The 57,671-nt window shown below is 45.4% G+C and carries 49 protein-coding genes and 1 other RNA gene (1 of these 50 running past the window's edge); 35 read left to right on the forward strand and 15 right to left on the reverse strand.

Annotated elements, in window-relative coordinates; translation table 11 throughout:
* The first annotated feature begins 207 nt into the window (after window positions 1-207).
* From leuO to ilvN, 4 genes are all read left to right on the forward strand, one after another.
* On the forward strand, window positions 208-1,167 hold the full coding sequence (gene leuO / locus CAG60_RS10655) for a transcriptional regulator LeuO (protein ID WP_004394352.1): 960 nt from the start codon (window positions 208-210) through the stop codon (window positions 1,165-1,167).
* A 178-nt stretch (window positions 1,168-1,345) separates the two neighbouring features.
* On the forward strand, window positions 1,346-3,151 hold the full coding sequence (locus CAG60_RS10660; RefSeq protein ID WP_161438912.1) for an AMP-dependent synthetase/ligase: 1,806 nt from the start codon (window positions 1,346-1,348) through the stop codon (window positions 3,149-3,151).
* 517 nt (window positions 3,152-3,668) lie between these two features.
* A complete protein-coding gene (locus CAG60_RS10665) occupies window positions 3,669-5,408 on the forward strand; it encodes an acetolactate synthase 3 large subunit (RefSeq protein ID WP_040903847.1) in 1,740 nt (579 codons plus the stop codon).
* A gap of 1 nt (window position 5,409) precedes the next feature.
* Window positions 5,410-5,904 (forward strand): acetolactate synthase small subunit, encoded by a 495-nt coding sequence (gene ilvN / locus CAG60_RS10670; RefSeq protein ID WP_004394349.1) that lies wholly within the window; start codon window positions 5,410-5,412, stop codon window positions 5,902-5,904.
* A gap of 58 nt (window positions 5,905-5,962) precedes the next feature.
* Here ilvN and serA read toward each other — a convergent pair whose 3' ends face one another.
* The 5 genes from serA to zapA all read right to left on the reverse strand — a co-directional run bounded on the left by serA (window position 5,963) and on the right by zapA (window position 9,456).
* Window positions 5,963-7,192, reverse strand: a complete 1,230-nt coding sequence (gene serA, locus CAG60_RS10675; RefSeq protein ID WP_004394348.1) for a phosphoglycerate dehydrogenase — start codon at window positions 7,190-7,192, stop codon at window positions 5,963-5,965.
* 343 nt (window positions 7,193-7,535) lie between these two features.
* Window positions 7,536-8,192: a ribose-5-phosphate isomerase RpiA gene (gene rpiA / locus CAG60_RS10680; RefSeq protein WP_004394347.1), complete on the reverse strand. Its 657-nt coding sequence runs from the start codon at window positions 8,190-8,192 to the stop codon at window positions 7,536-7,538.
* Window positions 8,193-8,355: 163 nt separating this feature from the next.
* Complete coding sequence (locus CAG60_RS10685; protein ID WP_004394346.1) at window positions 8,356-8,946, reverse strand: 5-formyltetrahydrofolate cyclo-ligase; 591 nt, start codon at window positions 8,944-8,946, stop codon at window positions 8,356-8,358.
* Between the two features lies 1 nt (window position 8,947).
* Window positions 8,948-9,131: non-coding RNA, 6S RNA (ssrS, locus tag CAG60_RS10690), on the reverse strand.
* Between the two features lie 22 nt (window positions 9,132-9,153).
* Complete coding sequence (zapA, locus tag CAG60_RS10695; protein WP_040903846.1) at window positions 9,154-9,456, reverse strand: cell division protein ZapA; 303 nt, start codon at window positions 9,454-9,456, stop codon at window positions 9,154-9,156.
* Window positions 9,457-9,696: 240 nt separating this feature from the next.
* Here zapA and CAG60_RS10700 point away from each other — a divergent pair, with 240 nt between their 5' ends.
* Genes CAG60_RS10700 through CAG60_RS10710 form a run of 3 tightly spaced genes read left to right on the forward strand, consistent with a single transcriptional unit; the run spans window position 9,697 to window position 12,721 of the window.
* Window positions 9,697-10,272, forward strand: coding sequence for a YecA/YgfB family protein (locus CAG60_RS10700; RefSeq protein WP_161438936.1), 576 nt, complete (start codon window positions 9,697-9,699; stop codon window positions 10,270-10,272).
* Between the two features lie 11 nt (window positions 10,273-10,283).
* Entirely contained in the window at window positions 10,284-11,462 is a 1,179-nt protein-coding gene (ubiH, locus tag CAG60_RS10705) for a 2-octaprenyl-6-methoxyphenyl hydroxylase (RefSeq protein WP_161438914.1), read from the forward strand.
* 11 nt (window positions 11,463-11,473) lie between these two features.
* Complete coding sequence (locus CAG60_RS10710; protein WP_161438937.1) at window positions 11,474-12,721, forward strand: FAD-dependent 2-octaprenylphenol hydroxylase; 1,248 nt, start codon at window positions 11,474-11,476, stop codon at window positions 12,719-12,721.
* A 101-nt stretch (window positions 12,722-12,822) separates the two neighbouring features.
* Here the strand turns inward: CAG60_RS10710 and CAG60_RS10715 are convergent, their stop codons facing one another.
* From CAG60_RS10715 to ygfZ, 3 genes are all read right to left on the reverse strand, one after another.
* Window positions 12,823-13,029 (reverse strand): DUF1107 domain-containing protein, encoded by a 207-nt coding sequence (locus CAG60_RS10715; RefSeq protein WP_040903845.1) that lies wholly within the window; start codon window positions 13,027-13,029, stop codon window positions 12,823-12,825.
* A gap of 559 nt (window positions 13,030-13,588) precedes the next feature.
* Window positions 13,589-14,065 carry an aminoacyl-tRNA deacylase gene (locus tag CAG60_RS10720; protein WP_161438915.1) on the reverse strand — a complete coding sequence of 159 codons (477 nt, stop codon included), beginning with the start codon at window positions 14,063-14,065 and terminating at the stop codon, window positions 13,589-13,591.
* Window positions 14,058-15,029, reverse strand: coding sequence for a tRNA-modifying protein YgfZ (gene ygfZ / locus CAG60_RS10725; RefSeq protein ID WP_161438916.1), 972 nt, complete (start codon window positions 15,027-15,029; stop codon window positions 14,058-14,060). The genes CAG60_RS10720 and ygfZ overlap by 8 nt, the downstream gene beginning before the upstream one ends.
* Before the next feature lie 147 nt (window positions 15,030-15,176).
* Here ygfZ and CAG60_RS10730 point away from each other — a divergent pair, with 147 nt between their 5' ends.
* Window positions 15,177-15,437, forward strand: a complete 261-nt coding sequence (locus CAG60_RS10730; protein ID WP_004394337.1) for an FAD assembly factor SdhE — start codon at window positions 15,177-15,179, stop codon at window positions 15,435-15,437.
* The gene (locus tag CAG60_RS10735; protein ID WP_337247109.1) at window positions 15,406-15,810 is read left to right on the forward strand and encodes a protein YgfX; all 405 of its coding nucleotides are present in this window, start codon (window positions 15,406-15,408) and stop codon (window positions 15,808-15,810) included. Before CAG60_RS10730 ends, CAG60_RS10735 begins: the two co-directional genes overlap by 32 nt.
* 5 nt (window positions 15,811-15,815) lie before the next feature.
* On the opposite strand, the gene nadB is transcribed toward CAG60_RS10735, so the two are convergent.
* Window positions 15,816-17,420 (reverse strand): L-aspartate oxidase, encoded by a 1,605-nt coding sequence (gene nadB / locus CAG60_RS10740; RefSeq protein ID WP_004394336.1) that lies wholly within the window; start codon window positions 17,418-17,420, stop codon window positions 15,816-15,818.
* Window positions 17,421-17,747: 327 nt separating this feature from the next.
* Between nadB and rpoE the strand changes: the two genes are divergently transcribed.
* From rpoE to acpS, 11 genes are all read left to right on the forward strand, one after another.
* Window positions 17,748-18,320: an RNA polymerase sigma factor RpoE gene (gene rpoE, locus CAG60_RS10745; protein ID WP_040903842.1), complete on the forward strand. Its 573-nt coding sequence runs from the start codon at window positions 17,748-17,750 to the stop codon at window positions 18,318-18,320.
* A gap of 31 nt (window positions 18,321-18,351) precedes the next feature.
* Window positions 18,352-18,978 carry a sigma-E factor negative regulatory protein gene (locus CAG60_RS10750; protein ID WP_161426007.1) on the forward strand — a complete coding sequence of 209 codons (627 nt, stop codon included), beginning with the start codon at window positions 18,352-18,354 and terminating at the stop codon, window positions 18,976-18,978.
* Window positions 18,975-19,937 (forward strand): sigma-E factor regulatory protein RseB, encoded by a 963-nt coding sequence (rseB, locus tag CAG60_RS10755; RefSeq protein ID WP_161438917.1) that lies wholly within the window; start codon window positions 18,975-18,977, stop codon window positions 19,935-19,937. The genes CAG60_RS10750 and rseB overlap by 4 nt, the downstream gene beginning before the upstream one ends.
* Window positions 19,934-20,404 carry a SoxR reducing system RseC family protein gene (locus CAG60_RS10760; protein WP_161438918.1) on the forward strand — a complete coding sequence of 157 codons (471 nt, stop codon included), beginning with the start codon at window positions 19,934-19,936 and terminating at the stop codon, window positions 20,402-20,404. The genes rseB and CAG60_RS10760 overlap by 4 nt, the downstream gene beginning before the upstream one ends.
* A gap of 113 nt (window positions 20,405-20,517) precedes the next feature.
* On the forward strand, window positions 20,518-22,311 hold the full coding sequence (lepA, locus tag CAG60_RS10765) for a translation elongation factor 4 (RefSeq protein WP_161438938.1): 1,794 nt from the start codon (window positions 20,518-20,520) through the stop codon (window positions 22,309-22,311).
* 84 nt (window positions 22,312-22,395) lie between these two features.
* Complete coding sequence (gene lepB / locus CAG60_RS10770; RefSeq protein WP_004394329.1) at window positions 22,396-23,292, forward strand: signal peptidase I; 897 nt, start codon at window positions 22,396-22,398, stop codon at window positions 23,290-23,292.
* Between the two features lie 37 nt (window positions 23,293-23,329).
* Complete coding sequence (gene rnc, locus CAG60_RS10775) at window positions 23,330-24,007, forward strand: ribonuclease III (RefSeq protein WP_161438919.1); 678 nt, start codon at window positions 23,330-23,332, stop codon at window positions 24,005-24,007.
* Window positions 24,000-24,965: a GTPase Era gene (gene era / locus CAG60_RS10780; protein ID WP_161438920.1), complete on the forward strand. Its 966-nt coding sequence runs from the start codon at window positions 24,000-24,002 to the stop codon at window positions 24,963-24,965. The genes rnc and era overlap by 8 nt, the downstream gene beginning before the upstream one ends.
* Window positions 24,966-25,107: 142 nt before the next feature.
* Window positions 25,108-25,833, forward strand: coding sequence for a DNA repair protein RecO (recO, locus tag CAG60_RS10785; RefSeq protein WP_161438939.1), 726 nt, complete (start codon window positions 25,108-25,110; stop codon window positions 25,831-25,833).
* On the forward strand, window positions 25,830-26,561 hold the full coding sequence (gene pdxJ, locus CAG60_RS10790; RefSeq protein WP_154170123.1) for a pyridoxine 5'-phosphate synthase: 732 nt from the start codon (window positions 25,830-25,832) through the stop codon (window positions 26,559-26,561). Before recO ends, pdxJ begins: the two co-directional genes overlap by 4 nt.
* Window positions 26,562-26,567: 6 nt before the next feature.
* Complete coding sequence (acpS, locus tag CAG60_RS10795) at window positions 26,568-26,960, forward strand: holo-ACP synthase (RefSeq protein WP_161438921.1); 393 nt, start codon at window positions 26,568-26,570, stop codon at window positions 26,958-26,960.
* A 22-nt stretch (window positions 26,961-26,982) separates the two neighbouring features.
* On the opposite strand, the gene barA is transcribed toward acpS, so the two are convergent.
* The gene (barA, locus tag CAG60_RS10800) at window positions 26,983-29,769 is read right to left on the reverse strand and encodes a two-component sensor histidine kinase BarA (RefSeq protein ID WP_161438922.1); all 2,787 of its coding nucleotides are present in this window, start codon (window positions 29,767-29,769) and stop codon (window positions 26,983-26,985) included.
* A 223-nt stretch (window positions 29,770-29,992) separates the two neighbouring features.
* Here barA and rlmD point away from each other — a divergent pair, with 223 nt between their 5' ends.
* The 5 genes from rlmD to eno all read left to right on the forward strand — a co-directional run bounded on the left by rlmD (window position 29,993) and on the right by eno (window position 37,764).
* Entirely contained in the window at window positions 29,993-31,315 is a 1,323-nt protein-coding gene (rlmD, locus tag CAG60_RS10805; protein WP_161438923.1) for a 23S rRNA (uracil(1939)-C(5))-methyltransferase RlmD, read from the forward strand.
* A gap of 65 nt (window positions 31,316-31,380) precedes the next feature.
* On the forward strand, window positions 31,381-33,600 hold the full coding sequence (relA, locus tag CAG60_RS10810; RefSeq protein ID WP_004394308.1) for a GTP diphosphokinase: 2,220 nt from the start codon (window positions 31,381-31,383) through the stop codon (window positions 33,598-33,600).
* Window positions 33,601-33,722: 122 nt separating this feature from the next.
* Complete coding sequence (mazG, locus tag CAG60_RS10815; protein WP_154170132.1) at window positions 33,723-34,526, forward strand: nucleoside triphosphate pyrophosphohydrolase; 804 nt, start codon at window positions 33,723-33,725, stop codon at window positions 34,524-34,526.
* A 221-nt stretch (window positions 34,527-34,747) separates the two neighbouring features.
* Entirely contained in the window at window positions 34,748-36,385 is a 1,638-nt protein-coding gene (locus tag CAG60_RS10820) for a CTP synthase (RefSeq protein ID WP_154170134.1), read from the forward strand.
* A gap of 77 nt (window positions 36,386-36,462) precedes the next feature.
* On the forward strand, window positions 36,463-37,764 hold the full coding sequence (gene eno / locus CAG60_RS10825; RefSeq protein ID WP_004394305.1) for a phosphopyruvate hydratase: 1,302 nt from the start codon (window positions 36,463-36,465) through the stop codon (window positions 37,762-37,764).
* Window positions 37,765-37,863: 99 nt separating this feature from the next.
* On the opposite strand, the gene CAG60_RS10830 is transcribed toward eno, so the two are convergent.
* From CAG60_RS10830 to CAG60_RS10845, 4 genes are all read right to left on the reverse strand, one after another.
* Window positions 37,864-39,078 (reverse strand): multifunctional CCA addition/repair protein, encoded by a 1,215-nt coding sequence (locus CAG60_RS10830; protein ID WP_161438924.1) that lies wholly within the window; start codon window positions 39,076-39,078, stop codon window positions 37,864-37,866.
* Between the two features lie 70 nt (window positions 39,079-39,148).
* Window positions 39,149-39,757: a TIGR04211 family SH3 domain-containing protein gene (locus CAG60_RS10835; protein ID WP_154170138.1), complete on the reverse strand. Its 609-nt coding sequence runs from the start codon at window positions 39,755-39,757 to the stop codon at window positions 39,149-39,151.
* 230 nt (window positions 39,758-39,987) lie between these two features.
* Window positions 39,988-41,247 carry an inorganic phosphate transporter gene (locus CAG60_RS10840; RefSeq protein ID WP_158138894.1) on the reverse strand — a complete coding sequence of 420 codons (1,260 nt, stop codon included), beginning with the start codon at window positions 41,245-41,247 and terminating at the stop codon, window positions 39,988-39,990.
* A gap of 146 nt (window positions 41,248-41,393) precedes the next feature.
* Window positions 41,394-42,074, reverse strand: coding sequence for a TIGR00153 family protein (locus tag CAG60_RS10845; protein ID WP_161425902.1), 681 nt, complete (start codon window positions 42,072-42,074; stop codon window positions 41,394-41,396).
* A 208-nt stretch (window positions 42,075-42,282) separates the two neighbouring features.
* On the opposite strand from CAG60_RS10845, the gene CAG60_RS10850 reads away from it, so the two are divergent.
* From CAG60_RS10850 to hldE, 4 genes are all read left to right on the forward strand, one after another.
* Window positions 42,283-43,803, forward strand: a complete 1,521-nt coding sequence (locus CAG60_RS10850; RefSeq protein WP_161438925.1) for a CYTH and CHAD domain-containing protein — start codon at window positions 42,283-42,285, stop codon at window positions 43,801-43,803.
* Window positions 43,804-44,318: 515 nt separating this feature from the next.
* Entirely contained in the window at window positions 44,319-45,575 is a 1,257-nt protein-coding gene (locus CAG60_RS10855) for a methyl-accepting chemotaxis protein (RefSeq protein ID WP_161438926.1), read from the forward strand.
* A gap of 105 nt (window positions 45,576-45,680) precedes the next feature.
* Window positions 45,681-48,530, forward strand: a complete 2,850-nt coding sequence (gene glnE, locus CAG60_RS10860) for a bifunctional [glutamate--ammonia ligase]-adenylyl-L-tyrosine phosphorylase/[glutamate--ammonia-ligase] adenylyltransferase (RefSeq protein WP_161438927.1) — start codon at window positions 45,681-45,683, stop codon at window positions 48,528-48,530.
* A 141-nt stretch (window positions 48,531-48,671) separates the two neighbouring features.
* Window positions 48,672-50,102 (forward strand): bifunctional D-glycero-beta-D-manno-heptose-7-phosphate kinase/D-glycero-beta-D-manno-heptose 1-phosphate adenylyltransferase HldE, encoded by a 1,431-nt coding sequence (gene hldE / locus CAG60_RS10865; RefSeq protein ID WP_161438928.1) that lies wholly within the window; start codon window positions 48,672-48,674, stop codon window positions 50,100-50,102.
* A 105-nt stretch (window positions 50,103-50,207) separates the two neighbouring features.
* Here hldE and tolC read toward each other — a convergent pair whose 3' ends face one another.
* Window positions 50,208-51,521 (reverse strand): outer membrane channel protein TolC, encoded by a 1,314-nt coding sequence (gene tolC, locus CAG60_RS10870; protein WP_161438929.1) that lies wholly within the window; start codon window positions 51,519-51,521, stop codon window positions 50,208-50,210.
* A gap of 318 nt (window positions 51,522-51,839) precedes the next feature.
* Here tolC and nudF point away from each other — a divergent pair, with 318 nt between their 5' ends.
* The 6 genes from nudF to parC all read left to right on the forward strand — a co-directional run.
* Window positions 51,840-52,469, forward strand: coding sequence for an ADP-ribose diphosphatase (gene nudF, locus CAG60_RS10875; RefSeq protein ID WP_158144685.1), 630 nt, complete (start codon window positions 51,840-51,842; stop codon window positions 52,467-52,469).
* 7 nt (window positions 52,470-52,476) lie between these two features.
* The gene (locus CAG60_RS10880; RefSeq protein ID WP_154170146.1) at window positions 52,477-52,926 is read left to right on the forward strand and encodes a DUF1249 family protein; all 450 of its coding nucleotides are present in this window, start codon (window positions 52,477-52,479) and stop codon (window positions 52,924-52,926) included.
* Between the two features lie 16 nt (window positions 52,927-52,942).
* Window positions 52,943-53,764 carry a 3',5'-cyclic-AMP phosphodiesterase gene (gene cpdA, locus CAG60_RS10885; protein ID WP_161438930.1) on the forward strand — a complete coding sequence of 274 codons (822 nt, stop codon included), beginning with the start codon at window positions 52,943-52,945 and terminating at the stop codon, window positions 53,762-53,764.
* Window positions 53,765-53,768: 4 nt separating this feature from the next.
* Window positions 53,769-54,356, forward strand: coding sequence for an esterase YqiA (yqiA, locus tag CAG60_RS10890; RefSeq protein ID WP_161438940.1), 588 nt, complete (start codon window positions 53,769-53,771; stop codon window positions 54,354-54,356).
* Between the two features lie 218 nt (window positions 54,357-54,574).
* The gene (parE, locus tag CAG60_RS10895) at window positions 54,575-56,458 is read left to right on the forward strand and encodes a DNA topoisomerase IV subunit B (RefSeq protein ID WP_040903866.1); all 1,884 of its coding nucleotides are present in this window, start codon (window positions 54,575-54,577) and stop codon (window positions 56,456-56,458) included.
* A 1-nt stretch (window position 56,459) separates the two neighbouring features.
* Window positions 56,460-57,671, forward strand: partial view of a DNA topoisomerase IV subunit A gene (gene parC, locus CAG60_RS10900; RefSeq protein WP_040903820.1) — the 5' portion only. The gene runs 1,062 nt beyond the window's last position; only the first 1,212 of its 2,274 coding nucleotides appear in the window; it begins with the start codon at window positions 56,460-56,462; its stop codon lies off the right edge, out of view.

Here is a 57,671-nt window from a genome sequence, read left to right on the forward strand (position 1 = left end):
AATTAAAGGTGGTTTATTTGCTTATGGTAAAATTTACTGACTTTTTCTCAATCCTATTGCTATTAGTTAAATGAATCGTTGATAGTAGGTCTCACCAGAAATTATCTGGGTAATAAATACTTCTGCATTCTTTTTTTGCTTGAGATGGGTTACCACTCATTACGGTGAAATTTGAGGTAGATGATAATAAAAAAAGAGGCGTACTTTATGCTTAACAAAAAAGATCCAATGAGCGCAATTGCTAGTTACCGTATGGAAAGCACTCTGCGTAGCGTTGATTTAAATTTACTCACTGTGTTCGATGCGGTGATGCAAGAGCAAAATATTACTCGAGCTGCCCATAATTTAGGCATGTCTCAACCTGCAGTGAGCAATGCGGTTGCGCGTTTAAAAGTGATGTTTAATGACGAACTGTTTATGCGCCAAGGACGAGGGATTCAACCCACACCACGTGCTCGTCAGTTGTTTGGCCCGATTCGCCAAGCACTACAACTCATTCGTAATGAATTACCAAGCTCGGTGTTTTCTCCTCTGACCTCGACTCGTTTATTCAAACTAGCGATTTGTAGTCCTTGTGATATTCGTTTTGCACCGCAAATTATGGCGACCATTCATGAGCAAGCGCCTCACGTTCAATTGCATCTTGATGCGGAGTTTGATCGTCAATTAGCTGAGCGCATGCGTTATCAAGAGATTGATTTTGTTATTGACTACGCCCGATTTGATGAACAAGGTTTTTCCAGTACCGAAATATTCCAAGATGAGTTAGTGGTGGTCGCTGCCAAATCTCATCCACGAATTCAAGGATCGATCACTCGTGAGTTACTGGCGAGTGAACAACACGCTAAGCTGTCAAAAGTTCATGGTCAACGCAGTTTTTCTGAGCAGGCATATCGTGAATTAGATTGCCAAGCAAACTACGAAGGAACCAGCTTGAGCAATGTACTTTATGTCGTTGGTCAATCTGAACTTGTAACGATTGCTCCACGTTGGGTCGTTGAACACGCAGCGAATAAAGAGCAGTTGCAAATTCTAGATTTTCCATTTGATCATGCAAGTATCAGCGGTTATTTAAGCTGGCACGAATCAAGTGAAAAAGACAAAGGCCATATTTGGTTACGTGACCAATTAATGATGACTTGTGGCAATGTCGTTGCCTTGTCGTAAATAATATTGGCGTGGCGTGAACTTCAGGTTAGGGAAAGCCTTAACCTGAAGTTCTTTTTTGTTTTAAGAGGCAATCTTTTCGTAAAAGTTTGATACCGTGCCATTGTCTTTTCAACGGTTAAATGTACACTTGTTCGCTCAAAAAATAGCTTACAAGTGTAAGCCATAGGTAAGAGACATGGTCAATTTAGATTTTCATATCGTTAACTGTATTCGTGAGCAAATTTCGCGCGGTGGCAATCGTATTGCATTACAGCATAAAGTGGATAAAGCGTGGCAGGACATTACTTGGCATCAATTTGGTCAACAAATGGATCAACTGTCCTTAGCATTATTATCGTTAGGTTTGGATGTTCAAGATAAAGTCGCAATTTGTTCCCCCAACATGCCACGATGGACAATTGCCGATTTTGCTGCCTTGCAAGCAAGATTGGTGACGGTGCCGATTTACCCAACCAATACACCAGAGCAGTGTGCTTATATTTTGCACAACTCGGATGCCAAAGTATTATTTGTCGGTGAGCAAGCACAGTATGATGTGGCTCTCGCTATTTTTGAACAATGTGAGACCTTACAATTGATCATCGCCATGAGTGATGACATTGATTTACAGGGTTTTTGCCATGCTTTTACTTGGAGTGATTTTATTGCTCAAGGTTCTACTGCTCAGCAAGCTGAGCTATCGGCACGTATCGCAAAGGCTAACTATGATGATCTTTATACCCTAATTTATACATCAGGCACGACCGGACAACCTAAAGGGGTGATGCTTGATTACCGTAACATTGGCGCTCAATTAGAAGGGCATGATCAACGGTTAACTCTTTCTGATCAGGACATCTCTTTGTGTTTCTTACCACTTTCGCATGTCTTTGAGCGCGCTTGGAGTTGTTATGTTCTGTATAAAGGAGCGACCAACGTTTATTTGCAAGAGGTATCTCAAGTCCGTGAGGCATTGAGTGAGGTGCGCCCTACCGTGATGTGTGCTGTACCGCGTTTTTACGAAAAGATTTTCTCTGCTATCCATGAAAAAGTCGCGAAAGCGCCATTTCATCGCAAAGCCTTGTTTACTTGGGCGGTCAACATGGGAGCCAAAATGGCCTTATGTCGTCAAGAGAATCGTCAACCGTCATGGTTGTTAGTGCGTAGCTATCAGCTTGCGGATAAATTGGTGTTGGTTAAGTTAAGAGCTTTATTGGGCGGACGAATCCATTTTATGCCATGTGGTGGCGCAAAATTGGATGAAACGATCGGACGCTTTTTCCATGCGATTGGCATCAATGTCAAATTGGGTTATGGCATGACGGAAACCACTGCTACCGTCTCTTGTTGGAACGATCACCAGTTTAATCCTGATTCTATTGGTATCAGTATGCCGAATGTGCAGCTTAAAATTGGTGAAAATAATGAAATTTTGGTTCGCGGGCCGATGGTGATGCGTGGTTATTACAAAATGCCGCAAGAAACCGCGAATAGTTTTGATGAACAAGGCTTTTTAAAAACTGGTGATGCCGGACATATTGATGAATACGGTAACGTTTTTATTACCGATCGCATTAAAGAGTTAATGAAAACCTCGAATGGTAAATACATTGCACCTCAGCTTGTTGAAGGCACGATAGGCAAAGATCATTTTATTGAACAAATTGCCGTAATTGCCGATACGCGTAAGTTTGTTTCTGCATTGATTGTTCCGTGTTTTGATACACTGGAGAGCTACGCGAAAGAATTAAATATTAAGTATCACGATCGTCTTGAACTGATCAAACATAGCCAAGTGTTGGAAATGTTCGAAAAACGAGTTCATGATTTACAACAAGGCTTGGCTAAATTTGAGCAGGTAAAACAGTTTAAACTGCTGCCTAAAGCCTTTTCTATGGATGAAGGTGAATTAACCCCAACCCAGAAACTGCGTCGTAAAGTGATTAATGATCGCTATCAACACGAAATTGAAGACATGTATCGTGATAAATCAAAAGAGTAAATTCTCGAACGCTTGTCACGCGATATGATTATCCGTTAAGCCAGAATGTTCTCCGCCCCGATCGCTCGATGACAGGGGCGGAAGTAATGATAGCTTATAGCCACTGTATTTTGATTGACTACGTTTTCTAGTGCCTTAAACCATCTTGCGTGGCGTTCGCGTGTGAGTCTGGATGTATTGCTGCATCAAGAAGAGAGCGATGGACTAACGTAACAAAATATTACTCTGTTTTTTATCCTCTTTCTGCCTCTCTACTCTGTGTATGATGATAAATTCAACATTGAGCGCCTTTTATACATTTATTTACCTTATCTTATTGTTTGCTGGCGTTTTATGCCATTAGACCTAATGAAAATAAACCGTTACAGTTGTTGCGTTACCTTAGCACTTGTTATGACCGGTGCGGGACATAGCGGAAAGCGGAAGGCTTCCACATCAGGCTACAAATAAGCCCTAGACTATGTAAAACCAGCTTTATGCACTGACCCGGTGTAGAAGATTGGTCAAGGAGAAGAAAATGGCAGAATTACCCAATAGAGCGATGTTATCTGGCGCTGAAATGGTCGTGCAATCGCTGATAGAAGAAGGGGTGGAGCAGATTTTTGGCTATCCCGGTGGTTCCGTATTAGATATTTACGATGCATTACATCTCAAAGCTGATCAAATTAAGCATGTATTGGTTCGGCACGAACAAGCCGCCACGCACATGGCGGATGGTTATGCTCGAGCCACAGGAAAGACGGGAGTGGTATTGGTCTGCTCTGGACCTGGTGCGACCAATACCATCACCGGTATTGCCACCGCGTATATGGATTCCATTCCAATGATTGTTATCTCTGGTAACGTTGCCACCAATTTAATTGGTAATGATGCTTTTCAGGAGTGTGACATTGTTGGTGTGTCAAGGCCGATTGTAAAACACAGTTTTTTAGTTAAAAAAGCGCAAGATATCCCAGAAACGATCAAAAAAGCGTTTTACATCGCTGCCACTGGACGTCCTGGTCCTGTGGTGATTGATATTCCCAAAGATGTAATGAACCCTTTGGTTAAATTACCCTATCAATACCCAGATTCTATCCATCTACGCTCCTATAACCCAACGACTGCTGGTCATAAAGGGCAGATTAAAAAAGCCTTGAAAGCGCTGCTCGCTGCTAAAAAACCGGTACTGTATATCGGTGGTGGGGCGATCATTTCACAAGCCGATAAACCTATCAGAGCCTTAGCCGAACAGCTCAATCTTCCTGTGGTCAGTACATTGATGGGATTGGGCGCTTTTCCTGGTACCCATAAAAATAGTTTAGGCATGTTGGGTATGCATGGTTTGTATGAAGCCAATATGGCGATGCATCATGCGGATTTAATTTTTGGGGTCGGAGTTCGGTTTGATGATCGTACGACGAATAATTTGGAAAAATATTGTCCCAATGCCAAGATCATGCATATCGATATTGATCCATCTTCTATCTCAAAAAATGTCAAAGTTGATTTACCGATCGTCGGCTCAGCTGAACAAGTTTTAACGACCATGCTCAAATTATTGCACGAGCAAGAAGAAGCTAATGATCATCAAGCATTGGCCTTGTGGTGGCAAGAGATAGAGCAGTGGCGAGAGCGTCAATGTTTACGCTATGAAACTTCTGCCGAACGTATCAAACCTCAGCAAGTGATCGAAAGCTTATTTCGGCTTACCGAAGGCAATGCTTATGTAGCCTCTGATGTTGGTCAGCATCAAATGTTTGCTGCGCTTTACTATCCATTTGATAAGCCACGTCGCTGGATTAACTCTGGTGGTCTTGGCACGATGGGGTTTGGTTTACCCGCGGCGCTTGGTGTTAAGTTTGCGCTTCCAGAAGAAGAAGTGGTGGTGGTGACGGGTGATGGCAGTATTCAAATGAATATCCAAGAGCTTTCTACCGCATTGCAGTATGGTATTCCGGTCAAGATCATCAACCTCAATAACCGTTTTTTAGGCATGGTCAAACAGTGGCAAGATATTATTTATCAAGGCCGCTACTCTAACTCTTACATGAGTTCAGTCCCTGATTTTGCCGCGATAGCGGAAGCGTATGGCCATGTTGGGATGCGCATTTCATCTCCTGATGAACTGGAATCAGGACTGGCTAAAGCGCTCGCGATGAAAGATCGTTTAGTGTTTGTTGATATTAACGTTGATGAGACCGAGCATGTTTACCCAATGCAAATTAAGGGTGAAGGCATGGATAAAATGTGGTTAAGCAGAACGGAGAGAACCTAAAATGAGATATATCATTTCCTTACTGTTGGAAAACCAGCCTGGTGCGCTTTCTCGTGTGGTTGGCTTGTTCTCTCAGCGTGGTTATAACATTGAAACGTTAAACGTCTCGCCTACAGATGATGCAACATTGTCGCGTTTGAACATCACCACTAAATCGGATCAGATGCAGTTAGAGCAGATTCAAAAGCAACTGCATAAATTGATCGATGTTTTGAAAGTGCAAGAAGTCTCGGAGTTTGAGCATATCGAGCGTGAATTGATGTTGGTGAAAGTCAAAGCCAGCGGTTTTGCTCGGGCTGAAGTTAAGCGCACGGCTGATATCTTTCGTGGTCAGATTGTTGATGTGACTGCTGCGCAATATACGGTTCAATTAACCGGAACCAGCGATAAATTGGACGCCTTTATCGCGGCGATCACCGAAGTCACGGAAGTGATTGAAGTGGCGCGAAGCGGTGTGGTTGGCATGACTCGTGGCGAGCGAGCGCTGCGCGGTTAAGGCAAGCTAAAAACGAAAAAAACCAGCCTCGGCTGGTTTTTTTCGTTGTATGGTTTGATTAATGAAGAATACGCGCACGAATGGTGCCATCGATAGCCTTAAGCTTGATTAAGGCTTCTTCGGAGCGTGCCGTTTCGACATCGATAACCACATAGCCAATATTGGCGCTAGTTTGTAAATATTGCGCGGCAATATTGATCCCATCTTGGGCAAAAATGGTGTTAATTTGGGTTAGGATACCGGGGCGATTCTCATGGATATGCAATAAACGAGAACAATCACGATGCTGAGGTAGTGATACTTCAGGGAAGTTAACACTCGATAGGGTTGAGCCGTTATCTGAGTATTTGGTGAGCTTACCAGCGACTTCGATACCAATGTTTTCTTGCGCTTCTTGAGTTGAACCGCCAACGTGTGGGGTAAGAAGGACATTATCAAATGCAGTGAGTGGTGACTCAAAGCGTTCTTTGTTTGACGCCGGCTCCGTTGGGAAAACATCAATCGCGGCTCCGGCAATATGGCCAGATTCAAGAGCGCCACACAGTGCCGGAATATCAACCACGGTACCCCGAGCAGCGTTGATAAATATAGCGCCTGGTTTCATGCGGGCGAACTCTTCTACGCCCATCATATTTTTGGTTTCCGGCGTTTCTGGGACATGCAAAGAGATAACATCACACTTATTGAGTAGCTCACTCATGGTATGTACTTGAGTGGCATTGCCCAAAGAGAGTTTATTCTCAATGTCATAGAAATAGACATGCATACCGAGGTTTTCAGCAATAATTCCGAGCTGAGTACCAATATGACCATAACCAATAATCCCTAAGCGTTTACCGCGCGCTTCATAGGAATTGTCGGCACTTTTTTTCCAGATGCCACGATGAGCCAAAGCATTTTTCTCTGGGATACCGCGCAACAACAAGAGGATTTCGCCTAAAACCAATTCGGCCACACTGCGTGTGTTAGAAAAGGGAGCATTAAATACCGGAATACCACGTTGGGCTGCGGCCTTTAAATTAACTTGGTTGGTGCCAATACAAAAACAACCGATAGCAACCAGCTTATTAGCGGCGTTAATCACCGACTCGGTGAGATTGGTTCGCGAGCGAATACCGATAAAATGGACGTCTTTGACGGCTTCCAGTAGCTCGGCTTCTTCGAGCGAACCTTTGTGATATTCAATATTGCTGTAACCAGCAGCTTGTAAAACTTCGACGGTTGAAGGGTGTAATCCTTCCAGCAGTAAGATTTTAATTTTATCTTTTTCTAGTGAAACTTTGGCCATGATACTCGTCCTTAAATATGGGAAATGGGCTTATTGAGTGAACCACAAGTATCCCCATTCCGTTTGAAGTCACCGCTTCACGTCGTTGATGATTGCGTGATAAATCGGTCATAGAGCTATTTTTCAAATGGTTTGGGTATCAAACGTCAATTATTGGACTTGTTTTATTCAACGCAAACGTTTTCCTTGTGTGTCTTTGCTCCAATAAACTAACAAATATTTTCCGGTTTGGGTAAGAAAATTACGGAATAAGCGAGAATATTCTTTAATGAAAAGCAATAAAAACGGCACTCAAGGTGCCGTTTTTAATCAAATAACCAAAAAGGTGGTGATTTTCTCAATCTTATTCTTCGATTTTGGCACCTTGCTCGGTTCCCGTGATCACCACATCGGCACCACGATGAGCAAATAAACCATTGGTCACGACACCGGTAATCGAGTTAATTTTATCTTCCAGCGCTTTGGCTTGAGTAATGTGCAGATCGTGCACATCCAAAATAATATTACCGTTATCAGTAATCACCCCTTCACGATAGACAGGTTTTCCGCCCAATTTGCTTAATTCACGGCTAACGTAGCTACGTGCCATTGGGATAACTTCAACTGGCAGTGGAAATTTCCCTAGCACGGGAACAGCTTTACTGCCATCGACGATACAGATAAATTGTTTAGCAATCGCTGCAACAATTTTTTCTCGCGTTAAGGCCGCACCACCGCCCTTAATCATTTCGCGTTGAGCGTTGATTTCATCAGCCCCATCCACGTAAACATCTAATGCTTCAATGTCATTACAGTCATAAACTTTGATACCAAGTGCTTGGAGTTTTTCTGTTGAAGCCAATGAGCTCGAGACTGCGCCTTGAATATCATCCTTAATAGAGCCTAAGGCATCGATGAAGTGATTAACAGTTGAGCCTGTACCGACACCAACAATACTGCCTTTTTTGACATAGTTAAGTGCAGCCCAGCCGGCGGCTTTTTTCATTTCATCTTGAGTCATGCCTATCTCCTGATTGTGAGTCATTGAATGTTGATTGGTATTGAACAAGTAACCCTGCCAATACATTAACCATAAAGGGGGAATAAGGGCGAGATTATATACTCAAATGGTGTTCAGCTGTACTGAGAGAAGGCAACTATCGAGTCGTTTATGTCTACGCTGATCACGCTTTCCACTGCCAAAGTCGGGTGGGAGTGACGATTTTAGGTAATGGGACATCCCAACTTTCGTGAGGTAATTGCTCTAGATATTGGCAGTCATGCGCAAGACCAATCGGTGTGGCTCCTTGCCCAGTTACAAACCAATTAGCGAGAGTGCGATCATAATATCCTCCGCCCATCCCTAAGCGTTGACCATGAGCATCAAAGGCCACTAACGGGGTGCAAATCAGATCCAGCTGTTTCAGTGGTTGAATCAGCTGTTGATTGAGTCGCGGCTCAAGAATCGCAAAACGATTACGCACCATGGGTGTGGTCGGTTGATAACGTAAAAAAAGAAGGTGACCGGGAGAAAATGGGTGCAATACCGGTAGATAAACATATTTACCTTGGGCCCATAACCATTCAATCAGAGGTTGAGTATTTAATTCGCCATCAGTAGCCAGATATAGGGCAATATGTTGGCTTGTTTGCGCTTCAGGAAGCTCGATAAAGCGTTGGATTAAGGCTTGACTGGCTTGTTGCTGCTCGGCCTGAGACAGTTGATTGCGTCGTTGACGAATCAATCCACGCAGCTGTTGACGGGTGTGTAACATTAGGAACCCCAGAGTGCCGTTGAGGACTGTGGCCCTTGAACCAGCTGGTTCAAGGCGGATTAGCAATGGCTACCGTAGGCTTCTCGGTACAAGCCGAGCCTGCTCAATAGTGACCAAGTACCAACCCTTATGTGTTGCTTATCGGCTCAGGGACGTACATCCTCTGACAAACACTCCAGGGTAAAACTTGTGCAGATAAAAATAACACTATCCGTGTGGTACTTTATTGAGTACTGCTTGTAGCGATGCAGTCAGCTCTTCCACTCGCTCACTGATTTGTTGCTGTTGTTCATTCTGCTTTTGCCGTTCCGTTTGTAGCTCATAGCAGATATTGAGAGCGGCAATGGTAAGTAGCTTAACCTCATTAGTTACCTTAGTACGTTCAGCCATATCTTTCAATCGTTGATCGAGATCTTGTGCGGCACGTATTAACGATGCTTCTTGTCCAGAGGGACAATTGACACGCGTTGTTTTGCCTAAAATTTCAACGTCAACCGCTTGATTACTCATGATAAGTGAACTCTATTCGCGTAACTAATGATGATTCTATCTGAGCAACCATCGAGGGGCAAACTATAGGTAAAGTGGTCACAAGATTCAAGCTTTTCACGTGGATAAATAGTAATTGGTAAAGCAAACACCGACTTATTAACCAATTTGCGTTAAAGCGAAGCACAAACCCTACACTGAGGATTTTCCCGATGACCTTGAAGTGATAGGATGGCGATTATTTACCATGATGAAGTGACCATGAGCGATACAACGTTTCCCAGTTATAACCAACTAGCCAGCGAACTCCAGGCGGCATCGTTAGCGATAAATCCAGCTGAACTGCATGGTTTGATCGCAGGGATGTTAGCCGGAGGCTTAACTTTGAACGATCAAAGCTGGCAGCCGCTGCTTTTTGATTATACCAATGATGGCATGGGCTGGCCGACGAGCGCATTAGAAAAAGCCAAACAGTTATTGTTAGCGACTCAAACCGAGCTCGCCAGTGACGATTTTAAGTTAACCTTATTGGTACCGATCACCGATGATACGAATGCCTTATTTCAGTTTGCAGATGGCGTCGCTGATTGGGTTAATCACTTCATTTCTGGACTGGGTTTAATGGCCGTTACGATGTCCGGTTTATCTGCACATGCCAAAGAAGCACTGCAAGATTTAGAAGAGATTGCAAAATTAGGTATTGATGAAGAAGATGATCTCGATCAGCAAGCACAGTTACTTGAGCATGTGATTGAACATATCAAAGCGTGTGTGTTTATGTTGTACATCGAGTTCAAAGGAACCGTAAATCCTGATACCAAACCTATTGTGCATTAAGTGAGGAAGCTGTGAGAGAGGTGCAATCTTTTGATGTGATTATTGCTGGTGGTGCAATGGCGGGGTCGACATTGGCGTTAGCGCTGAACGCGTTAAGTCAGCAACCTCTATCGATCGCCATCATCGAACCGTTTCAAACGGACCATCATGCACATCCTGGGTTTGATTCTCGCTCAATTGCATTGGCTCATGGTACGGTAGAATTATTAAAAAGCTGGGGGGTGTGGGATAGCCTATATCCTTTTGCAACACCCATCTCCCAGATCCACGTTTCTGACCGCTCTTATGCTGGGATGGTTAACTTCGATTCCGCGCAGCTTGGTTTAGACGCTTTAGGGTATGTGGTCGAACTGTCTAAAGTCGGTCAACAGTACGCTGAGAAAATTAACGCCTGCGATAATATAACTTACTATTGTCCGCTTAGCGTTGAGCATGTTGAGCGGACGTCGGAACAGGTTAGCGTGACCTTATCTGATCGGCAGATAATTACAGGGAAGTTATTGGTTGCCGCCGATGGTGCGCTGTCGACATCTAGTTCCCAAATAGGATTCGTTCGCCAAGAGCATGATTTTGAACAGGTGGCCTTAATTGCCAATGTACTTTCTGATCAGGCACATCAGGGACGAGCCTTTGAACGTTTTACTTCATCTGGGCCTTTAGCGCTATTACCCATGAGTGACAATCGTTTATCGTTAGTCTGGTGCTTATCTGCCGAGCAAGCTGAACGGATGCAGCATATCTCAGACAGTGAGTTTCTTACCCAATTACAAGCGACGTTTGGTTGGCGTTTGGGGCGATTTTTACAGGTTGGACAGCGTTCTACTTACCCATTACTCCTACGTTATCATCCCCAGACTATCGCGCATCGATTTGTCACCATTGGTAATGCGGCGCAAACGCTGCATCCGATTGCAGGGCAAGGTTTTAATTTGGGGATCCGAGATATTGCCGCACTGGCGCAAGTGCTTAGCGAAGAAGATACTCGGTTGATGGGGGACTATCGCCAATTAGCGACGTTTCGTCAGCGCCGTGAAACGGATCGTCAAGCAACGATTCAATTAACGTCGACATTAGTTCATCTATTTTCTAATGATTGGCTGACATTACGAGTGGGACGTAACCTGGGATTAATGGCGATGGAAATGCTTCCCTTGCTAAAAACCCCCTTGCTCAATCGCACTTTAGGATAAAGGTAATGAATATGATGCAAAGTGTGGATATTGCCATCGTCGGTGGCGGTATGGTTGGGTTAACACTTGCGGCAGCGCTAAAAGATTCCGATTTGAGAATCGCGATCATTGAAAGTAAAGCCCCCGACACTCAGCTTGATGCTTTGCCAGACGTTCGAGTGTCTGCTTTGAGCCGCGCGAGTGAAACGGTATTGAAAAACCTTGGCGTGTGGTCGGGGATCCTCGCTCGTCGAGCGACACCATACTTGGGTATGGAAGTGTGGGAGCAAGATAGCTTCGCTCAGATAGCGTTTTCTGCGCAGCAGATTACCCAGCCCAACCTTGGGCACATTGTTGAAAATAGAGTCATTCAGTTGGCACTGCTGGATGAAGTAAAAAAACAATCCAATGTCAGTTTATATATGCCAGCCAATTGCCAACAATTGGCTATTGGTGAGAATGAAGCGTGGCTAACTCTCAGTGATGGCCAAGCGTTGACCGCGAAACTGGTCGTGGGGGCGGATGGTGCTCACTCTTGGGTGCGTCGCCAAGTCGATATCCCCTTAACGTATTGGGATTACGGGCATCATGCTTTGGTTTCTAACGTGCGCACTGAACTGGCGCATCAGGCGATGGCTCGACAAATTTTCACTCCCCAAGGGCCGTTAGCCTTTTTGCCGATGAGTGAAGAGCACATGAGTTCGATTGTGTGGTCAACTGAATCGAGTCGTGCGCAGCGATTGATGGCGCTAGATGATCTGGAATTTAATAAAGCACTGACGGTTGAGTTTGACGCTCGTCTTGGGCGATGTGAAGTCGTCGGAATACGACATGTGATTCCTTTGACGGCGCGTTATGCTCGTGATTTTGCTAGACCGCGTATCGCGTTAGTGGGTGATGCGGCGCATACGATTCATCCTCTTGCTGGGCAGGGCGCTAATTTGGGGCTACTTGATGCGGCAAGTTTAGCTGAGCATATACTGATCACTTGGCAGCAAGGATTTGATATTGGCCATCATCGCCATTTACGACCTTACGAACGTTGGCGTAAAGCAGAAGCCGCCAAAATGCTTGCTAGTATGCAAGGTTTTAAAGAATTATTTTCCGGGAGTCATCCGGCTAAGAAATGGCTGCGTGGTATGGGCATGCATTTGGCTGGTCAGCTTCCCGGGGGGAAACAGATGATGATGATGCATGCGCTTGGTTTAAAAGGTGAACTACCTAAAATTGCCCAGTGCTTTAATGCGGATCATCACCGTGATCACAACCCATGTCGCTAGCGGAGCGGTTCGCTGAACCAGAGTTTCGCGTGTCGATGACGCATAAAAAAAGGGTTGGCCTTAAAGCCAACCCTTTTTCGATGAATGAGGTAATGAGGGAATTAAGCGTAAGCACAACGTAAGCGACGGATTTCTTGGTTGACCTCATTGACGGTCTGGAAATGTCGTTGTTCAGCACGTTCAGGTAAAATCAGTTTTCCATGGTCAAACTCAAATCGACCGACACCGTAGATATAGATTCTTCCTTTAAAAAGACGACTTACGTGCTTAGCAATCATACTGGGTGTATAGCGCTTAAACAGTCTCATATTTCGATCCTTTCTTTGTTTCCATATTAGTAAGTATAAGTTAAATCACAGAAAAATAGTGTGATGAAGGCAGCTATACTTACTGCATTGACTGACGAGTTTAATAATTTGCCGTACTACCTATCCCGTTTCGGTTGATGATCATTTGGCGATAGGATAGACCATGGTTTAGGTATCGACAGCAGTAATGATTTTTTTGTGGCACCTATTGAGCCAAATGAATATGACAGTAATAAGAATAGCGGAAGAAAATAAAAACGAGTGATAGGTGAGTGATTTTTTTGTAAAAAACGCCCGCAAGGTTGCGGGCTAAATAATCACAGATGCATTACACACAAAGCGAGTTACAGGCAAACCCTGCTAATCACTTTTTACTGACGATGCTACTGAACACTTAATCGGTACTTTGATATCAAGTGAACGGACTGACCTTCATCAGTAAAATTAGGGTAACTGAAAATTACACCATTAACTATTTATGATTGAAAAGTGATTTAATATTCACGTGGATACACTGAATAATTTAGGTGTGATCACACTATTTTGACCATGAATAGCGCTAATCGCGAACAATATCTGCAAATTGAGGTTGGCATAATTTCACTAAGTCATTCAGTGCTAACGCTATCCCAGCATACGCTGAGCCACTGCTGATGGTTACCAGCGTGTGTTGCATTAATGAATAATCAAAAATAATCGGCAGCGATAGGCTCAAGCATAATGGAGTGACGGTCCCTATCGTATAGCCTGTTAACGCTTCAACTTGAGATCGGTCGACACAAGTCACTCTTCGCCAATCCAATATTTTGCGAACTAGCTTAGGGTCGACAGAGCGATCACCTGGTACACAAGCTAAAGCTAAGCGGTTACTCATGTCGCGCAATAAAAGACATTTGACCATTTGACTAGGATGGATGCCGCGCTGACGAGCGGCATCTTCGATGCTGATTGCGGCTGACTGATGGTGCAGTAGCTGATGATCGATTCCTTGTTGCTCTAGATAGCGGATGATTGGGGTTGAAAGTGGTTTAAGCATTATCCAGTGAATAAGGTAAAGGTTGCAGTGTCCAACGTGTCTCTGGCTGAGACTTGATGCGTAACAGAGTATCAGCCTCTAGGTTATTAGGCAGAACGATTAATCCGATGGCACGCTGATCAGTAAAGGTGTAATGAGCCATGAGCACTCCAGCGCTGCGCCAGTTATCACCAACCGCTCGCTCTAATTCTATGCTTTGATTGGCGTTTAACGGCTGATGGATATCACCGGCGACCAGACATAAAGCCCGTTTGTTGATCCCACGATATTTGGCTCGTGCTACGGTTTCTTGCCCGGTATAGCAACCTTTATTAAAACTGATGCCACCTAAAGCCTGTAAGTTTAACGCTTGCGGGATATGTTCATTTTGCTGCTCTTGAGTGACGATCGGCAGTGCTTCTTGAATCTCAAAACGAGTCCAGATCTCTGAGTTGACCCGTTGGGCCGGTATGCTTTCCAGTAAGGCTTCTACAGAATCCGGCTTAACTAACAGTAACCAACGTTGAGCACTGATTTTTACCGCTGTGCCTTGCTCTAAAACGCGTACGTCATCGCGACAATCATTGAATTGGTTGAGCCACAGCTCAGCTTGTTTCCCGATCAGGCCTAAAGCGACATCTTGGCTTTGCTCGATGGTCACTTTAGAAAAAATCGCGTACTTTTTGAGTTCTCGTAATTCGACGTCAACCGCTGAAGCGGGTTGGAACATGGCGTAGCCATCTCGATGATGAAATAAACGAAAAGCGCTCCATACTTTGCCTTTCGCGTCGCAGTGGGCGCCGTAAACCATTTGTTGTGCAGGTAATGCAACCACATTACAGGTGAGCTGTCCTTGTAAGTAAGGTTTACTGTCGATGCCTGAAACGTAGATTGCGGCCCATTGTTCGAGATGGGTCACCATCAATTCAGGCAATCGATCGTTGGCGGTCACTAAAAGAGGGGTAAATGTATTTTTCCAGCTCATATCCTTCACCTAACTGAAATGATTTTCACTATGTTAATCTGGATCAAGTTTTTTGTCAGCTTGAATAGGGACTGTGACTAAGCTACTAGTTGTATTGAGGGTTGCTTGTTACACTTGCTGAAAATCTACCTAAGGTGAGGAAAGTCGATGTACACTACGCAAGAGAAAGCACGAGTGAAATGGGCATGCCGTCGTGGCATGTTAGAGCTTGATGTGGTTGTCATGCCCTTTTTCGAGGAGTGTTTTGAAGCCTTGAGTGAATCAGAACAGCAAGATTTTGTCTCTTTACTTGAGTGCGATGATCCGGATCTTTTTACTTGGATCATGGGGCATGGTCGCTCAGAAAATCTCGGTCACGCTGCCATGGTAGACAAGATTGTCGCTTATAATCTCAGCAAAGTCCGTTAAGCTTGCTTTAACTCCTTCCCTGTTTGCCCATATTACCGCGTGGTGTCTGTTGATGCTGCTGATATGGGCATTATTAATTTCACCCATCCCTCTCGTGGCCGCAGTGGTTATTCTGTGTTATTGGTTAAAGACGCCTTTATTAGATTGGCTGCCAGTCACCTTGTCAGAAGAGATCGAGATTGATTTTTCCGGACGGCTACGATGGGCAGACCAAGAGTTTTCCTACCAAGGTGTATCGTTATTATATCGAGGATTATTCATTCGTTTTTATGGTCGACAGCGATCAGTACTCTTATGGCGAGATAGCTGTTCTGAAACGGATTATCGTCAGTTGCTGGGGCGCTTAAAACGGGAGCACTCAGGCTCCCGTTGACGCTATCATCTTGGTGAGAGAATGGTTGGGCCACTTTTTTCTAGTGGTTGCGGATAGTCTAACGTGTAGTGTAACCCTCGGCTCTCTTTGCGTTGCATCGCACAGCGGACCATGAGCTCTGCGACCTGCAATAAGTTACGCAGCTCAAGGAGGTTATTGGATACTCGGAAATGGCTGTAGTATTCATGGGTTTCTTGCTGCAATAACTGAATGCGTCGTAAAGCTCGTGCTAAGCGTTTATCGGTACGAACAATGCCCATGTAATCCCACATAAATAGACGGAGTTCATGCCAATTGTGTTGAATGACGACTTCTTCATCCGAGCAAGTCACTTTACTTTCATCCCAATGAGGTAGTGACGGTGGCATCTGGGCTTGAGGATGCTGACGTAAAATATCCTGCGCCGCAGACCAAGCATAAACCACACACTCTAACAAAGAGTTAGACGCCATGCGGTTGGCACCATGCAAGCCGGTATAACTGACTTCACCAATCGCATACAACTGTTTAAGATCGGTCTGGCCCTGTTGATTGATAACCACACCACCACAGGTGTAATGAGCCGCTGGGACAATCGGGATCGGTTCTTTGGTCATATCAATGCCCAAATCCATCAGTCGGCTATGTATGGTTGGAAAATGCTTCTCTATAAACTCAGCAGGCTTATGGCTGATGTCAAGATACATACAATCAGCGCCTAAGCGTTTCATCTCATAGTCGATGGCTCGAGCGACGATATCCCGTGGGGCTAGTTCGGCCCGCGGATCAAAATCGGTCATAAAGCGGCTGCCATCGGGGCGACGTAAATAAGCGCCTTCACCGCGCAGTGCTTCGGTAAGCAGGAAATTACGAGCCTCTGGATGATACAAACACGTTGGATGAAATTGGTTAAATTCCAGATTGGCGACTCGGCAACCCGCGCGCCATGCCATTGCGATACCATCTCCCGAAGAGACGTCTGGATTTGAGGTGTATTGATATACCTTTGATGCTCCGCCGGTCGCGAGCACAACAAATTTAGCTCGAATCGTCTCAACGTGTTCATCGTTACGATTCCAGACATAAGCCCCGACCACTTTATCCGCATCGCCACCAATTTTATCTTCGGTGATCAAATCGAGCGCATTGTAGCGCTCAAACAGGCGAATATTAGGATGATGGAGAATATTATCTTGCAGCGAGGTTTGCATCGCCATGCCGGTGGCGTCAGCGGCGTGCAAAATACGTCGATGGCTATGACCACCTTCACGGGTTAAATGGTAACGTGGCTGCCCCGCGGGATCGTTCTCTTCTCTATCAAAAGGAACGCCGCCATCGATCAGCCACTGAACACACGCTTTGGCATGCTCAGCGATAAATTGTACCGTCTCTTGGTCGCAGATCCCTGCGCCAGCGATCAGCGTGTCTTGCACATGAGATTCGATACTATCGGATTCGTCAAACACCGCCGCAATACCGCCTTGTGCGTAATAGGTCGCCCCTTCACTACGAGGTCCTTTGCTCAATACAATCACATGACAGTGCTCGGCTACTTGCAGCGCTAAAGATAAGCCTGCCGCGCCACTACCTACTATCAATACGTCGCATTGATGTTCTCGAGAGTCGTTCATAAGATGGTTTACTTCCTGAATTTTAAGTGGAACACGCCCACTTGAAATTAAACTAAAGCTGACAAGGTATTTACTTGTTGTAAACGTGACTAACCTTTAAGATCTTTATACCTTGCTGCCTATACCTCAAGTAATCTAACTTAGGTATCCGTTGTTCATTACAGCATAATGCGCAGCGTAAAGGAAAATTTTACCTGGCATTGAACTTTCTGTGTGTAATTGAGTCACAATAGTGCTCATGTAAGCAGTGGTGTCAAGCAAGCATTCTGCATAATTAGAGCCCATATCTGAGAAGGTAGGGGGATAACAATAGGAGTAACCGCTCGAATGAACGAGCAGCTGACCGATCAAGTGTTGATTGAGCGAGTTCAGAACGGAGATAAGCAGGCATTTAATCTTTTGGTGTTGAGATACCAAAATAAAGTGTGCAATCTTATTTCGCGGTATGTGAGCAACGCTGGAGACGTGCCCGATGTCGCACAAGAAGCGTTTATTAAAGCGTATCGTGCGATTCCGACGTTTCGCGGTGAGAGTGCGTTTTATACTTGGTTATATCGCATTGCTGTCAATACTGCGAAAAATCATATCGTCGCTCAAAGCCGCCGGCCACCCGCGAATGATATTGATGCTGAAGACGCTGAATTTTACGAAACTAATAATGCATTAAAAGAAATATCGAACCCTGAAAACATTACGCTGTCCAAAGAGTTGAAGCAGGCGGTGTTTAATGCGATAGAGGCGTTGCCTGAAGATTTAAAAACTGCGATGACGTTGCGAGAGCTGGAAGGTTTAAGCTACGAAGAGATCGCCGAAGTCATGGATTGCCCCGTTGGTACGGTGCGTTCTCGTATCTTCCGTGCTCGTGAAGCGGTTGAAAAGCGGATTAAACCGCTTTTGTAACCGATAATGAGCAATAAACATGGTGAAAATAATGGCTGACAAAGAAAAGCTTTCAGCGCTTATGGATGGCGAAGTGGTCGATAAATCGTTGTTACAAACGATCGCTCACGATGATGAAAGTCTCGATACGTGGAAAAACTACCACTTGATCGGTGATGTCATGCGTGGCGATGCCCCCGTGAGTTCAGAATGGAATATTGCTGGAAGCGTCGCTTTCGCTCTAGAAAATGAACCAGCTCATACTCGGTTAAGCGCCGTCACAACAAGTGAATCTGCTGAGCCTCGACTTGAGGAGCAGCCTTCAGCGCAAAAAGCTCGTCGTCAGTTGCCTGCTTGGCTTAGTCAGCTTGGACAAGTGGCGATTGCGGCCAGTGTGTCGTTAGCGGTGATTATTGGTGTTCAGCAATACGGTGGCAGCGATACTGTTGGCGCGCAAGATGATCAAATTCCGGTTTTACAGACAATCCCATTTTCAGGCAGCGCTGAGCCAGTGAGTTTGACGCGTGATTCCGTCAATCGACACTCCAGTAATGAAGCCAGCATGCAAGAGCAGCGTCGGCGAATTAATGCGTTACTGCAAGATTACGAACTACAGCTAAGATTAAACAGTGATAATCTAGCCCCTCACACTCACCTAACTGAACCGGTAGTGGAATGAAAAAAATCCTGATCAGTGTGCTGGCACTGTTCAGTTTGCATGTAACTCAGGCCTTTGCAGAGGAATTATCTGCGGAGGCTTTGTTGCATCAGATGAACGACGCAAGTCAGCATCTTAATTATGAACTCTCTTATATTCTGCTGAAGAAAAACAGCATTGAGCCTTTGCTGTATCGTCACGCTCGGCAAGATGACCAACAATTTGCACATTTAATTTATCTGAGCGGTCCTGTACGAGAAGTGATTCGCCGTGGTAATGAAGTCAGCTACATCGAACCCGGTGTTGAGCCTTTTACGATTGAATCTGGCACTATGGTCGCGCCAACCATTCCGATGCTCAACAGTGATGTCGCTAAGCTTGGTCAATACTATGATTTTGTTAAGATGGGGCGCGCTCGTGAAGCAGGAGCGGCCTGCCAAGTCTTGCGGATTGTACCTAAAGATGGTTTGCGCTATTCCTATGTACTGTGGATAGATGAACACAGCTCGCTGCCTTTACGTGCCGATTTAGTTGATCGCGATGGAGAAGTGCTTGAGCAGTACCGCACTATCTCTTATTCAATTAATGATCAATTGGCTACGCTAATGTCTGGACTGAATAAGGTTCAACTGCCTGAAGTGTTGTCATTGCCTAAAGGCAATATTCAGCAAACTTTTTGGACCGTGGGTTGGAAGCCTGATGGGTTTCAACCTCTTGAGTTAAATCGCTATCGGATGGCGATGACAGAGCGTTTAGTCGAGAGCCAGATGTTTTCCGACGGTCTGTTTAATTTTTCTGTGTATGTCTCCGTTCGTGATGACCATTCGCTCAAAGGCCAGTTGGTTCGGCAAGGTCGACGTACCTTACACAGTGTGATTAATGGCGATAACGAAATTTCCGTGGTCGGTGATATTCCTCCAGCAACTGCGCAGCGTATTGCTCAATCGATCACGTTTAGTCGTACTGAGGCCTCACCATGATGACTGCGCTAGCCACCGTGACTGAGGTAAAGCCCCAACCCAGTGGTTATCTCGTTGCGTTGAGTTGTGATCAGCAAACCAGCTGTAACCAATGTACTTCGGTTAAAAGCTGTGGAACAGGTATTGTCTCAAAAGCGATAGGCAATAAAGCCTTATTTTGGCGCTTAGTGACCGATAAACCAGTCACCATCGGACAAATCGTCGAGATTGGTTTACCCGAAAAAAGCCTGCTGCAGTCGGCAGCCTTGGTCTACTTAGTCCCACTATTGATGATGATTGTGGGAGCGGTATTGGGAGAACTGTGGTTTGCGTCATTGTTAGGGGCATCGGAAGGCATCGTGATTGCTTGTGCGCTACTGTTTATGGGCTTAGGCGTTGTGATTGCAAAATATTTTTCTACTCAGTTAGAAAATGACTCATCACAGCAGGTGATCTTGCTGCGTGTCCTTGGTGAGCCGATCGCCTAAATTATGGTGCGAAGCCTAGCGAAATTGGGTAGAATCGGCCAACTTAAATGAAATGCCACTTCGGTGGCGTTTCTTATTCCCTAATCAGCAAAGAGTTTAGTCATCCCAAGCCTATGAAGCACATTCGTAACTTTTCGATCATCGCCCATATTGACCATGGTAAATCGACGTTATCTGACCGATTAATCCAAGTTTGTGGCGGATTAACCTCGCGTGAAATGTCAGAGCAAGTTCTTGATTCCATGGATCTTGAGCGTGAACGTGGTATCACCATCAAAGCGCAGAGTGTGACACTCGATTATCTCGCTAAAGATGGCCAAACCTATCAGCTTAACTTTATTGATACTCCGGGACACGTTGACTTCTCTTATGAAGTATCGCGCTCCCTTGCCGCTTGTGAAGGTGCCCTGTTGGTGGTGGATGCTGGTCAAGGGGTTGAAGCTCAAACCTTGGCTAACTGTTACACGGCCATTGAAATGGATCTCGAAGTGGTGCCGATCCTTAATAAAATCGATCTACCAGCGGCTGAGCCTGAGCGGGTTGCGGAAGAGATCGAAGACATTGTCGGGATTGATGCGATCGATGCCGTTCGTTGTTCCGCTAAAACCGGTTTAGGTGTCGATGATGTATTAGAGAAAATTGTTTCTCAAATACCGTCACCAGAAGGGGACCCTGAGGCACCCTTACAGGCGTTGATCATTGACTCTTGGTTTGATAACTACCTTGGTGTGGTTTCTTTAGTGCGTATCAAAAATGGCTGCTTGAAGAAAAACGACAAGATCAAAGTCATGAGCACTGGCCAAATCTGGGGCGTGGATCGAATTGGTATCTTTACTCCAAAACAGGTGGATACCAACGGATTGGGTTGTGGTGAAGTAGGCTGGGTCGTCTGCGGTATTAAAGATATTTTAGGTGCTCCCGTTGGTGATACATTAACGCTCGCCAAGAATGGCAGTGAAAAGCCATTACCGGGTTTTAAGAAAGTAAAACCACAAGTCTACGCAGGACTTTTCCCTGTTTCATCGGATGATTATGAAAACTTCCGTGATGCTTTGGGTAAATTGAGCCTCAATGATGCGTCACTGTTTTATGAACCAGAAACGTCTGCGGCGCTAGGGTTTGGTTTCCGTTGTGGCTTCTTAGGAATGCTGCACATGGAGATCATCCAAGAGCGTTTAGAACGTGAGTACGATCTGGACTTGATCACGACGGCACCAACCGTTGTCTATGAAGTGCTTAAAACTGATAAAGAGACACTCTACGTTGATAGTCCGGCGAAATTACCAGCGATCAATGACATAGAAGAAATTCGTGAACCGATTGCGCGTTGTAATATCTTAGTGCCATCGGATTACCTAGGTAGTGTGATTACCTTATGTATTGAAAAACGCGGTACTCAGGTGGATATGATTTATCATGGTAACCAAGTGGCGTTGACTTACGATATTCCTATGGCAGAAGTGGTTTTAGACTTCTTTGACCGTTTGAAATCGACATCACGTGGTTATGCATCACTGGATTATGGTTTCCAACGTTTTGAAGAATCGAGCATGGTTCGAGTCGATGTACTCCTTAACGGAGAGAAAGTCGATGCGTTGGCAATCATCACCCATAAAGATCTTGCTCAAAATCGTGGTCGTCAGTTGGTCGAGAAAATGAAAGAGTTCATTCCTCGTCAGATGTTTGATATCGCAATTCAAGCGGCGATTGGCAACCATATTATTGCCCGTTCAACGGTTAAGCAGTTACGTAAAAACGTATTAGCGAAATGTTACGGTGGTGATATTAGCCGTAAGAAAAAACTGTTGAAGAAGCAGAAAGAAGGTAAGAAACGCATGAAGCAGATTGGTAACGTAGAGTTACCACAAGAAGCGTTCTTGGCTATCTTGCACGTAGGTAAAGATTAATCTTTTACTCGTGCGTTCAGCATTTGCTCTCAAGTGAAAGGGTCTTGGCCCTTTCACTTTCGTATTTTTAGATAAGGGAAGTCAATGGCGAATACATTTTCACTCATTTTGGTGATCGTTACTCTCGTGACCGGGATCATCTGGGCGTTGGAAAAGTGGCTGTGGTCAAAAAAACGTCTACAAAAACAAGCTCAAGTGCAGAACGAAACCAATGGGATTGATGCGGCAGTGGTTAGCAAAATCGCGCCACAACCTTGGTGGGTAGAAAATGCGGTCTCGATTTTTCCAGTGATCGCTTTTGTCTTAGTATTACGCTCGTTTATTTTTGAACCATTTCAAATCCCATCCGGCTCGATGATGCCAACGTTATTGGTTGGGGATTTTATTCTGGTTGAAAAATACGCCTATGGTCTTAAAGATCCTGTATGGCGCACACAATTAGTGGAAACTGGCAAGCCTGAGCGCGGCGATGTGGTGGTGTTTAAATACCCACCTAACCCAAGTATTGACTATATTAAGCGTGTGGTTGGCATGCCGGGCGATATTGTTCGCTACAGCCCGACGAAAGAGATTTGCATTCAGACTCAACAAGATTCCCGTTGCCAAACGGTGAAATTATCTAATGTGCTTGAAAGCGAATTTGTACAGAATAATATTCCATTAATGCAGATGGATGAACAGCTGGGCCAGCAGGCACACAGTATTTTAGTTAACCCGTTACGGATGGATAATATTCGAGATTATCAACCTCGCGCGGGTGTTAATGAGTGGATTGTTCCACAAGGACACTATTTTGTGATGGGTGATAACCGTGACAATAGTGCTGACAGCCGTTTTTGGGGCTTTGTACCAGAAGAAAACTTAGTGGGTAAAGCCGTTGCTATTTGGATCAGTTTTGAATTTGAACGATCTGCAGATAGCATCTTGCCAGCTTGGATCCCAACCGGAGTGCGATTTAATCGTATAGGTGGCATTAATTAGGTCAGCATTTCGCTGATCCGTAACACATCGAGAGAGCATGAATTCTCCAATTAATAGATTAGAACCCAAACTCGGTTATCAATTTAATGATCCCGAGTTTATGGAATTGGCGCTTACCCATCGTAGCGCCAATGGTAAACACAATGAACGTCTTGAGTTTCTGGGCGATTCAATTTTAAGTTTTGTCATTGCTGACGAATTATATCGTCGCTTTCCTAAGATCAATGAAGGTGATATGAGCCGCATGCGTGCCACACTCGTACGCGGAAATACCCTTGCGGAGTTAGGCCGAGAATTTGGCTTGGGAGATTACTTAAAATTAGGTCCAGGTGAACTGAAAAGCGGTGGTTTTCGTCGTGATTCAATTTTAGCTGATGCCGTAGAAGCGATTATCGGTGCGATTTATCTGGATAGTGATATCGAGATGGTGCGCGGTATTATCTTAAATTGGTATCAGCCGAGATTGGATGCCATCAAACCCGGCGTATCGCAAAAAGATCCTAAAACGCGTTTACAAGAGTTTTTACAAGGTAAACGTAGCCCGCTCCCTATCTATATTGTGACTAATATTAAAGGGGAAGCACACAACCAAGAGTTTACGGTATCGTGTGATGTTGCTGGCATTGCCACACCCGTTATAGGTAAAGGCACTAGCCGACGTAAAGCCGAACAAGCAGCGGCTGAAACCGCTCTGGAGCAATTAAACCATGGCTGATAAAGAATTCGATATTGATGCGTACTTTTCATCAGATCAACAACTGAGCTCATCACCGGATAACCAACATTGTGGTTTTATCGCTATTGTTGGTCGCCCTAACGTTGGTAAATCGACGCTGTTAAATAATATTCTTGGGCAAAAAATTTCCATTACCTCACGTAAACCACAGACCACTCGCCATCGTATTATGGGTGTAGACACTAAGGGCGATTATCAAGCGGTTTATGTTGATACTCCCGGGCTGCATATTGAAGAAAAGCGGGCGATCAACCGTTTAATGAATCGTGCCGCCAGTAGCTCACTCAGTGATGTCAATTTAGTACTGTTTGTGGTTGATGGGACGCACTGGACTGCCGATGATGAGATGGTGCTCAATAAACTGCGTCAAGCCAATTTCCCGGTCGTGCTGTGCATCAATAAGGTCGATAACGTCAAAGATCGTAACGATGTGATGCGACACATGCAGGATCTTTCCAGCTTGATGAACTTTGTCGATATTGTGCCTATTTCGGCTAAGTTGGGGAAAAATATTGATGTGCTCCATCAGCATGTTCGTCATCATTTACCGAAAGCAACGCACCATTTCCCTGAAGAGTATGTGACCGATCGTTCACAGCGTTTTATGGCTTCGGAAATTATCCGCGAGAAATTAATGCGCTTTACGGGGGAGGAATTACCTTACTCGGTTACCGTAGAGATTGAGCGTTTTGATTACAACCCAGAAACCGATGGTTTCCATATTAATGCCCTGATTTTGGTCGAACGGATTGGCCAGAAAAAAATGGTCATTGGTAAAAAGGGTGAGAAAATCAAAACCATTGGTCGTGAAGCCCGTCTCGATATGGAAGAGTTGTTTGGACGTAAAGTCTATTTAGAAACGTGGGTCAAAGTGAAATCTGGTTGGGCTGATGATGAGCGAGCTTTACGTTCATTAGGCTATATTGACGATTTATAAATCGTTTCTGGTGGGTTAAACGGCGCACCAGAAGATGATCCACAATGAGCTTAACGAATAAGACAGAGTCGCTTTATGCGGCTCTTTGCATCGTACATTTGGCCTTCTACGCTGTACTTTGATTGGAGTGGTTGGTGTCGTTATGATTGATGGTTTTCAGCGTTGCTTTGTCCTTAATCGCCGTCCTTATAGCGAATCAAGCTTAATTTTAGATGTATTTAGTGAAGAGTATGGTCGATTAACGTTGATGGCGAAGGGGGCTCGTGGCAAGCGCTCTCAGCTTAAAGGCGCTTTACAGCCGTTTACTCCACTATTGCTGAAATGGTCTGGCAACAGCACCATGAAGACATTACGTCAGGCTGAGTCGATAAGCTTAGGTCTTCCTTTAAGTGGCATCAGTCTCTACTCGGCGATGTACGTCAATGAATTGGTCGGCCGGGTCTTGGTGAATGACGTTCCCAGTCCCGCACTATTTCATGATTATTTGTTTGCGCTGACTGAGTTAGCGCAAAGTGATAATCCTGAGCCAGCCTTGCGTCGTTTCGAACTGGCATTATTGTCCTCTCTTGGCTATGGCGTTGATTTTTTACATTGTGCGGGCACCGGTGAGCCAATCACTCCGACGATGACCTATCGTTATCGTGAACAAAAAGGCTTTATTGCATCGGTAAGACGCGATAATTTAACCTTTTATGGCGATGAGCTGATTGCGATCAGTGAGCGACGCTTTACCACCAAAAATCAATTGCAAGCCGCAAAGCGCTTTACACGTATCGCCTTAAAGCCGTATCTTGGCGGCAAACCTTTAAAAAGTCGGGAGTTGTTCCGACCCACAACGCTATCTAGAGCACGGAGTATAGAAACATGAGCTCAATTCTTTTAGGTGTCAATATTGACCACGTTGCTACGTTACGTAACGCGCGTGGTACCCGTTACCCTGATCCGGTGCATGCGGCAGAGATCGCTGAGCGAGCGGGAGCGGATGGCATTACCATTCACCTGCGAGAAGATCGTCGTCATATTCAAGACCGTGATGTGCGTATTTTGCGCGAAACCTTGCAAACGCGGATGAACCTTGAGATGGCGGTGACCGATGAGATGCTCGAAATCGCTTTAAACACTCAGCCTGAATTTGTTTGCTTGGTACCAGAAAAGCGTGAAGAACTGACCACTGAAGGCGGTCTGGACGTACTAGGACAGTTAGAGAAAGTGAAAGCCGCGACCGAAAAACTGACCGCTGCAGGAATTAAAGTTTCTCTATTTATCGATGCCGATCGTGAGCAAATTGACGCAGCAAAAGCATGTGGTGCCCCTTTTATTGAATTGCACACTGGGCATTATGCAGAAGCCTCTAATGAGACAGAGCAGCAAAATGAATTGAAAAAAATCGCGGCAGCGGCAGCCTACGCCAGTGATCTTGGCATTACGGTCAATGCCGGACATGGTTTGACGTACCACAACGTAGCGGCAATTGCTGCTATCCCTGAAATTTATGAGCTGAACATTGGTCATGCGATTGTAGGCCGAGCGGTGTTTGATGGTTTGAGTAAAGCGGTTGCAGATATGAAAGCCATCATGGATAACGTACGTCGTTAATCGTCGATGATTGTAGGCTTAGGAACAGACATTACTGAGATTGAACGCATTGAGAAGGTGCTTACCCGCAGTGGTAGTGCCTTTGCTGCGCGGATCCTCACCCCTGAAGAGCAGGTTAAATGTGCGGCTTTAAAACAGCCCGCGCGCTTTTTAGCCAAACGTTTTGCCGCCAAAGAAGCGGCGGCCAAAGCCTTAGGTACTGGGATCGCCAATGGTGTCACGTTCCATGATTTTCAAATCACCAACGATACCCAAGGTAAACCTCATCTAACTCTTCATGGCCGAGCGCAGCAACTCGCCGAAGCCATGCAAGTCACATCCATTCATCTATCGCTTTCCGATGAGCGACATTATGCTGTCGCTACGGTGATTTTTGAGTCATTGGTGCCTTCGAATTAACCGCCTATCTCCACTACGCGTACTAGTGAAGGTATTGTGGCGCTTCGCTGAGTAGCTTCTCCATTTCATCTTGCAGCTCAAATAATTCTGGTTCGATATCACTGAGTTGGCTCCCTGAGCGCAACATGTGTTCCAAGGTTGCACAGATGGCTTTTAGTGATGGCGTACCGCTGTAAGAGCAGCTACCGTGTAGTTTATGGATATGATGCAGTAAATCGTCTAACGCATATTGATCATCTTGCTGTGCTTGATTCACCACTTGAATCACATCAGGAAGATAATTGACCAACAGTTGTAGCATCTCTTTAGCTAAGTCTTCTTTGCCTGCGGCTTGCTTTAAGGCCAGTGGCCAATCAATCACCATTGAAGAGGATAGATTGGCGGTAGAGTGGGGCGAGAGGATCGGCTCTGCTTGATGGTGGCTCAAGGGAAGTTTCTCTACACCATGAGTTAAGTGGGTTGGACTCCAGTGCACCAGTACTTGTTGTAAAATATGCTCCTCAATCGGTTTGGTTAGGTAATCGTCCATGCCCGCTTTTAGCAGCCGATCTCGCTCTCCGGCCATGGCGTGTGCGGTTACCGCAATAATCGGTGTGGTGGCATTGATCGGTAACTGTTTAATTGCTTTACAAGCGCTAACCCCATCCATATGTGGCATCTGAATATCCATTAAAATGATATCAAAGGCGCGCAGCGTCGCTTGCTCCACTGCGCTTATTCCATCGCTGCAAGTGACCACCTGTGCAACCCTTTCCTGCAGTAGGGCGCTGATCAGTTTTAAGTTGGCTGGGTTGTCATCAACCGCCATCACGGTCAAGGGCAGTTTATCTATTTCACGCGGTTGCTCGATAGGCATCGCTCGTGTCGGCTGATGAGCTAATAAGGTTTGCAATAGTTTGCGGCGTGACAACGGTTTAGTGACGCATTGTACCGGATAATGCTTCATCAGTTGATCTGCCAACGCCAGCTCGGTACTTGGTGTACCAATAATGACATGTGGTGCAGATTGCAGTGCTTGTTGAATCCATTGCTCCACGATGGTGCTGTCGGTTTCTTTCGTTGGCGATAAATTCAGTAAAATATAGTCGTAGTGTTCCGATTCTTCAGGCATCGATGAGCGATAGGTAACGCTTAACCCGGCTTGCACTAACTGCTGCTGAACAATAGAAGCGGCCTGCATATTAGGTTCAACAAGTAATAACTGTTTATCTAATAGCGCCTGCGGATCGACCCAATCACTGATTGGCATGGTTGTCGCAGGTAAACGCAGCGTAAACCAGAATGTCGAACCTTGATGCAGCCGGCTGGTTAAACTGATTTCGCCGCCCATTTGCCCGACTAACTTTTGCGTGATGACTAAGCCCAAACCTGTGCCACCGTAACGACGCGAAATGCTCGCATCCGCTTGACTAAAGGCTTGGAAGAGCTGGGCCTGCTGACGTTCTGAAATGCCGATTCCGGTGTCGCGGACCATAAACTGCAACTCAACCATATCATCCCGTTGTGAGCGCATTTCGACGCTGATATCAATGTTGCCACGTTCGGTAAACTTAATCGAGTTGCCGACTAAATTGGTTAAGACTTGTTGAATGCGCAGTGGATCGCCGACGAGGCCTAACGGGATCTTTGGATCAACTTTGAGCGTGATTTCTAAGCCTTTTTCATGGGCGCTGGTGGCCTGGAGATTAACCACTTCTTCTAAGGTTTCTTGAAATTCAAAAGGAATATTTTCCAGAGCGAGCTTACCCGCTTCGAGTTTTGAGAAATCAAGGATGTCATTAATGATGGTTAATAAGTTATTGGCTGATTTTTCAATGGTTTGAAGGTAGTCAGTTTGACTGTTGGTTAACTGGGTTTTCAGCATTTGACGCGTAAAGCCGATCACCCCATTGAGCGGAGTACGCAGTTCGTGTGACATATTGGCTAAAAACTCAGATTTAATTCGAGCGGCTTCTTGAGCGCGCTTTTTGGCAATATCCAGTTCAACGTTTTGGATCTCTAATTGCTCAAGGGTTTCACGCAGATCTGAGGTGGCTTGATCAATACTGTGTTGCATTTCTACATGGTATTCGGATAGCGAGACCGCCATGGCATTAATGCCTTTACGTAGCGAGTCCAACTCACCATGCATTTTCCCTTCAATTCGAACATCTAAATGGCCGCGCCGAATGCGGTCAACCATGTTTTTCATATGGGTAATGGGACGAGTCACGTCGTGCATGAGGCGAACGGCGAAAACGCTAGAGAGCACTAAGCCCATAATTAATACTAAGCAGGCGGAGAAAATCTCTTGATATTGTTGTAAACGCAACGAGGAGAGATCTAATTCAATGGCAATATAACCCAGTACCGGTACCGATCGCGCGCTGTTGGTATTATCTTCGAGTAGGCGACTTTCTGCCAAAATCGGTGTACGGAGAATCAGGGTGTTATCATGTTGCTGAGCGCTGCCGAGGACGGGGATCGGTTGCTCTTTAGGGTACATCAAGCTTTCAAAGTTGGGATGAAAGTTGGAGGTAACAAATAACTCATGGCGAGCATCGAATACCGCAATACTGCGTACTAATTTGGAATGTTTACGATGAGCATAACTAATGATCCGTCGTACCGATTCTCTACTTTGGTTTTTTAACGCTTCTTCGCTGGCAATCGCCAGTGGTTCAATGATACTTGCCCCAGAATTGAGAACCTGAACTTCCAAATCGTGGTAACGATTGAATGAGAATAAAGCGCTAAGCAGTAACCCAATAATTAAGGTTGGTGCTAAAGTCAGGGTAATAACACGCGCACGTAAGCCATATTTGGTCATTATTGTCTAAACATCGTGGTGTGGATATGGGAAAATAACCCGCATTACAGTGGCGAAGCTATTCAATAAGTCGCTATCGTGGTTGAGTCAGACGGCGGTTGTCTACCCACAACGCTAAGCCACTATAGCTTAATGCAAGAGTAATGGCTTCGACAATCTTCCCCACACAGAATAGTGATGCTGGGGCAAAAACCTTTTTATAAATCACACTTAGGCACAGAGCATGGCACGTTTTTTCCAAGCGAAGAAGAACACCTCGATTCAATCTAAACATCAGTCAGTCATGGTGACTAAGCTGGATCATCTTGGCGCGGGGATTGCGTATCAGCAAGACAAACCGATTTTTATTGATGGAGCGTTGCCTAGTGAAGAAGCTGTGATTCAAGTTACTGAAAGTAAAAGCAAATTTTCGCGGGCAAAGCTTATCAAGGTGCTTGCCCCTAGTCCCGAACGCGTCGTGCCATTTTGCCAATATTATCAGCAGTGTGGCGGATGCGATTTGCAACACTTATCTCGTGAAGGGCAAATTACTCATAAACAGCAAACTCTTAGCCATTTAATGAGCAAGTTCGCTAAGCAAGCGATACCATTGTCAGCGTCGATCATTGATGAAGATAAAGGCTACCGTCGCCGAGCGCGACTCAGTTTATGGTGGGATAAAAAAACACGGCAATTGCAGGTTGGGTTTCGGCGTAAACAGAGTAAAAGTATTGTCAATGTGACGGATTGCCCAGTCCTTGAACCTCATCTTAATCAATGCTTAGCTGAGTTAAAACCTTTACTGAGTGGGTTTAAGCAGCCAGAACAACTGGGGCATGTTGAGTTGATCAAAGCCGATAATACCAGTGTGCTTTTATTGCGCCATTTAGCGCCGTTACCGAGTGCCGATAAGCAACGTTTGTCTGAATTCGCTCAGCGTCATCAATTGGCATTGTATTTGTTGACCGATGATCACCCGTTGGAGCATGTGCAAGGTGAAACGCCTTACTATCAAGAGACGGGAGTGACGATGCATTTTTTGCCCACTCACTTCATTCAGGTTAATCAATCCATCAACCAGCGCATGGTTGCCCAAGCTATCGAATGGCTAGAGATTCAAGCCAATGACCGAGTGCTTGATCTCTTTTGTGGCTTAGGCAATTTTAGTTTACCGCTGGCACGCATTGCTCACTATGTGGTTGGGGTTGAAGGCGTCGATGAGATGGTTTCAGTGGCCAGTGAGAATGCTCATTTGAACCAGATCAATAATAGCGCCTTTTACCAAGCCAATTTGGAACAAGATATGACCAAGGCAACGTGGGCGGCTGAAAAGTTTGATAAAATACTGCTTGATCCGGCGCGAGCGGGCGCAGCAGGGATTGTTGAACAGTTGGGACAATTATCGGCTCAACGTATTGTTTATGTCTCGTGTAACCCCGCAACTTTAGCGCGTGATAGCCAAAGCTTACTCAATCAAGGTTATCATTTGGCGAAATTGGCTATGCTTGATATGTTTCCTCATACTAGTCATTTAGAATCGATGGCTCTGTTTGTAAAAAATCGGTAAGCGGCTGAACTTTCGGGAGCGAAAGTCAGTCGATACCCTAAAATCTAAAAATTAGGATTATCCCTATGGTTGCGGTTCGTAGCGCACATTTAAACCCAGACGAACAGTTTGAACTAGAAAAATGGATTGCTAGTTTGCAGCAAGATAGCAAAACGACGGCGAGACTGATGGAAGTCTATCGTCAGTGTGATCATTGGCTTGAGGGGCACTCTCAAGGTCCAATGTTGCTATGGCGTGGACGGGAAATGATCGAAATATTGATCACCTTGTCGATGGATAAACCCACCTTAGTGGCAGCGCTACTGTTTCCGATTGCCACCAGCGGTTTGTTGGATCAAGAAGAACTCGAAGAGCATTACGGCAAAGAGATCATCAAGTTGATTCATGGTGTTGAAGAGATGGCAGCGATTGGGCAACTCAATATCACCATGCAAGGCAGTGAAGCGTCGGCACAAGTTGATAATGTTCGCCGTATGTTGTTGGCGATGGTTGATGATTTTCGTTGTGTAGTCATTAAGTTAGCAGAACGAATTTGCAATTTACGTGAAGTAAAAGACCAGCCTGATGAAGTGCGTCGCGCCGCCGCTAAAGAGTGCGCCAATATCTATGCGCCACTAGCGAACCGTTTGGGGATTGGTCAGTTAAAATGGGAAATTGAAGATTACGCGTTTCGTTATCAACAACCAGATACTTATAAACAAATCGCTAAACAGCTCTCTGAGCGGCGTATTGTCCGTGAACAATACATCCGTGATTTCGTCAATGATCTTCGCCAAGAGATGCAAGCATTAAATATCAATGCAGAGGTGAGTGGTCGTCCTAAGCATATCTACAGCATTTGGCGCAAAATGCAGAAGAAAAACCTCGCGTTTGATGAGCTGTTTGATGTGCGCGCGGTGCGGATCATCGCTGATAAATTGCAAGACTGTTACGCCGCTTTAGGCATTGTGCATACTAAATATAAACACTTGCCGGGCGAATTTGACGACTATGTGGCCAATCCGAAACCTAATGGTTATCAGTCGATTCATACGGTGATTTTAGGCCCCGAAGGCAAAACCATTGAGATTCAGATCCGAACTAAGCAGATGCATGAAGAGTCTGAGCTTGGCGTTGCCGCGCACTGGAAATATAAAGAAGGCGCATCGACGGCTCGTAGTGGTTATGATGAAAAAATCACCTGGCTACGTAAGCTGCTTGATTGGCAAGAAGAGATGTCCGACTCAGGGGAAATGCTTGATGAACTGCGCAGTCAAGTCTTTGACGATCGGGTCTATGCCTTTACGCCGCGTGGTGACGTCGTCGATTTACCGATGGGCGCAACACCGCTCGATTTTGCTTACCATATTCACTCAGAAGTGGGTCATCGCTGCATTGGCGCTAAAGTGGCAGGGCGAATTGTGCCGTTTACCCATAAATTACACATGGGAGATCAGGTAGAAATTATTACCGCTAAAGAGCCTAATCCTTCTCGTGATTGGTTAAATCCATCACTGGGCTTTGTGCATTCTGGTCGGGCTCGAGCCAAAATCAACGCTTGGTTTCGTAAACAGAGCCGAGAGAAAAACCTCGAAGCGGGACGTGAAATTCTCGAAAACGAATTGGCAAAAATTGGCGCTAAGTTAAAAGATGCCGAAGCGTACGCGTTAAAGCGCTTTAATGTTAATAGCGCCGATGAGCTTTACGTTGGTGTTGGCAGTGGTGATTTGCGCATCAATCAAATTATTAATCATATCAATGCATTAGTGAATAAGCCCACCGCTGAAGAAGAAGATAAGATCGCCTTAGAAAAATTAGCCGGTGAAGTAAAAACGACCACCACTCAAACCACTCACAAGGATGCAGTCGTGGTGCAAGGGGTGGATAATTTAATGACCCATCTTGCTCGTTGTTGTCAGCCGATTCCTGGTGATGATATTCGCGGTTATATCACTCAAGGACGTGGTATTTCGGTACATCGTAGCGATTGCGAGCAGCTTGAAGAACTCAGTCACCATGCGCCTGAACGCATCATTGAAACGGTTTGGGGACGAGGTTTTGTGGGAACTTATCGCTTGACGTTACGGATTGAAGCGATGGAACGCAGCGGGTTATTAAAAGACATCACCACATTACTGGCTAACGAGAAAGTGAAAGTGATCAGCATGAAAAACCGCAGTGATTATAAACGTCAATTGACGATCATGGACTTTGAGTTAGAGGTCAATAGTGTTGAAGTTCTACAGCGGATCATGAAGCGAACGGAGCAAATCAAAGACGTTATGCTCGTCAAACGATTGGGCTGAACCACGACCTACGCCGATCAGTGCGAGTGGCGATGGCGTCGTGTCGCTGATTAGTCCTTAATCAATAACGAGGTGCGATGATGCTCATTGGCCTCGTTATTACGTATCAGTAAAGAGAAAGTATGTCTCATCCTATTGTACAACTTGAACAGATTATGGCGCAGTTACGTGATAAAGAGCATGGCTGCCCATGGGATAAACAACAAACCTTTGAAACGATTATTCCGCATACCATCGAAGAAACCTATGAAGTCGTCGATGCGATAGTCCAGCAAGATTGGCCTAACTTACAAGAAGAACTCGGCGATTTATTGTTCCAAGTGATTTTTTATAGCCAGTTGGCTAAAGAGCAAGGATTATTCGAGTTTTCTGATGTGGTAGACACCGTCAATGAAAAGCTCACTCGCCGTCATCCGCACGTCTTTTCTGACGCAAAGTTTGCCGATGAGCAGCAACTGGCTGCCCATTGGCAGGCCGAAAAACATAAAGAAAAGCAGCAAGCAGGCAAAACAGAACAAAGTATTCTAGACTCAATACCACAAGCGTTACCGGCCTTGTCGCGGGCTAATAAAATCCAAAAGAAATGCGCTCAATTTGGTTTTGATTGGTCAAGTGTCGGCCCTGTGGCGGAGAAGGTGCAGGAAGAGTTGGATGAGGTGATGGCGGAAGTGCTGCAAGTGCCCGTCGATGAGCAAAAGGTAGAAGAAGAGCTCGGGGATTTACTGTTTGCGACGGTTAATCTGGTTCGTCATTTAGGTAAGGATCCTGAACTGGCCTTAAATAAAGCCAATCATAAGTTTGTACGCCGTTTTCAAGCCGTAGAGCAATTAGCATCATTAGCTGAGCAGCCACTAACCAGTTTGACATTAAACGAGTTAGATGCGTTATGGGAACAAGTAAAACGACAAGAGAAAAAGGTTCGTTGACTCTATGTATCGCATGGATCTTCTCACTGCGTCATTTTGAGCGAGTTAATCAACCGTGGTGAGCAAAGAAAAAGCACCGACTTCAATCTGTTTGATTTGAAGCAAAAAATAAAAAACTGAGTGTGATAGATTTCACGTTGTGGCGATAAATGGGTTCTGGTATAGTTTTATCCCGTCCAGAAGAAATCCATTTCCCTCATTCAACCAATTTCAGGTTAAACATGACAACAAATTATATTTTTGTTACTGGCGGGGTTGTATCCTCTCTAGGTAAAGGTATTGCAGCAGCATCGCTTGCGGCGATTTTAGAAGCTCGTGGTCTTAAAGTGACCATGATGAAGCTTGACCCTTACATCAACGTTGATCCGGGCACAATGAGCCCAACCCAACATGGTGAAGTGTTTGTCACGGAAGATGGCGCTGAAACTGACCTTGACCTTGGTCACTACGAACGTTTTATTCGTACCAAAATGACTAAGCGCAATAACTTTACTGCTGGTCGTGTTTATGCTGATGTATTGCGTAAAGAGCGTCGTGGTGATTACCTAGGTGCAACGATTCAGGTTATTCCTCATATTACCAATGCGATCAAAGATCGTGTTCTTGCTGGCTCTGAAGGCCATGAAATCGCGATTGTTGAAGTTGGTGGTACCGTCGGTGATATCGAGTCTTTACCTTTCATGGAAGCTATCCGTCAGTTAGCGATCGAAGTCGGTCGTGAGCGGGCGATGTTTATGCATCTGACGTTAGTGCCTTATCTTGCTGCCGCTGGTGAAGTAAAAACCAAACCAACCCAACATTCCGTTAAAGAGCTACTCTCGATTGGTATTCAACCTGATATTCTGGTTTGTCGTAGTGATCGAGTGATCCCTGCGAATGAGCGTAAGAAAATTGCTCTATTCTGTAACGTCCCTGAAAAAGCCGTTATCTCAATGAAGGATGTTGATTCGATCTACAAAATTCCTCAGCTTATCAAGTCACAAGGTTTAGATGACTTGGTATGTGCACGTTTTGGTATTACCGCTCCAGAAGCCGATCTTACCGAGTGGGAACGAGTCATTTATGAAGACGCTAACCCAACGGGTGAAGTGACGATTGGCATGGTCGGCAAATACATCGAGTTACCGGATGCGTATAAATCGGTTAACGAAGCACTGAAACACGCGGGCCTTAAAAACCGTTTAAGCGTGCATATCAAATACATCGATTCGCAAGATGTTGAAACCAAAGGTGTTGAAATCTTAGAAGGTGTTGACGCTATTTTGGTTCCAGGTGGCTTTGGTGATCGTGGTATTGAAGGTAAAATCCTTGCTGCTCAATATGCACGTGAAAATAATGTCCCTTATTTAGGTATCTGTCTGGGGATGCAAGTGGCGTTGATTGAATACGCACGTAATGTTGCAGGTATGGAAGGCGCGCATTCAACAGAATTTAACAAAGAAACCCCATTCCCTGTGGTAGGCTTAATTACCGAGTGGGTTGATGGTGAAGGTAACGTAGAAGAGCGTACCGAAAGTTCCGATTTGGGCGGCACCATGCGTTTAGGTTCGCAGCTTTGTCACTTGACGAAAGGCACCAAAGCTTATGAGCTTTATGGTAGCGCGACGATTCATGAGCGTCATCGCCATCGTTATGAAGTGAATAACCATCTTCGTCCAAAAATTGAAAAAGCAGGCTTGAAAGTGTCTGGATTGTCAGCAGACAAGAAACTGGTGGAAGTGATTGAAAACCCAGCTCATCCATGGTTTGTTGCGGCTCAATTCCACCCAGAATTCACATCGACGCCTCGTGATGGTCATCCATTATTTGCAGGTTTTGTGAAAGCAGCCGGTCAGTTCCAACGCGGTGAATTAAAGTAAAAGGATATGGGTAGCGGCTTAAGTTGTGCGGCTATCCTTTTAGTTTTGACATTTAAATTCAATGAGAGGAAACATTAATGTCTAAGATCGTTAAAGTTCTAGGTCGTGAAATCATCGACTCACGTGGTAACCCAACAGTAGAAGCTGAAGTACACCTAGAAGGCGGTTTCGTTGGTATGGCAGCTGCTCCATCTGGTGCATCTACTGGTTCTCGCGAAGCGCTTGAGCTACGTGACGGCGACAAGTCTCGTTTCCTAGGTAAAGGTGTTCTTAAAGCGATTGCTGCGGTTAATGGCCCAATTGCTGATGCTCTTGTCGGTAAAGACGCAAAAGATCAAGCGACGATTGACCAAGTGATGATCGACCTTGATGGCACGGAAAACAAATCTAAGTTTGGTGCGAACGCGATTCTTGCGGTATCACTAGCGAACGCGAAAGCAGCCGCTGCCGCTAAAGGTATGCCTTTGTATGAGCACATCGCTGAGTTAAACGGCACTCCTGGTCAATTCTCTATGCCTCTACCAATGATGAACATCATCAACGGTGGTGAGCACGCCGATAACAACGTAGATATCCAAGAGTTCATGATCCAACCTGTTGGCGCAAAAACGCTAAAAGAAGCAGTACGTATGGGCGCAGAAGTGTTCCATAACCTAGCTAAAGTTCTTAAATCTAAAGGCTACAACACTGCTGTTGGTGACGAAGGTGGTTTCGCTCCTAACCTAAAATCTAACGCTGAAGCGCTAGAAGTTATCGCAGAAGCGGTTGCAGCGGCTGGCTACGTGTTAGGTAAAGACATCACTCTAGCGATGGACTGTGCAGCATCTGAGTTCTTCGACAAAGAAGCCGGCATCTACAACATGAAAGGTGAAGGTAAAACCTTCACTTCAGAAGAGTTCAACCACTACCTTGCTGAGCTAGCTAACAAGTTCCCAATCGTATCTATCGAAGACGGTCTTGATGAGTCAGATTGGGATGGCTTCAAGCACCAAACTGAACTACTTGGTGACAAGCTGCAATTAGTGGGTGATGATCTGTTCGTAACCAACACTAAGATCCTGAAAGAAGGTATTGAGAAAGGTATTGTTAACTCAATCCTGATCAAGTTTAACCAAATCGGTTCACTAACTGAAACATTGGCTGCTATCAAGATGGCGAAAGATGCTGGTTACACTGCTGTTATCTCTCACCGTTCAGGCGAAACTGAAGATGCAACGATTGCTGATCTAGCGGTAGGTACTGCTGCAGGTCAAATCAAAACGGGTTCTATGAGCCGTTCTGATCGTGTTGCTAAGTACAACCAATTGATCCGTATTGAAGAAGCGCTAGCGGGTCGTGCTCCTTTCAACGGTCTAAAAGAAGTGAAAGGCCAAGCGTAATCCTTTTGGATACGGCTTAGCATTATTGCTTAGAGAACGCCCTGCATAGCAGGGCGTTTTTTTATATTGAAGATAAGTACAAGGCCGGTGCAGTAGGGCTTATGCCGCTGCGCTAATCGCTTGTATTCGTCGTTTATTAAGCTCTTCTTTAATAGCTTTTCCCTGAAAACCATCAGCGATCACCTGCTGTACCTCGACACTTAGAGCCGCTTGATAAGCATTAAGAAAGAGATCGCGTTGCGGATAAGCGTTTGCTTCGCAGCCTAATCGACCAGCGTGATCCGCCTGACAACAGAGCAAAACGTCATGCAAACGCTCGGGTTTACGCCAGACATCGAGTATGTCGAGTATCTTAAGTTTGGTGCTTGCTTTAAGCTCTGCCGCTCGATGAATGTTTGAATGTTGCTCACAGACTAATAATGCTAGATCTTTGCACTCATTAGGAATGCGGACACGTTCGCATAACGCGTTAATAATCTTAACTCCGGTATGGCAGTGCATTTTGTGGCTTGGCCATTCATTCTGCGGTGTTACGCCTTTACCTACATCATGTACTTGCGCAGCAAAACGCACCGCAATGGATGGAGAGAGCTTTGCCGCTTGTGCGGCGACCATTAACGTGTGTACTCCGGTATCTATTTCAGGGTGCCACTGCTTGGGCTGTGGGACACCGAATAAGCGGTCAATTTCAGGTAATATGATCGCCAGCGCCCCACATTCGCGCAGTGTAGAGAGAAAGACTTCTGGATTCGCGGTCGAAAGCGATTTATGCCACTCTTGCCAGATGCGCTCCGCGGTTAAATGATGTAACTCTCCAGATTGAGCGATCTGTGTCATTAATTGCATTGTCTCGTTAGCAATCACAAACCCAAGGTGCGCCAACTTTGCCGCAAATCGTGCGACGCGAAGGACGCGAAGCGGATCTTCGATAAAGGCATCAGAAACGTGGCGTAATAGACGGTTGTGTAAATCACGCTGACCCCCATAGGGATCAATCAGCTTGCCGGTGTTGTCTTGTGCTATGGCGTTGATGGTCAGATCGCGCCGAGCGAGGTCTTCTTCAAGACTGACATCTGGGGCGTAATAACAAGCAAATCCGGTATAGCCTGATCCTGTTTTACGCTCGGTACGAGCCAGAGCATATTCTTGTTTTGTCTTAGGGTGTAAGAAGACAGGGAAATCTTTACCGACCGCTTGATAGCCGGCTTGACGCATTTGCTCTGGACTACTGCCGACGACGACCCAATCTTGATCATGTACTGGCAAAGAGAGTAATTGATCGCGCACCGCGCCACCGACGAGATAAACTTGCACAGAGGCTCCTTATTGAGAAAACAAGTGCGAAGACAAAAACGGCCACCTTAGGTGACCGTTGTTCGTGTCATTATGCCCATCCGGCCGGATTACGTTTACGGCGAGGGATAATGTGTGGCAGCACTAGACCAAACAGCAAGCCGCCGCCAGCAACGCCACCGCCATAGATAAAGTATTTCAAGAGTAAATCCTCTTTTTGGGTATCTAGGCGAGCACGCAGTTCACGGATTTCAGTTTGCGAAGCAATCAGTTGCTGACTGATATCGCTATAACTTTGCTCTAGATCGGCGATTTGTTTGTTACGGATTTCTAATGAATCGACCAGTCCGGCTTTTTCACTATCGGCATTTTGGCGAGCATTAGCCAGTTGGTTTTTTACTTCTTTAAGTTCTTTTTCAAGTTGCGGCAGACGAACCGCCATACTGACTTCACGAGTTACAAAGCGGCTTTCTATCCAACCATTGCGTCCTCGTTCATCAACAATTTGGCTATAACCTGTCTCTTTATCGGTGTTGAGCAGTTTAACTTTCTCTCCCGCATCAATCGATCCAATAATACGAAACTGATTACTTGGGCCAGAATGCATATAAGTAAACAGTTTATCTGCGACATAACGGTCTTGAGCGAGCGCTGGTGCTGCTAATAAAGAAAATAGCACCATGCAGATGAGTTTTTTCACGGTAGATCCCTTAATTATGGTCAATATTGCGCGTGAGAGCTTTGAATCATCTCATTCTGTTGATGGGCGCGCAATAGGGTTATGTACGACTTTATTATCAGTCTTAAGGTTTGTTTTACAAATAGTAAAAACTTTCTGCGCGCGGCGCAACAAAGAAGGGAGGCTGAGCCTCCCTTTCTGTGCGTTTGAGTCAATAATGACAATCCGTTTACATTGGATTGACGAATCGATTAAGTAAACGCCGCTTGAATCGCATAGAAGAAGATCACGGCCAGTAAAGCACCGGCGGGTAAAGTCACAATCCATGACGCGACAATATTACGCACCACACCTAAATTGAGCGCCGCGATGCCACGAGCAAAGCCTACCCCTAACACCGCACCCACTAAGGTCTGAGTGGTTGAAATCGGTAAGCCAGTACCTGAAGCGAGTACCACCGTCGAAGCGGTAGCTAACTGAGCGGCAAAACCACGACTTGGTGTTAATTCAGTGATCCCTGTTCCGACGGTAGCCATCACTTTATGACCCAGTGTCGCAAGGCCGATCACAATCCCGATACCACCGAGTGGTAATATCCACCAGGCAATCGCACTTTTAGACGCGACATTACCTAGGCTTTCAACCGTAGAAACCACCGCGGCTAGGGGACCAATCGCATTCGCGACATCGTTTGAACCATGGGCAAACGCCATCGCACAGGCGGTAATGACCATTAAAACAGAGAAAATACGCTCAACATTAGAAAAACCATGGTTTTCTTCGGTATCGGCAAATTTCTTATAAATGTACAGATAGCCAATAACCATGACAATGCCTGAAACCAGAATCGAACAGATCCAAGCTTCACTACTGGTTAAGTGCAGCCCAACATGTTTTAAGCCTTTTTTAATGGTCACTAAGGCGATCACCATGGTGGTAATAAACATGTAAACGGGGACGAAACGCTTGGCATTAATCAGCGGCGTTTCTGTATCAAAGATCAGTTTTTGTGCACTGACAAAAATAGCGTAAGCCAATAAGCCGGAAATAAATGGCGTGATAACCCAACTGCCAACGATGCCTTGTACTGAGCTCCAATCAACAGCTTCTGTACCGACAGAAATTGTTGCGAAACCAATAATCGCACCAATAATCGAATGGGTAGTTGAGACTGGCCAGCCCATATAAGAGGCAACAAGCAGCCAAGTACCTGCGGCGAGCAGGGATGACATCATGCCATAGACCAGCAGGTCTGGTTGATCGGCAAACAGGGTGGTGTCAATAACGCCTTGGCGAATCGTATCGGTGACCTCGCCTCCGGCTAAATAAGCGCCAGCAAATTCAAAGATCATCGCAATGATGATCGCTTGCTTGACGGTGAGAGCTTTTGAGCCAACAGATGTGCCCATCGCATTGGCGACGTCATTTGCACCAATACCAATGGCCATTAATAAACCGAAGATCGCTGCAACAATAATCAGGACAATGCCGTAGTTCGCAAGGATATCCATCGTAATACCTAGTTGTTGATAACAAGCGGAGACTCATCGTGGTGCTTTTTAGGCACGAAAAAAACCATTAGCGCAAGAATATAGTCAGCGCTTGAATGGTGGGAAACACGATTATGACTCTTAGTTATTTGGTTAACTTAAATGATTTAAGAACGGGAAAGCATCAGTTCAAGTCGAGCACCGACTCGCTGAGCTTGATCAGCGATACCGCCGACCCATTCAAAGATTTTGTACAAGAATATGACGTCAATCGGATTCATGGTTGACTCGATAGCCATTAACTGTTGGCGTAAGCGAATCTGCATGTTGTCCGTATCATCTTCTATGACATCCAGTTGATTAATCATTTCCGCCACGAGCGTGACTTCACGACCTTTAAATCCGGTTTCCAATAACTCGTCAAGTTCATTGATCACCTTCTGTGCTTGTGTCGCCGCGTCAAGACAGCGTTGAACATAAGCGAGGAAATTATCTTGGAGAGGTTTAGGGATAATAAGCTGACGACCGTAAACACGGCCAGAAATGTCTTTAGCAAGATTTGCCAGCTTATCTTGTTGAGTGAGAAGCTCAAGCATGTCAGTACGATCAACCGGCAGAAACAGACCGCGAGGGAGTTTCAGACGAATTTCGCGTTTTAACACGTCGGCTTCTTTCTCTAAATGAGAAATTTGTGCACGTATTTCTGCCGCTTTTTCCCAATCACCTTGAGCACAAACTTCAAAGAAGTTGATCAGGTGCGAGCAGCATTCATTGACACACACAACGTGTCGTTGCAAAGGCTTAATTGGGGACTTTGCAAATAACCCCATAATGGTATTTACTGGCATGGTCATTCAACCTAATTACTATAACCGAGAAAGAACAGACACCACGATAGCCTGGTGAAATGTTGAGCGTTGGCTATAAAGGCGCGCATGGTAACCTAATAATAGAATCATTAAAACTGTTTTAGATCATCAATAGGACGATATTTCTCACTTGCCCCGCTGTCTATTAGGCAATATCCTGTCGCTATCTGCTGTGAAAGGTATAACTATGGAAACCGAGATAGAACTGAAGTTTTTTGTTTCTCCTGATTTTTCAGACGTTTTGCGTAATAAAATTTCCGAAACCAAAGTGCTTCAGCACCATTGTCGGCAACTGGGTAACACCTATTTTGATTCTGCTGACCATTGGTTACGTCAACACGATATTGGGCTACGTATTCGTCGTTTTGATGAGGTGTACGTGCAAACCGTCAAAACTGCAGGACGAGTCGTTGCAGGCCTGCATCAAAGGCCGGAATACAATGCAGAGCACACGGGCAATCATCCCGATTTAACCCTACATCCTGAAGATATTTGGCCTCAAGGGCGCGATGCTGAAACGCTGCAATCGCAATTGGTCGCTTTATTTTCGACCAATTTTACCCGTGAACAGTGGCTAGTCGCCATGAATGATGGTAGTCAAATTGAAGTGGCGTTTGATCAAGGCGTTGTCGAGGCTGGGGATCAGCAAACGCCGATTTGTGAGGTTGAGTTAGAGCTTAAATCGGGGCAGATAGATGCTCTGTTTTTGCTTGCTCGTCACCTCTCAGAACAAGGTGGTATGCGGTTGGGGAACCAAAGTAAAGCCGCAAAAGGTTATCGTTTAGCGATGGGGTACGAAGGTGATGAGGTGCAAGGGCTCACACTGGTGAATACCCAGAGCAATGATAACGTTGAGTCTTGCTTTATTCGCTCACTCGAGCACGCTCTTGCTCATTGGCATCGCCATGAACAAATTTACACCGAACAAGACTCGATAGCCGCTTTGCATGAGATTCGTCATGCAATCAGTTTTATTCGCCAATTACTCAGCGTATACGGTGGTATTGTTCCACGCCGAGCCAGTGCGATTTTACGTCAAGAACTTAAATGGTTAGATGGTGAATTGGCGTGGTTAAAACAGTATGACTATCTAGAAGACTTACTCAAAGATAAGGGCTATGCGTTACGTAAGCTGGATGCCCGTAAGTTTTTAGTCAACGAGCTTAAGCAGCGCCAAGAAGCCTTACCTCAACGTGAAGCGTCATTAAAACTGTTGCACAGTGCTCGTTATACTGCATTATTGCTGGATCTCAGCCGTTGGATTTTAACCCGCGGATGGCAGCCGTTTTTGGATGATAAAGCTCGTGAGCGAATGGCTCGACTGGTGGGGCCTTTTTCTGTGAAACAGCTTGACCGAGCGTGGGCAGAGTTGGTTGAGGTTTTTCCGCCAGAAGAGGCACTCTCAGCTGATGATTATATTGAACAGCAATATCGTTTGATACGCGCGCTTTATACTGGGGTCAGTTTCGCGCGTTTATATGATGCCGAGCAGCGTTTAGCGTTTCGGATGCCATGGATTGATTTATTACATGGTATCGATGACTTATTAACCTTAAAAACGTTAGAGCAACTGCTTGATCTGTTGCAAGATGAACAAGATCAAGAGCAGTTAACCCGTTGGCTTAATCGTCAAGAAAACTCTATTTTGCACGCCATGGAGCAAACGCGTCGCATTGGCATAGAAGCAACGCCTTATTGGCGTGAATAGTGCCTATCCCCTTCGTACTTGCAGTTGCAGCGGTGTTGGCTACGTTCGTTCACCCCAATCACATAGTTTGCCTATGCTCATGGGGATTCACTCACTTGCCGCCTACCTGCAACTTCAAGTCGTTTGGGTATACGCTCATCAAGCACATTCCTGAACTTTCGCTTCGGGAATGTGCCACTTTGAGCCTACCTTTCCATTACTCCCTTCTTTATTGAAAAACTAGAGTTAACTCACAAATAGCGCAACCGCTGGTGTATTCCATTGTAGCCATTTGATGTGTCGCCGATAAAAACGGTGATGGTTGGAGATATACTGCATTAGAGAGGGTGTAATGCATAATCCATCGGCTTAGACAAATCACACCATCAATCTGCAAATTCGCGAGGTAATACACATCGAGAGCCGCTGGTTTTTGATAGTATTAATTTCATACGAAGCTCGAAATAATTCATACGTGGTAGGTGGGTATCACAACCATGATGGGCGAGCATTAAAAACGGAGTGGAGAATCAGTCATGGCGAGGATGGCATTTAAACCGTGGGAACGGGTGATCACAGACATACGTTTGATCCCTAAAATGGTCATGCTAATGTTTTTTAGTACGATTTTAGTGATCGGCAAGCAACTGTGGGATGCGAGCTTGTTCTATGACTCTTTACTTGCTGCGACTCAAAGCACGGAAATTGCCAAACTGCATTATGATACCTACATCGTCCAAGTCATTTGGCAAACCGGGTTTATGATTGTCACTTTTGTTTCATTACTGATGTTTGCCGCGCGAGTGATGTTACGGCAAACCCAATTTCTTAGTCAGTCAATCAAGCAGATGGCTGAACGCGATTTATCCGAACCTATTTTTATGGACTGTAAAGATGAGTATGGTGATGTTGCTCGTGAGCTAGAGAAAACTCGCCGCCAACTGCAAGATTTAATCAAAGTGCAGATCACCACATCACAAGAATTAACCACCTTGACGGAAGTCATGACAATCAGTATGTCAGAGACGAAAGACTCCGCGCAGGAAGAGTTTCATGAGATTGACCAAATTGCTACGGCGATGAATCAAATGTCGTCAACGGTACAAACGGTCGCCGATCATGCACAAAGTGCGTCTTCATTGACCGAGACCGCTTCTCATAGTGCGGCTACGGGGCAGCAGTTTGTCCAAAAAACCATTCATAAAATTGATCAGTTATCAAAAGATATTGCCGCTTCAGCTTCGGCCGTAAACCAAGTTGAAGAGCGAGTCGTTGCGATTGGCAGTGTGGTCGGTACCATTCAAAGTATTTCTGAACAAACCAATTTATTGGCGTTAAATGCCGCGATTGAAGCCGCTCGTGCTGGCGAGGCGGGGCGTGGTTTTGCTGTGGTTGCCGATGAAGTTCGTAACTTAGCTCAGCGTACTCAGACGGCAACGGTTGAAATTCAAGATATGATTAGCCATCTACAAAGCAGTGCTAACTCGGCAGTGGATTTAATGGAAAAAAGTGTTGTTGAAGCGGCTGATGGCGTTGAATTAATCACCAATGCCGGCACAGAGTTGGACGGTATTGTCCAACAAGTCAAACTCATCAATGAGATGAACTTACAGATTGCGACAGCAGCGGGGCAACAAAGCAGTGTCGCGGTGGAGATCAATCAAAATATCACCAATGTGAGAGAGTTAGTCGAAGCATCGGTCACGGTAGTCAGTGAGTTGCTGGAAACTTCTGAGCTGATGCAAAATAATGCTGAAGAGCTGGATCGCAAGATCACCGTCTTCAAGGTGTGATCGGTTCAGATTAATTGATATCAACGACGCTCACTGTTTAGTGGGCGTTTTTATTTATCTCAGACTGCGATAGAGTGAGTCGATGATGAGAGACAAGGATGATTTATGCAGCTCCCCGAACACTTAATGATTCATGCCGATAACGCCTACCAACAGTTGCTTGCTGAGCAGCCGAAGCTGAGTCAGTGGCCGTCTGAATTACAGCAATCACTTCGTTATGTGACCACGTTGAGCCGTTTTGTCACCCAGACCTTCTCTCGTGATGAGTGGCTGGTCGATGAATTTCCTAATTGGTTACAAAGTGAATCGAGAGCAGAGACTTATCGCGAGCGATTACAGGCTTTATTAACGTCGTGCCCTGATGAACAAACCGGACAACGGATTTTACGTCAGTTTCGTTATCGAGAGATGGTCTATATTGCTTGGCGTGATTTTTTAGCCACTTGGCCTGTCGAGCAGAGCCTTGAACATCTTTCTGAACTGGCGGAAGCGCTGATCGTCGAGACATATCAATGGCAATATTCACTGTGCTGTCAAGAGTGGGGAACGCCATGCAATGCGCAAGGTGAGGCTCAACCGATGCTGATTATCGGCATGGGTAAATTAGGTGGTGGGGAGCTCAATTTCTCTTCGGATATCGATCTGATTTTTACTTATCCTGAAAACGGTCAAACTCAAGGCGTCAGGCGCAGTATTGATAACGGACAGTTCTTTACCCGTTTAGGCCAGCGGATCATAAAAATGCTTGATCAACCGACACTCGATGGTTTTTGTTATCGGGTTGATATGCGTTTGCGTCCGTTTGGCGAAAGTGGTCCTTTAGTGATGAGCTACGCCGCATTAGAGGATTACTACCAAGAACAAGGACGAGATTGGGAACGCTATGCGATGGTCAAAGCGCGGGTGATGGGCCGTGAAATGCATCATCAGTATCAAGAACTACGGCAAATGCTGCGGCCTTTTGTATTTCGTCGTTATATCGATTTTAGTGCTATTCAATCGTTGCGGCGAATGAAATCGATGATCCGTAGTGAGGTACGTCGTCGTGGATTGAGTAATAACATTAAACTGGGTGCTGGTGGTATTCGGGAGATTGAATTTATTGCCCAAGTTTTCCAGCTCATTCGTGGCGGACGAGAGCCCAGTTTGCGCCAGCGAGGATTGTTAGAAACACTACAGGCGATTGCCGAACTTGAACTATTAACCGCCGAACAAGTCGCGCAGTTAGTGGCCGCTTATCGTTTTTTGCGCCGATTAGAAAATCTATTACAGGCCATGGAAGACAAACAGACGCAAACGCTGCCAGAGAAAGAAGACGATCAACTGCGTCTCGCTATTGCGATGGGTTATGGATGTTGGGATGCGTTACTTAGCCAGTTACAACATCATATGACGCAAGTTCATCACGTGTTTATCACTTTGATCGGTGAAGATGACGATGAAGAAAGCACAACGGCTGAGCATTTTCATGAATTGTGGGACATGGCAGATAAGCTGGATGTGATTTTACCTATTTTTAGGCAGGAGTTAGCAATTGAAGAGCCATCGAATTTGGCACATTGCTGCTTAACGTTTAAACAGGATTTAGCTAAAAAAACCATTGGTCCACGTGGCCGAGAGGTATTAAATCGCTTAATGCCTAAGGTTTATCAAGCCATATTCTCTCATCCCGATGCGCAATTTGGTTTAGCGCGAGTGCTGCATTTACTTAATAGTATTGCCACGCGCACCACCTATTTAGAGCTGTTGGATGAATATCCAGCAGCACTACATCAACTGGTTCGTTTGTGCACAGCCAGCCCGATGATTTCCGAGCAACTGGCTCGTTACCCGATTTTATTGGATGAGTTGATTGATCCGCAGCATCTTTATCATCCGATCGATCTTGGTAGTTATAAAACCGAGCTGCGTGATTTTCTTGCTCGTATTCCAGAAGAGGACATGGAGCAGCAAATGGAAGCGCTGCGTCAATTTAAGCAGATCGGGATATTGAAAATCGCTGCTGCTGATATCGCGGGTGTGTTGCCAGTGATGAAAGTCAGTGATCATTTAACGTATTTAGCTGAAGCCATCGTCGATGCCGTCGTTAATCAAGCTTGGTTGCAAGTCAGTGCCAAACATGGTGTGCCGGATCATTTAACCCAACAAGCTGGTAAAGGCTTTGCTGTGGTAGGGTATGGCAAAGTGGGGGGCTGGGAGCTGGGTTATAACTCCGATTTAGATATTGTCTTTATTCATGATTGTCCGGCTTCTTCCATGACTCAAGGGATCAAGCCGATTGATGGGCGACAATTTTATCTACGTCTTGCTCAGCGGATCATTCACCTTTTTTCGACCCGTACCGCTTCCGGTATTTTGTACGAAGTCGATACCCGTCTACGTCCTTCCGGCGCTTCGGGGTTATTGGTCAGCTCGATAGACGCTTTTGCCGATTATCAGCATCAAGAGGCTTGGACGTGGGAGCATCAAGCCTTGGTCCGAGCAAGAATGATTTACGGTGAAGCGGATTTACAAGCCAAATTTAATCATGTCAGACATTCTGTACTCTGTTTGCCGCGAGATCCAAACACTTTGCAACAACAAGTGGTCGAGATGCGTGACAAAATGCGTCAACACTTGGCCAGCAAAAAAGCCGGACGTTTCATGTTAAAGCACGATCAAGGTGGGATCACCGATATTGAGTTTCTCGCGCAATATTTTGTCTTACGTTATAGTCATCAGCATCCAAAGTTGACGCGTTGGTCGGATAATGTGCGTATTTTTGAATCGTTGATGAACGAAGCGGTACTGGATCCCGCATCAGCTGAGGCATTAACTCGCGCGTATACCGAGATGCGAGATCAAATCCATCATCGTAACTTATTGAATCTTGATGCGGATGTGGATGTGGATGAAGCACAATGGGTAGCTCAGCGAGAATGGGTGATTGAAACTTGGCATCACTGGTTAGGCTGAACGCTGTCAGCGAGGAAACGCTGCCTACTGAACCCGATAAAGATTGGTCGTACTGACACCGCTTAGCGGTAACTCAAAGTAGTTTGCCGATAGAGGGCTATGTTACACTGCGCCATAGATTAATAGTGGAGAAGATCGATAATGAAACCAATCCTACCTGACTACAGCAAAGCGGGTGTGCTTATCATTGGTGACGTCATGCTTGATCGTTATTGGTATGGTCCAACGGGACGTATTTCCCCTGAAGCGCCAGTGCCAGTGGTAAAAGTTGAGCATAACGAAGAGCGTCCTGGTGGCGCTGCTAACGTGGCGATGAACATTGCCTCTTTAGGTGGTTTGGCGCATATCATAGGTTTAACTGGCATTGACGAGCCAGCACAAGTGCTGCAAGAAAAATTAACCTCGCTGAATGTGCAGTGTGACTTCGTTGGTTTAGCTGATTACCCCACCATCACCAAATTACGAGTGTTAAGTCGTGGACAGCAATTGATCCGTCTCGATTTTGAAGACAAATTTGAGAATATTGATGCTCAGCTGATCCTGTCGCGCATGGAACGTTCTCTGACGAGCGTGAACGCGGTGATTTTATCTGACTATGCGAAAGGCGCTTTGGAGCACGTTCAGCAGTTGATTCAAAAAGCACGCATGGCCAATGTCCCAGTGTTTATTGATCCTAAAGGGGCTGATTTTGAACGCTATCGTGGTGCAACCTTATTGACACCGAATATGGGTGAGTTTGAGCAGGTAGTAGGAAAAGTTAAGTCGGATCAAGAGTTGGTTGAAAAAGGCTTGGGGCTCATTGAACAGTTTGATCTACAAGCGTTGTTGGTGACCCGCAGTGAGCATGGTATGACCTTGTTGCGTCGTGGTATGGAGCCTTTCCATTTGCCAACGCAAGCCAAAGAAGTCTTTGATGTAACCGGTGCTGGTGATACGGTGATTTCGGTGCTTGCTGCGTCGGTGGCTGCAGGTAAATCTTTGGATGAAGCGTGTGTTTTAGCCAATGCTGCCGCTGGCGTTGTGGTTGGAAAACTGGGAACTTCGACGGTATCGACGATTGAATTGGCTGAAGCCATTCATGGCAGCAAAGAGGCGGATTTTGGCATTATTGGTGAAAGTGCGCTGATTGAAGCGGTCAAAAAAGCTAAAGCCCGCGGTGAAAAAGTTGTCATGACTAACGGCTGTTTTGATATTTTACACGCTGGACATGTGTCTTATTTGAACCATGCAGCAGAGCTTGGCGATCGCTTAATTGTAGCGGTTAATACCGATGAGTCGGTGAAACGTTTGAAAGGCCCAGGGCGTCCGGTCAATCCAACCGATCGTCGCATGGCGGTACTAGCCGGGCTAGGTGCCGTAGATTGGGTGGTTCCATTTAGCGAAGATACTCCGCAGCGCTTAATTGCAGAAGTGTTACCAAGCATTTTAGTTAAAGGTGGCGACTATAAACCTGAAGATATCGCTGGTGGTGAAGAAGTGATTGCTGCGGGTGGTGAAGTGAAAGTACTGAATTTCGAAGAAGGCTGTTCGACCACAGACATTATCAAGGCGATTAAAGGCGGTAAAGGTTAACGACGGTGATCTCGATGGAGATAGCCAATCGCTGTGTTTTCAGTGCGTAAGCGCATAAAAATAAGGGGCTTCAATTGAAGCCCCTTATTTCATTTTGGGATTGCTTTATCGACTCACGCGTTGTAGTCCAGCATTGATATCGAGAATATCTTGTTCGCTGAGAGAGCCAATTGCTTGACTAAGTTGTAGACGATTCAAAATATAATCGTAGCGCGCTGAAGAGAGATTACGGTTGGCATCATACAGACGTCGCGTTGCATCTAATACATCAACAATCGTCCGAGTACCAACTTCAAAACCGGCTTCGGTTGCTTCTAGGGCAGAACGAGCGGAAATCACCGATTGTTCATAAGCACGTAATGCGCCAATTGAAGCGTTGATATTGTTGTTATAGGCGCGCACATCTTTGACCACACTGCGGAAGGTCGCTTCTAACTCTTGGCTTGCGGCGACAAACGCATGTTCGGCTTGTTTGGTTAATGACGTTACGTTACCACCCGTATACAGCGGAACATTGAGATTTAGCCCAATGGTAAAATCGTTAAAATCGGTATTATTCGCGGAATTATTGCTATTCGACTCACGCGCATAATTATAACCACCGTTTAACTTCAACGACGGTAAATGACCGGAACTGGCGAGAGCGATATTATCTTTTGCCACATCTTGAGCAATACGCGAAGAAAGCAAGGCTAAGTTTTGTTGCTGAGCTCGCTCGATCAATGCCTGCATTGATTCCGTATTACGGCTGGCTGAAAAGCGTTGAGTATCAAGAATGCTTAATTGCGAATAGCCTTGCCCAGTAATTTCTCTCAAAGATTCATAGCTATTGATTAAGGTGTTATCCGCTAAAACTTCTTGTGCTAAAACACTATCGTATTGCGCTTGTGCATCATGGACATCCGTAATGGCTGAGAGCCCAACGTCAAAACGCTGCTTAGTTTGTTCTAACTGACGTGCCACAGCGGCTTTTTCGGCACGGACAAATTCTAAGTTATCTTGTGCACTCAACACTTCGAAGTAGGCTTGAGCGACGCGCAACATCAATCCTTGTTGTACGGCGGCGTATTGTGCATCGGCTTGGCGAGCTTGTTTCTCAGTAGTATCTAATGATACCCAACTTGAGCGGTTATACAGTTCTTGAGCAAAACTGATGCCTGCTGATAGGCGATCGCTATCGCGCGCATCAACATCGCTACGAGTGAGGTTATACCCAGCCGTTAAGTTAATCTGTGGTAACAACGAACTACGGCTCGAATTGATTGCTTCAAAAGCGGCTTCACGACGAGCAGCAGCACTGAGCAATTGCGGATCATTTTGTTTTGCTTGATCATAAATTTGTGCAAGATCATCGGCCCATGCGTTAATACTAAAGCTACCAAGGGTTGCACTCACTAAAAAAGGAAGCAGTTTTTTCATCGGTCCTATTCCTGCCTAGATATGAAAGGAGTTACGTTGACAGAGTGTAACTCAAATTGTTGGTATTTCATGCGAAAGTTTGTACTTTTTTACACTTAATTATCCACTTGTGCAATATAAATTAATGTATTAACTAACCAGTGACAGAGCTTGCGAATGGTTCATTACACAAAAAGGTTTATTTAATCAGCTATCTATCATGATAAAAGAGCAATCACTTAAAAAAAAACATAACTTTTATACAAAAAGTTGAGCAATGTCGTTGGCAGTCGTAAACCATCATGAGTAAACTAATAGATTCACCGAGAAGGAATGGCTATGCAACCCACAAACCAAGAAAAAGACCAGTTTAGCGTTAATGATCTGCAGATTGTCTCAAAAAAGACACTGTTCCAAGGTTTTTTTCGCATGGTTAAATACCAATTTAAGCATCGATTATTCCAAGGTGGGTGGAGTGAGACGATCGAGCGAGAAATGTTCGAGCGTGGTCACGCCGCAGCGCTGTTAGCTTATGATCCTCAACGTGATGAAGTAGTGATCATTGAGCAGATCCGGGTCGGGGCACTAGAACATGATCAGCCATGGCAGAAAGAAATTATCGCAGGCATGATTGAACCGGGTGAGGATGCACAGGACGTTGTACGTCGTGAAGCATTCGAAGAGGCTGGGATCTCGGTGGCAAGATTAGAAAAAATCACCAGTTATTACCCTTCTTCAGGGGGATGTTCTGAGAAACTCGATGTCTACATTGGTGAAGTAGATACTACACTGGCGGGAGGTGTGCATGGTTTGGACACTGAAGGTGAAGATATTAAAGTGCATGTGCTCAGTCGTCAGCAAGCTTATCAATGGATCAAAGATGGTCAAATTGAGAATGGTGCCTCAATAATCGCACTACAATGGTTAGAGTTGCATCATCAGCAATTACAATCTCAATGGCGGAGTTGATAACCTCATGCGCAGATCGATAGCCACTAAGCCGTATCATGTGGATCTTGCGGATCTGATGCGAACTTATGAAACCAATTACGCAAAACTCAATGCTCTGCTGCCAAAACCAGCGAGTGTGGGTGAAGTCCGTTGTTATCAAGCGGCTGATCTGATTTATCAGTTACAAGTGCTCGAGGTCACAAAGTACACAACTTTGGTGGAAATTTGTCAAAGTGATGATATTTCAACGTTTTCATTACCCGTGATGTCTGTCAGGCTGTATCACGATGCACGAGTTGCTGAAGTGTGTGCTAGCGATCAATTAACGCGTATTGCGGCTCGTTATGAGTATCCTAACCATAAGATGGTGCAAAAAGATGAGAAAGCACAAATCAACCGTTTTTTAGGTGATTGGCTCACCTTCTGTTTGAAACAAGGCATTAGCCGAGCGCCGATTAATATTAACTATTCATAGCATTAGGTTTATCAATTTGAACGTGTCGCCCAGTTTAGACCCATCAGACAATATTAAGCTTGTTCAGATCACGGACACGCACCTGTTTGCGGCTGATGACGGTTGTTTACTTAGTGTGAATACAGCAGACAGCTTTCATGCCATTGTGCAAGCGATTATTGAGCAAAAGATTGCTTTTGATGCTCTGCTTGCTACTGGCGATATTTCACAAGATCATAGCGCGGAGTCTTATCAGCGTTTTGCTTCTGAGATCAGCGCCTTGCAAAAAGCGTGCTTTTGGTTACCGGGTAATCATGATTATAAACCCAACATGGGTAGTGTTATGCCGTCTTCACAACTGCATGCCCCCGAGCATGTCTTGCTTGGGAAGCACTGGCAAATGATTTTACTCGACTCTCAAGTCGTTGGCGTGCCGCATGGCCGTCTCAGTGATTACCAACTGAATCTATTAGATGAAAAACTCGCTCAACATCCAGATCGCTATGCGTTGATTTTATTGCATCATCATCCTCTGTTAGTGGGCAGTGCTTGGCTTGATCAACATACCTTAAAAGACAGTGATGCATTTTGGAGCGTCATTCAGCGACATCAAAACGCACGAGCCGTTTTGTGTGGTCACGTTCATCAAGATATGGACCGCACTTTCGCCGGGGTAAAAGTAATGGCAAGTCCGTCAACGTGTGTACAGTTTAAACCGAATTCCGATGATTTCGCGTTAGATCAATGCTCTCCCGGTTGGCGTGAGCTTGAATTGCACGCTGATGGTCAAGTGACAACGCAGGTCAAACGATTAGCACGCGGAGCCTTTGTGCCGGATTTTACTTCAAATGGGTATTAACACTATGGGTTCGCGCTCTTCGCTACTGCTGTATATACATGGTTTTAACAGCTCACCACTTTCACACAAAGCGCAGGTGATTCAGCAATATTGTGCTGAGCAGCGGGCGGATATCAAGGTCGTTATCCCTAAATTAGCGCCTTTTCCACAGCAAGCCGCTGAACAGTTACGTAATTTAATGGAGTCTTATCAAGCCGATTATCAGATTGGTCTGGTGGGAAGTTCATTAGGTGGCTATTTAGCCACTTGGCTTAATGCGCACTATACGGTTCCTGCGGTGTTGGTGAATCCAGCGGTGAAACCGTATGAATTACTGCGTAATTTTCTTGGTGAGCAGCAGAATCCGTATACTCAACAACGTTACCTGCTGACGGTTGAGCATATTGATGAATTAAAAGCGCTAGAGATTGACTCGATTGATCATCCTGAGCATTTTTGGCTATTACAGCAAACGGGTGATGAAGTGCTCGATTATCGACAAGCGGTAGAGAAATATCGTCATGCTCGCCAGACGGTTGAAGACGGTGGTGATCATAGTTTTGTTGGTTTTGAGCGCTATCCGTCGGCAATCATCGATTTTTTGCACTTATAAATTCGCTGTCATCATGCGCGAAAAGTCATAATTTTACCTTAGGCTTACGGATGTCACTTGACATCGAAGGGGCTCTTCCAGACTATGTCTGTCTTGTTCTTGCTCCATTGAGCTGCTGTGTTTTATCACCAAATCTGCTTTTTGGTGGATAATTCAAGCGTAAATCCTTAATGGGTAGTAAAGTTACCAATCATTTATCGATAAAAGCATTCCGTATTATGACTGAACAATATAATGCTGGAGCCATCGAAGTTCTCAATGGCTTAGAACCAGTACGTCGCCGTCCCGGGATGTATACGGATACCACGCGTCCCAATCATCTTGGGCAAGAAGTCATCGACAACAGTGTCGATGAAGCGTTGGCCGGATACGCCACCAAGGTTCAGGTGATACTTCACGCTGATCAATCACTAGAGGTGATTGATGATGGGCGTGGTATGCCCGTAGACATTCATCCTGAAGAGAATGTTTCTGGGGTTGAACTTATTTTATGTAAGCTTCACGCTGGCGGTAAATTCTCCAATAAAAGCTACCAATTTTCTGGTGGTTTACACGGGGTGGGGATTTCGGTGGTTAACGCCCTTTCTAAACGGGTTGAAGTGACGGTTCGCCGTGACGGTCAGGTGTATGACATTGCCTTTGAACATGGTGAAAAAGTCTCTGATTTAACGGTCACTGGGACTTGTGGACGTCGTAATCGTGGTACTTCGGTGCATTTTTGGCCAGAAGCGCGTTATTTTGATTCTGCTAATTTTTCCGTCTCGCGTTTGGTCAATAATTTACGCGCCAAAGCCGTACTTTGCCCCGGTCTAGAAATTACTTTCACCGATAAAGTGAACAATAACGAGTATCGTTGGCTGTATGAAGACGGTTTGAAAGACTATCTTGCCGAAGGGGTAAAAGGTTATACCTTACTGCCTGAAGAGCCGTTTACGGGCGAGTTTAAAACCGAGACAGAAGCCGCAAACTGGGCAGTCATTTGGTTACCGGAAGGTGGCGATTTAATTACCGAAAGCTACGTGAACTTAATTCCTACTCCACAAGGTGGTACGCACGTTAATGGTTTACGCCAAGGGCTGCTTGATGCGATGCGTGAATTTTGTGAATTTCGTAATTTGTTGCCGCGTGGAGTCAAACTTACCGGTGAGGACGTATTTGATCGCTGCGCCTATGTCTTATCGATAAAAATGCAAGATCCACAATTCGCAGGACAAACCAAAGAGCGACTCTCTTCTCGCCAAACCGCCTCGTTTGTTGCCAGTGTTGTTAAAGATTCGTTTAGCTTATGGTTGAATGAAAAGCCACAATTGGCTGAGCTATTGGCAGAAGTGTGTATCAGCAATGCTCATCGCCGGATGCGCGCGAGTAAAAAAGTGGTGCGTAAGAAAATCGCTTCTGGTCCTGCGCTGCCTGGTAAGTTAACCGATTGTTCTCAGCAAGATCTCAGCCGCACAGAACTGTTTCTGGTCGAAGGGGATTCGGCGGGTGGCAGTGCCAAACAGGCGAGAAACCGTGAGTTTCAAGCCATCATGCCACTGCGCGGTAAAATCCTTAATACTTGGGAAGTCTCAGCTGATCAAGTGCTGGCTTCACAAGAGGTACATGATATTTCTGTCGCCTTGGGGATTGACCCTGATAATGATGATTTAGAGGCGCTGCGTTACGGTAAAGTCTGTATTTTAGCCGATGCGGACTCTGATGGGTTACACATTGCGACATTGCTGTGCGCCTTATTCACTCGCCATTTCCGTGCCTTGGTTCGTGCCGGTCACGTCTATGTGGCGATGCCGCCACTGTATCGGATTGATTGCGGTAAAGAAGTGCACTATGCACTTGATGACAATGAAAAAAAGGCAATCATCGAACGTCTCAGTAGTAAAAAAGCTAAAATCAACGTCCAACGTTTTAAAGGCTTGGGGGAGATGAATCCTCTGCAATTACGTGAGACCACCATGGATCCGAACACCCGTCGTTTAGTGCAGTTAACCATTGATGACGATAAAGAGACCGATGAAATGATGGATATGTTGCTGGGTAAAAAACGCGCGGACGATCGACGCAGTTGGTTACAACGCAATGGTGATATGGCCGAGGTACAATAGAATGTCGAGTGAAATCAGTTTTGAGGGCGTAGAACAGTTACCGCTGCGCAAGTTTACCGAGGACGCCTATCTCAATTACTCTATGTATGTGATTATGGACCGCGCCTTACCTTATATCGGCGATGGTTTAAAGCCGGTTCAGCGGCGGATCATTTACGCCATGTCTGAGCTGGGGTTGTCGGCATCAGCGAAATACAAAAAATCGGCACGAACCGTCGGTGATGTACTGGGTAAGTATCATCCTCATGGCGATTCGGCCTGTTATGAAGCCATGGTATTGATGGCACAGCCGTTTTCTTATCGTTACCCACTGGTTGATGGTCAAGGCAACTGGGGGGCTCCGGATGATCCTAAATCGTTCGCCGCGATGCGTTATACCGAAGCTAAGTTGTCTAAATTTGCCGAAGTGCTATTGGGTGAATTAGGCCAAGGCACTGTCGAATGGCAGCCTAACTTTGATGGCACCATGCAAGAGCCGAAAATGTTACCGGCTCGCTTACCACATATTTTGCTTAATGGGGTTACCGGCATTGCTGTTGGTATGGCAACCGATATTCCGCCCCATAATGTCCGTGAAGTCGTTGAGGCGACGATTCACCTCATCGAGCATCCTTCTGCCAGTCTTATTGACTTGATGCAGTATGTCAAAGGGCCTGATTTTCCAACCGAAGCGGAAATAATTTCACCACCGTCTGATTTAGAAAAAATCTATCAAACCGGGCGTGGTAGCATCAAAATGCGTGCGGTATGGCATAAAGAAGGCTCGGATATCGTTATTTCAGCGCTGCCGCACCAAGTCTCTGGTGCGAAACTGTTGGAGCAAATTGCTGGGCAAATGCGCGCTAAAAAGCTGCCGATGGTGGAAGATTTACGCGATGAATCGGATCACGAAAACCCAACACGGATAGTGATTGTACCGCGCTCAAGTCGAGTTGATTGCGATACTTTGATGAATCATTTATTCGCTTCAACTGATTTAGAAAAGAGTTTTCGGGTTAACCTCAATATGATTGGCCTGAACAATCGCCCTGAAGTCAAAGGCTTAACGCAGATTCTGAGTGAATGGATTGAATTTCGCCGTGAAACGGTGCGCGCTCGTTTGCAATATCGTCTTGATAAGGTTTTGGCTCGCTTACATATCCTACAAGGTTTGTTGATTGCTTATCTCAATATTGACGAAGTGATAGAGATCATTCGTCAAGAAGATGAACCC

Origin of the sequence: Vibrio sp. V33_P6A3T137, assembly GCF_009904835.1 — a bacterium.
GTDB classification, from domain to species: Bacteria; Pseudomonadota; Gammaproteobacteria; order Enterobacterales; family Vibrionaceae; genus Vibrio; species Vibrio metschnikovii.

Excerpts from the sequence above, each read along its gene's own strand:
- rlmD (WP_161438923.1), top strand. The coding sequence starts at position 29,993 with ATGGCACGTTTTTTCCAAGCGAAGAAGAACACCTCGATTCAATCTAAA.
- eno (WP_004394305.1), top strand. The coding sequence starts at position 36,463 with ATGTCTAAGATCGTTAAAGTTCTAGGTCGTGAAATCATCGACTCACGT.
- CAG60_RS10850 (WP_161438925.1), top strand. The coding sequence starts at position 42,283 with ATGGAAACCGAGATAGAACTGAAGTTTTTTGTTTCTCCTGATTTTTCA.
- CAG60_RS10715 (WP_040903845.1), bottom strand. The coding sequence starts at position 13,029 with ATGAGACTGTTTAAGCGCTATACACCCAGTATGATTGCTAAGCACGTA.
- era (WP_161438920.1), top strand. The coding sequence starts at position 24,000 with ATGGCTGATAAAGAATTCGATATTGATGCGTACTTTTCATCAGATCAA.
- ygfZ (WP_161438916.1), bottom strand. The coding sequence starts at position 15,029 with ATGAGCTGGAAAAATACATTTACCCCTCTTTTAGTGACCGCCAACGAT.
- rpiA (WP_004394347.1), bottom strand. The coding sequence starts at position 8,192 with ATGACTCAAGATGAAATGAAAAAAGCCGCCGGCTGGGCTGCACTTAAC.
- lepB (WP_004394329.1), top strand. The coding sequence starts at position 22,396 with ATGGCGAATACATTTTCACTCATTTTGGTGATCGTTACTCTCGTGACC.
- nudF (WP_158144685.1), top strand. The coding sequence starts at position 51,840 with ATGCAACCCACAAACCAAGAAAAAGACCAGTTTAGCGTTAATGATCTG.
- CAG60_RS10820 (WP_154170134.1), top strand. The coding sequence starts at position 34,748 with ATGACAACAAATTATATTTTTGTTACTGGCGGGGTTGTATCCTCTCTA.
- CAG60_RS10665 (WP_040903847.1), top strand. The coding sequence starts at position 3,669 with ATGGCAGAATTACCCAATAGAGCGATGTTATCTGGCGCTGAAATGGTC.
- CAG60_RS10700 (WP_161438936.1), top strand. The coding sequence starts at position 9,697 with ATGAGCGATACAACGTTTCCCAGTTATAACCAACTAGCCAGCGAACTC.
- nadB (WP_004394336.1), bottom strand. The coding sequence starts at position 17,420 with ATGAACGACTCTCGAGAACATCAATGCGACGTATTGATAGTAGGTAGT.
- parE (WP_040903866.1), top strand. The coding sequence starts at position 54,575 with ATGACTGAACAATATAATGCTGGAGCCATCGAAGTTCTCAATGGCTTA.
- CAG60_RS10660 (WP_161438912.1), top strand. The coding sequence starts at position 1,346 with ATGGTCAATTTAGATTTTCATATCGTTAACTGTATTCGTGAGCAAATT.
- rnc (WP_161438919.1), top strand. The coding sequence starts at position 23,330 with ATGAATTCTCCAATTAATAGATTAGAACCCAAACTCGGTTATCAATTT.
- rpoE (WP_040903842.1), top strand. The coding sequence starts at position 17,748 with ATGAACGAGCAGCTGACCGATCAAGTGTTGATTGAGCGAGTTCAGAAC.
- CAG60_RS10685 (WP_004394346.1), bottom strand. The coding sequence starts at position 8,946 with ATGTTACACACCCGTCAACAGCTGCGTGGATTGATTCGTCAACGACGC.
- CAG60_RS10855 (WP_161438926.1), top strand. The coding sequence starts at position 44,319 with ATGGCGAGGATGGCATTTAAACCGTGGGAACGGGTGATCACAGACATA.
- CAG60_RS10760 (WP_161438918.1), top strand. The coding sequence starts at position 19,934 with ATGATGACTGCGCTAGCCACCGTGACTGAGGTAAAGCCCCAACCCAGT.
- CAG60_RS10845 (WP_161425902.1), bottom strand. The coding sequence starts at position 42,074 with ATGCCAGTAAATACCATTATGGGGTTATTTGCAAAGTCCCCAATTAAG.
- zapA (WP_040903846.1), bottom strand. The coding sequence starts at position 9,456 with ATGAGTAATCAAGCGGTTGACGTTGAAATTTTAGGCAAAACAACGCGT.
- relA (WP_004394308.1), top strand. The coding sequence starts at position 31,381 with ATGGTTGCGGTTCGTAGCGCACATTTAAACCCAGACGAACAGTTTGAA.
- acpS (WP_161438921.1), top strand. The coding sequence starts at position 26,568 with ATGATTGTAGGCTTAGGAACAGACATTACTGAGATTGAACGCATTGAG.
- ilvN (WP_004394349.1), top strand. The coding sequence starts at position 5,410 with ATGAGATATATCATTTCCTTACTGTTGGAAAACCAGCCTGGTGCGCTT.
- serA (WP_004394348.1), bottom strand. The coding sequence starts at position 7,192 with ATGGCCAAAGTTTCACTAGAAAAAGATAAAATTAAAATCTTACTGCTG.
- glnE (WP_161438927.1), top strand. The coding sequence starts at position 45,681 with ATGCAGCTCCCCGAACACTTAATGATTCATGCCGATAACGCCTACCAA.
- leuO (WP_004394352.1), top strand. The coding sequence starts at position 208 with ATGCTTAACAAAAAAGATCCAATGAGCGCAATTGCTAGTTACCGTATG.
- rseB (WP_161438917.1), top strand. The coding sequence starts at position 18,975 with ATGAAAAAAATCCTGATCAGTGTGCTGGCACTGTTCAGTTTGCATGTA.
- CAG60_RS10840 (WP_158138894.1), bottom strand. The coding sequence starts at position 41,247 with ATGGATATCCTTGCGAACTACGGCATTGTCCTGATTATTGTTGCAGCG.
- CAG60_RS10720 (WP_161438915.1), bottom strand. The coding sequence starts at position 14,065 with ATGCTTAAACCACTTTCAACCCCAATCATCCGCTATCTAGAGCAACAA.
- CAG60_RS10750 (WP_161426007.1), top strand. The coding sequence starts at position 18,352 with ATGGCTGACAAAGAAAAGCTTTCAGCGCTTATGGATGGCGAAGTGGTC.
- CAG60_RS10710 (WP_161438937.1), top strand. The coding sequence starts at position 11,474 with ATGATGCAAAGTGTGGATATTGCCATCGTCGGTGGCGGTATGGTTGGG.
- hldE (WP_161438928.1), top strand. The coding sequence starts at position 48,672 with ATGAAACCAATCCTACCTGACTACAGCAAAGCGGGTGTGCTTATCATT.
- yqiA (WP_161438940.1), top strand. The coding sequence starts at position 53,769 with ATGGGTTCGCGCTCTTCGCTACTGCTGTATATACATGGTTTTAACAGC.
- CAG60_RS10730 (WP_004394337.1), top strand. The coding sequence starts at position 15,177 with ATGTACACTACGCAAGAGAAAGCACGAGTGAAATGGGCATGCCGTCGT.
- lepA (WP_161438938.1), top strand. The coding sequence starts at position 20,518 with ATGAAGCACATTCGTAACTTTTCGATCATCGCCCATATTGACCATGGT.
- recO (WP_161438939.1), top strand. The coding sequence starts at position 25,108 with ATGATTGATGGTTTTCAGCGTTGCTTTGTCCTTAATCGCCGTCCTTAT.
- tolC (WP_161438929.1), bottom strand. The coding sequence starts at position 51,521 with ATGAAAAAACTGCTTCCTTTTTTAGTGAGTGCAACCCTTGGTAGCTTT.
- mazG (WP_154170132.1), top strand. The coding sequence starts at position 33,723 with ATGTCTCATCCTATTGTACAACTTGAACAGATTATGGCGCAGTTACGT.
- pdxJ (WP_154170123.1), top strand. The coding sequence starts at position 25,830 with ATGAGCTCAATTCTTTTAGGTGTCAATATTGACCACGTTGCTACGTTA.
- CAG60_RS10880 (WP_154170146.1), top strand. The coding sequence starts at position 52,477 with ATGCGCAGATCGATAGCCACTAAGCCGTATCATGTGGATCTTGCGGAT.
- barA (WP_161438922.1), bottom strand. The coding sequence starts at position 29,769 with ATGACCAAATATGGCTTACGTGCGCGTGTTATTACCCTGACTTTAGCA.